At 56.1% G+C, this 48,048-nt stretch carries 33 protein-coding genes (1 of these 33 cut by a window edge); 13 read left to right on the forward strand and 20 right to left on the reverse strand.

What is annotated here, in order from left to right:
• Window positions 1–1,608, reverse strand: the 5' portion of a protein-coding gene (locus FWJ25_RS16530; protein WP_149601371.1) for a diguanylate cyclase. It extends 66 nt beyond the left edge of the window; the window shows 1,608 of its 1,674 coding nt (coding positions 1–1,608); it begins with the start codon at window positions 1,606–1,608; the stop codon falls past the left edge of the window.
• A gap of 113 nt (window positions 1,609–1,721) precedes the next feature.
• Here FWJ25_RS16530 and FWJ25_RS16535 point away from each other — a divergent pair, with 113 nt between their 5' ends.
• From FWJ25_RS16535 to FWJ25_RS16545, 3 genes are read left to right on the forward strand one after another with little or no spacing between them, the layout of a single operon-like run.
• On the forward strand, window positions 1,722–3,518 hold the full coding sequence (locus FWJ25_RS16535; protein ID WP_149601372.1) for a sensor histidine kinase: 1,797 nt from the start codon (window positions 1,722–1,724) through the stop codon (window positions 3,516–3,518).
• Window positions 3,505–5,871, forward strand: a complete 2,367-nt coding sequence (locus tag FWJ25_RS16540; RefSeq protein ID WP_188093650.1) for a PAS domain-containing protein — start codon at window positions 3,505–3,507, stop codon at window positions 5,869–5,871. The genes FWJ25_RS16535 and FWJ25_RS16540 overlap by 14 nt, the downstream gene beginning before the upstream one ends.
• A 15-nt stretch (window positions 5,872–5,886) precedes the next feature.
• Window positions 5,887–7,812 carry an ATP-binding protein gene (locus FWJ25_RS16545; protein ID WP_149601374.1) on the forward strand — a complete coding sequence of 642 codons (1,926 nt, stop codon included), beginning with the start codon at window positions 5,887–5,889 and terminating at the stop codon, window positions 7,810–7,812.
• On the opposite strand, the gene acnA is transcribed toward FWJ25_RS16545, so the two are convergent.
• Window positions 7,799–10,567 (reverse strand): aconitate hydratase AcnA, encoded by a 2,769-nt coding sequence (gene acnA, locus FWJ25_RS16550; protein WP_149601375.1) that lies wholly within the window; start codon window positions 10,565–10,567, stop codon window positions 7,799–7,801. The genes FWJ25_RS16545 and acnA overlap by 14 nt on opposite strands.
• A 294-nt stretch (window positions 10,568–10,861) precedes the next feature.
• On the opposite strand from acnA, the gene FWJ25_RS16555 reads away from it, so the two are divergent.
• The 3 genes from FWJ25_RS16555 (at window position 10,862) to FWJ25_RS16565 (ending at window position 16,358) form a co-directional block, all read left to right on the forward strand.
• Window positions 10,862–13,795, forward strand: a complete 2,934-nt coding sequence (locus tag FWJ25_RS16555) for an MHYT domain-containing protein (protein WP_149601376.1) — start codon at window positions 10,862–10,864, stop codon at window positions 13,793–13,795.
• On the forward strand, window positions 13,795–14,787 hold the full coding sequence (locus FWJ25_RS16560) for an HD-GYP domain-containing protein (protein ID WP_149601377.1): 993 nt from the start codon (window positions 13,795–13,797) through the stop codon (window positions 14,785–14,787). Before FWJ25_RS16555 ends, FWJ25_RS16560 begins: the two co-directional genes overlap by 1 nt.
• A gap of 107 nt (window positions 14,788–14,894) precedes the next feature.
• The gene (locus FWJ25_RS16565) at window positions 14,895–16,358 is read left to right on the forward strand and encodes a hypothetical protein (protein WP_149601378.1); all 1,464 of its coding nucleotides are present in this window, start codon (window positions 14,895–14,897) and stop codon (window positions 16,356–16,358) included.
• 106 nt (window positions 16,359–16,464) lie between these two features.
• Here FWJ25_RS16565 and FWJ25_RS16570 read toward each other — a convergent pair whose 3' ends face one another.
• Complete coding sequence (locus FWJ25_RS16570) at window positions 16,465–17,913, reverse strand: rhomboid family intramembrane serine protease (RefSeq protein WP_149601379.1); 1,449 nt, start codon at window positions 17,911–17,913, stop codon at window positions 16,465–16,467.
• 317 nt (window positions 17,914–18,230) lie between these two features.
• Here FWJ25_RS16570 and FWJ25_RS16575 point away from each other — a divergent pair, with 317 nt between their 5' ends.
• Window positions 18,231–18,677, forward strand: coding sequence for an OmpA family protein (locus FWJ25_RS16575; protein ID WP_149601380.1), 447 nt, complete (start codon window positions 18,231–18,233; stop codon window positions 18,675–18,677).
• Window positions 18,678–18,751: 74 nt separating this feature from the next.
• On the opposite strand, the gene FWJ25_RS16580 is transcribed toward FWJ25_RS16575, so the two are convergent.
• The 5 genes from FWJ25_RS16580 to FWJ25_RS16600 form a co-directional block, all read right to left on the reverse strand.
• Window positions 18,752–19,153, reverse strand: a complete 402-nt coding sequence (locus FWJ25_RS16580; protein ID WP_149601381.1) for an MAPEG family protein — start codon at window positions 19,151–19,153, stop codon at window positions 18,752–18,754.
• Window positions 19,154–19,155: 2 nt separating this feature from the next.
• Window positions 19,156–19,398 (reverse strand): GlsB/YeaQ/YmgE family stress response membrane protein, encoded by a 243-nt coding sequence (locus tag FWJ25_RS16585; RefSeq protein WP_149601382.1) that lies wholly within the window; start codon window positions 19,396–19,398, stop codon window positions 19,156–19,158.
• Window positions 19,399–19,503: 105 nt separating this feature from the next.
• Window positions 19,504–20,202: a lysophospholipid acyltransferase family protein gene (locus tag FWJ25_RS16590; protein WP_149601383.1), complete on the reverse strand. Its 699-nt coding sequence runs from the start codon at window positions 20,200–20,202 to the stop codon at window positions 19,504–19,506.
• Between the two features lie 48 nt (window positions 20,203–20,250).
• Window positions 20,251–20,853 carry a class GN sortase gene (locus FWJ25_RS16595; protein ID WP_149601384.1) on the reverse strand — a complete coding sequence of 201 codons (603 nt, stop codon included), beginning with the start codon at window positions 20,851–20,853 and terminating at the stop codon, window positions 20,251–20,253.
• Window positions 20,850–22,997 (reverse strand): marine proteobacterial sortase target protein, encoded by a 2,148-nt coding sequence (locus FWJ25_RS16600; protein ID WP_149601385.1) that lies wholly within the window; start codon window positions 22,995–22,997, stop codon window positions 20,850–20,852. Before FWJ25_RS16600 ends, FWJ25_RS16595 begins: the two co-directional genes overlap by 4 nt.
• Window positions 22,998–23,198: 201 nt before the next feature.
• On the opposite strand from FWJ25_RS16600, the gene pdsR reads away from it, so the two are divergent.
• The 3 genes from pdsR to FWJ25_RS16615 are packed head-to-tail and all read left to right on the forward strand — an operon-like array spanning window position 23,199 to window position 27,257.
• Window positions 23,199–23,900, forward strand: a complete 702-nt coding sequence (gene pdsR / locus FWJ25_RS16605) for a proteobacterial dedicated sortase system response regulator (RefSeq protein ID WP_149601386.1) — start codon at window positions 23,199–23,201, stop codon at window positions 23,898–23,900.
• 3 nt (window positions 23,901–23,903) lie between these two features.
• Complete coding sequence (locus FWJ25_RS16610; RefSeq protein WP_149601387.1) at window positions 23,904–25,934, forward strand: ATP-binding protein; 2,031 nt, start codon at window positions 23,904–23,906, stop codon at window positions 25,932–25,934.
• Between the two features lie 15 nt (window positions 25,935–25,949).
• Window positions 25,950–27,257, forward strand: a complete 1,308-nt coding sequence (locus FWJ25_RS16615) for a DUF3422 family protein (protein ID WP_149601388.1) — start codon at window positions 25,950–25,952, stop codon at window positions 27,255–27,257.
• 1 nt (window position 27,258) lies between these two features.
• Here the strand turns inward: FWJ25_RS16615 and FWJ25_RS16620 are convergent, their stop codons facing one another.
• Window positions 27,259–28,035, reverse strand: a complete 777-nt coding sequence (locus FWJ25_RS16620; protein ID WP_149601389.1) for an ATP-binding protein — start codon at window positions 28,033–28,035, stop codon at window positions 27,259–27,261.
• A gap of 172 nt (window positions 28,036–28,207) precedes the next feature.
• On the opposite strand from FWJ25_RS16620, the gene FWJ25_RS16625 reads away from it, so the two are divergent.
• A complete protein-coding gene (locus tag FWJ25_RS16625) occupies window positions 28,208–31,129 on the forward strand; it encodes a transporter substrate-binding domain-containing diguanylate cyclase (RefSeq protein WP_149601390.1) in 2,922 nt (973 codons plus the stop codon).
• Window positions 31,130–31,167: 38 nt separating this feature from the next.
• Entirely contained in the window at window positions 31,168–32,139 is a 972-nt protein-coding gene (gene cysK / locus FWJ25_RS16630; protein ID WP_149601391.1) for a cysteine synthase A, read from the forward strand.
• A gap of 25 nt (window positions 32,140–32,164) precedes the next feature.
• On the opposite strand, the gene FWJ25_RS16635 is transcribed toward cysK, so the two are convergent.
• Together FWJ25_RS16635 and FWJ25_RS16640 are read right to left on the reverse strand one after the other, a co-directional pair.
• Window positions 32,165–35,014, reverse strand: coding sequence for a BACON domain-containing protein (locus FWJ25_RS16635; protein WP_188093651.1), 2,850 nt, complete (start codon window positions 35,012–35,014; stop codon window positions 32,165–32,167).
• Between the two features lie 265 nt (window positions 35,015–35,279).
• Window positions 35,280–35,858: an outer membrane beta-barrel protein gene (locus FWJ25_RS16640; protein WP_149601393.1), complete on the reverse strand. Its 579-nt coding sequence runs from the start codon at window positions 35,856–35,858 to the stop codon at window positions 35,280–35,282.
• Between the two features lie 275 nt (window positions 35,859–36,133).
• On the opposite strand from FWJ25_RS16640, the gene FWJ25_RS16645 reads away from it, so the two are divergent.
• Complete coding sequence (locus tag FWJ25_RS16645; RefSeq protein WP_149601394.1) at window positions 36,134–37,543, forward strand: SPFH domain-containing protein; 1,410 nt, start codon at window positions 36,134–36,136, stop codon at window positions 37,541–37,543.
• A 42-nt stretch (window positions 37,544–37,585) separates the two neighbouring features.
• On the opposite strand, the gene FWJ25_RS16650 is transcribed toward FWJ25_RS16645, so the two are convergent.
• The 9 genes from FWJ25_RS16650 to FWJ25_RS16690 form a co-directional block, all read right to left on the reverse strand.
• Window positions 37,586–38,851 carry a glycerophosphodiester phosphodiesterase family protein gene (locus FWJ25_RS16650; protein WP_149601395.1) on the reverse strand — a complete coding sequence of 422 codons (1,266 nt, stop codon included), beginning with the start codon at window positions 38,849–38,851 and terminating at the stop codon, window positions 37,586–37,588.
• A gap of 100 nt (window positions 38,852–38,951) precedes the next feature.
• A complete protein-coding gene (locus FWJ25_RS16655; protein ID WP_149601396.1) occupies window positions 38,952–39,209 on the reverse strand; it encodes an HP1242/YdcH family protein in 258 nt (85 codons plus the stop codon).
• 40 nt (window positions 39,210–39,249) lie between these two features.
• Window positions 39,250–39,576 (reverse strand): hypothetical protein, encoded by a 327-nt coding sequence (locus tag FWJ25_RS16660; RefSeq protein ID WP_188093652.1) that lies wholly within the window; start codon window positions 39,574–39,576, stop codon window positions 39,250–39,252.
• On the reverse strand, window positions 39,573–40,484 hold the full coding sequence (locus tag FWJ25_RS16665; RefSeq protein WP_149601397.1) for an esterase/lipase family protein: 912 nt from the start codon (window positions 40,482–40,484) through the stop codon (window positions 39,573–39,575). Before FWJ25_RS16665 ends, FWJ25_RS16660 begins: the two co-directional genes overlap by 4 nt.
• Before the next feature lie 84 nt (window positions 40,485–40,568).
• Window positions 40,569–41,447, reverse strand: coding sequence for a DNA ligase (locus tag FWJ25_RS16670; protein WP_149601398.1), 879 nt, complete (start codon window positions 41,445–41,447; stop codon window positions 40,569–40,571).
• Window positions 41,448–41,559: 112 nt separating this feature from the next.
• On the reverse strand, window positions 41,560–42,756 hold the full coding sequence (locus FWJ25_RS16675; RefSeq protein WP_149601399.1) for a hypothetical protein: 1,197 nt from the start codon (window positions 42,754–42,756) through the stop codon (window positions 41,560–41,562).
• Window positions 42,757–42,896: 140 nt separating this feature from the next.
• A complete protein-coding gene (locus tag FWJ25_RS16680; protein WP_149601400.1) occupies window positions 42,897–46,340 on the reverse strand; it encodes a toxin VasX in 3,444 nt (1,147 codons plus the stop codon).
• Window positions 46,333–47,262 (reverse strand): DUF4123 domain-containing protein, encoded by a 930-nt coding sequence (locus FWJ25_RS16685; RefSeq protein ID WP_188093653.1) that lies wholly within the window; start codon window positions 47,260–47,262, stop codon window positions 46,333–46,335. The genes FWJ25_RS16680 and FWJ25_RS16685 overlap by 8 nt, the downstream gene beginning before the upstream one ends.
• A partial coding sequence (locus tag FWJ25_RS16690) for a type VI secretion system Vgr family protein (RefSeq protein WP_368732302.1) occupies window positions 47,255–48,048 on the reverse strand: 794 nt, incomplete at its 5' end. The genes FWJ25_RS16690 and FWJ25_RS16685, both read right to left, overlap by 8 nt.

Raw genomic sequence — 48,048 nt, forward strand, 5'->3', positions numbered from 1 at the left:
GGCGGATTTGCGGCGATATAACGCCTGATCGGCCGCTTCGATTGCGTCCTCACCCCGATCAAAAGTCTCAAGGGTGGCCATGCCGATACTCACCGTGACATGAAATTCTTCACCACGACTGCTGAAGCCGATTCGGTTCATCTGTTCACAAACCGTTTGTAAGGTTCTGAGAGCATCCCCGATGGAACAGTCTGGCAGCACCACCAAAAATTCCTCACCACCGTATCGTCCAATCACATCGGTTTTACGCAAGCGGTGACGCAGGAGGTTGGCCAGCCCTTTGATGACAAGGTCACCCGTCCGATGGCCATAGGTATCATTCACTCGCTTGAAATGATCCAGGTCCAGCATCGCCACCACAGATTTCTGCGAAAGACGGCGACACCGGGCATGCTCTTTGATCACCTCCTGCTTGACCAGAGAGTGCTTCAAAAGACCCGTGAGGCTGTCCCGGGATGCCAGCTTGTCGAGCTGTCTGGCCCGATAACAACGGACCCTCGCCGCTCTGAGCAGGAAATCATCTGACACCGGCTTGGTGAGAAAGTCGTCCCCGCCCTTGGACAAAGCATCTACCTGGAAGTCCCGGTCCTCCTCCGAAGAGAGAAAGATAATGTGCAACCCTACCCACTCCGGATCAAACCGCAGCATCCGGGCCAGCGTCGTGCCGCTGTATGAGCCCATCTGCACATCCATCAGGATAATATCCGGCCGGAATTCTGAGAGCGCTCCTGGCAACTCCGAAGGTGACTGAACCTTGCGGACGGCCATCCCGCCCTCTTCCAGGACCAGACTGTAGTGCTCCAGCAACTCTGCATCATCGTCTACGATAATGACGCGACCGGCACCCACATCCAGGCGCTCACTGATCAGCCGTTCGATGTAGTCAGCCAGTACAGGAACATCAAGTGGCTCGCAGACAAAGCCGTCTGCCCCCAAATCCGCGAGGCGATAACGTTCCGGAAACCCATCCACTGAGCCCACACACACAATCGGCGGACACTCATCTTTTGCAGACAGGCCAGCTCCTTCAGACACAAAGAGCGTGTCACGCATCAGCACAACCGAGGCGGTAGCCAGGGTTTTGTCAGGCAGGGAATGTGTATCAGGAAATCCATAAACCGCGAAACCATGGGTTGCGAGCGCCCCCGAAAGTTCAGCCGCTTTGACAGAATCGGGCTCGACAACCAGAACAACCGGCTCTGCGACGCCCTTAACACCCTTTTCAGGTGGTGCAACTGGCCAGGACGGCTCAATGTCACCTTCGCAAAGAAGCGCCGACAGGGACCCCACACGCTGCATGAAGTCATCATTCAACAAGTGCAGAATTTCGGAGCGGGAGCTATGATCGCCTTCTATATATGGCTTCAGGATCTGTTCGAGGTCACGGGCGCTTTTGCCCAGCCTGTCGTAACCGAACGTTCCGGCAGATCCGGCCAAACGGTGGAGAGACTGATAGGCAGCCACCACCTCACCGGAATCAATACCCGCGGCACGAACACCAGACATGGCAGTTTCCAGCAATTCAAGCTCAGATAGCGCCTTTTCCCTGAAGCGCGTTTTCAGCAGAGCCAGCTTCCTTGCCACGTCCGCATTCTTTTGATCCGACATACCGCTCAATTCAGTCCGGAGATGGTTTTCAATTGTGCCATACTGGCACCTGAAATTGCTGTTATATAAACCAAAGTACCATTAATAAACCAAAGCACCCCAAGGAAGCCAGCTTGCCGTCAATTTCACTGAGCACTCGCCTCGCTCTCGTTATTCTTCTGGGAACCATTGCCACCGTCGGATCGGTGCTGATCGTTGCCTATGGCGCGCTCGTTGACGATTTCGAAACTCTCCTGACTGAACAGCAGCTTTCCGAAACCCGGAGGATCTCCTCTGAAGTCGATCAGCGGTTGCAGCTCAAGCTCGACATACTGAAAGAATCCGCCAGCACCCTGAACGACGGCAAGCAGCTGCTGCCCCGGGAGCAGATCGCCGTGCAACTGGATCGCCAGCGCCTGCTCAAGACCCTGTTCCCCGATGGGGTCGTCGTGATGGATGAACACGCAACCGCCATCGCAGAAAGTTACTTTGTGCCAGGCCGGCTGGGCACAAACTACGCCGACAGACAACATTTTCGCCAGGCGTTCGAGACCCGAAAAGAACTCATCAGCCGACCGATCATGGGGCGCACCACCGGTGTTCCACTCCTGTCATTTCTGGCGCCGATCGAGTCAGACGACGGAGACCTTCTGGGTTTTATTGCCGGCACCCTTAAAGTTGGTCAGACAAGCCTGATTCCCCCGGAGTTGGTAACCAACAAAGGTCAGACAGGCAGCAGCTTTAAAGTGGTCGACATTGACAACTTCCTGTACATCGAAGGCGGGCCTTCAGATCAAAACCAGATCGAATCCCTGCCCCCTCCAGGACATGACCCTCTGATTGACGCAGCGCTATCCGGCATTGGTTTCGGCAGGGTGACAACGACCGCTGGTCAGGAACTGATCTTCGCAGCCAGCCACCTGCAGCGGTTGGGCTGGCTGTTTATCCGATCGGTACCTTACGAGCATGCAACCGCGCCGGCCAAAGAGTCGTTTTTTCGTTTTGTTGGTTTCAGCCTGGTGATCGGTCTGATGATCGCTGTACTCAGTTTCCTCGCCAGTCGCTCTACCACCCTGCCTCTTGAGAGAATGACCCGGACCATTGAAGGCATGATTCGCAATCCTTCAAAGGCTGCCCGGTTGGGCACGCAAGGACCAACCGAGGTACAGGAGCTGGCCACGGCCTTTAACCGCCTGATGGACGAGCGTGATGCCATGAGTGAAATGAAGGAGAACTTTGTTTCCAATGTCAGCCATGAGCTTCGTACTCCGCTCACTTCCATAAACGGCGCCCTGAAACTTCTTGAATCCGGTGCTGCAGGAGCACTGCCGGTGAAGGCAGGCGAGATGTGCGCTCTGGCGCTGCGTAATGGCGAACGCCTGCAGCTTCTCATATCCGATCTTCTGGACTTCAACAAACTCACCGCAGGGCAGATGTCAGTGACCCTCAATCTGCAACCGCTGGATGCCATTATTGACTCTGCGATCACCAGCAACCAGACCACGGCAGCAGATCATCATGTGCAGCTGGAAAAAGCCTGTGCCTCCGGAAGTCAGGTGGTGACAGACCCGTTGCGGCTCCGGCAGATACTGGACAACTTCATCAGTAATGCCATCAAGTTTTCCCCGGCTAATGGCGTAGTCCGCATCCAGACAACCGAAACATCCGCCGGTCTGGTGAAAATCGTCGTCAGTGATCAGGGCGATGGCGTACCAGAAGCGTTTGAACCAAAACTGTTCGAGCGCTTTTCCCAGGCCGAGGCAGGCACAACCCGTTCCGTGAAGGGTACCGGCCTGGGCCTTGCCATATGCAAAGAGTTGGCCGCACTCATGCATGGACGTATCGGCTATTTTTATGAGCACGGTGCAAACTTCTGGATCGAACTCCCCAGTAGTACGGCAGCCACAGAGACGACTCATGAAAACACCTGAATCCCCTCAGGACTCAACGTTCGATAAAAGCCTGAAACAGAGTGAACGTCGGGCTCTGGCGGTGATTGAAGGCACCAATGTCGGTACCTGGGAATGGAATGTCCAGACCGGAGAAACGGTATTCAATGAACGCTGGGCCGAGATCTGTGGTTACACCCTGCAAGAGTTGGCCCCCGTCAACATCCAGACTTGGCTTGATCTGGCCCACCCGGAAGACCTCGAGGAGTCAGAGCGTCGATTGAATGCGCACTTTGACGGTTCTTCCCCGGTGTACGACATCCGGTGCCGCATGCGGCACAAGGATGGCCACTGGGTCTGGGTACATGATCGCGGGAGGGTCTTTGAATGGACGCCTGAAGGCCTGCCTTTGATGATGTATGGCACCCATGCCGACATCACCGAAGAAATGCAAAACCTGCAACAGATACAACAACAGAACACTGCCCTGAGCATACTGAACGAGCTGGCCGTGGACCCGGAGACGGACGACAATGCAAGAATCGGTAAAGCCCTGGCTCTGGGCTCTGAGTATCTCGACCTTCCACTAGCAATCGTCAGTGAGATCACCAGCGATGTGTACACCATTCTCTGGTTTGATGCCCCCCAGGATGCCGGCCTGGCGCAGGGCGCCAACTTCCCTCTGGGCGACACCTATTGTTCCATTCTGGTGGAAGCCGGCCATAGCCTGGCTATCGACCACATGGCGACATCGCCCTATAAAGCACGTCCCTGCTATGCCGCATTCGGTCTGGAAAGCTACATCGCGGCCCCAATACACATTCGGGACCATCTGTTCGGGACACTCAACTTTTCTTCCCCAGAGCCTCGCAAAACCCCATTTTCGGGAACTGAAATCACCTTTGTAACCCTTCTCGCTCGCTGGATCGCCGGCGTTATCGAACGCAAACTCAGCACCCAGACACAAAGCAAGCTGATCGAACAGGTCCCCGGGGTGCTCTACCAGTACCGACTGTGGCCCGATGGACACTCAACATTCCCATTTTCCAGCCCACACATAAAAGACATTTACGGCGTTGATCCTGGCGATGTGGTTGATGATGCCTCCGTGGTCTTCGATGCTATCCATCCAGACGACCTTGGAAAGGTCGGCTCCAGTATTTCCGAATCAGCCGAGAGCCTCTCCCTATGGCAACAGCAATACAGGGTTCGCAAGGGCTCTGGATCATGGCGCTGGGTGGAAGGACAGGCATCGCCTGAGGTCCTCGCCGACAAGAGCATCATGTGGCATGGCTATATTGCAGATATTGACGATAAAAAGCAGACCGAACTGGCCCTCAAGGAAAGTGAAGCGCAACTTCGCAGGCTTTACGAACTTTCTCCCATCGGTATTGCACTGAATGATTACTACTCAGGTGAATTCCTCGACATCAACGATGCTCTTTTAAAACCCACAGGGTACAGCCGGGAACAGCTACTTGCCGGAGACTTTACCCAGCTTCTTCCCCAACAATCAGCCAGACTGAAAGATCGTATTGTTCGTGAGCTCAGGGAAACCGGGCGCTTCGGCCCTCACGAACTGGATATGCTTCGTGCAGACGAATCGGTCTTCCCTGCGCTGATTCGCGGTATGCGAATCACCAACGCATCCGGAAGGACACTGATATGGACTCTGGTGGAGGATGTCTCGGAACGCCGCAAAGTGGACCAGATGAAAAGCGAGTTCATATCAACAGTCAGTCACGAGCTAAGGACACCGCTTACTTCGATCGCAGGCTCACTGGGGCTGATTGCCGGTGGGACCCTTGGCGAACTCCCTGCGGAAGTCAGACGCATGGTCTCCATTGCGCACCGGAACAGCGAACAATTGCGACTGCTGGTGGACGATCTGCTCGATATGGAAAAGCTGGTATCCGGCAGAATGATCATGCACCTTTCTTCTGAATCGGTGCTGCCAGTAGTTCGAGACGCGGTGGACCGGCTTCGAACCTATGCGCTGGACAGTCATGTAGCCATTGTTCTTGCTGACAATAGTCACGACGTCACCGCCAGGATGGATCGCTATCGCCTGAATCAAGCCCTGACCAACCTGTTGTCCAATGCCATAAAGTTTTCACCGGACGAGAGTACCGTACACGTGTCAACAGAGCTTATCAGCGGCCAGGTCCGAATTCTGGTTTCCGACAACGGCCCCGGCATTGCAAACAGCTTCCGATCCCGGATATTCCAGAAGTTCGCCCAGGCAGACAGCTCAGACACCCGGGGCAAACGCGGTACCGGCCTGGGGCTTGCAATTACCCGGGAAATCATGGCCCAGATGGGAGGAAACGTCAGCTTCTCATCCGTTGAAGGACATGGAGCTACCTTCTGGCTGGAATTGCCAATAGAGAGCTGAGCCATCGAAAAGTCCATGACGACACAAACCCACGACAGACTCTTCCACTCACTTATCTGGCTGACCCGGATAGCCACCTTCGTACTGATCGTTGCGGCGGCAGTTATCCTGGATACAGCCAGTACCGAGAGATACCGGTCTGACGTTCGCCAGCAATGGCAGGTAAAAGCCGATGACCTTAGCCTGAAGTTGCAGAGCGTCATTCTCCAGAATGTTCAGACAGTCTGGGGGCTGGCTGCCAATGTGTCGGTTGACCCGAACATCGATGCCGCACGCTTTCACGAACTGGCGTCGGTCATCTTCAGACTGGCGCCTGACCTGAGGAATATAGGCCTGGCACCGGATTTTGTTATCCGACATGTCTACCCGGAGGAAGGCAACCGTGCCGCTATAGGACTCGATCTGACGTCCCAGAGCCTGTCCCCCGAACAGGTGACCATGTTGCTGGAATCCGAAAGGGCCATTTTCAGCGGCCCCATCAATCTGGTTCAAGGCGGCCAGGGCCTCGCGGCGCGAATTCCCATTTTCGACAACAACGGCAAGCGGTTCTGGGGCGTGGTATCGGTGATACTCGATCTGCCCAAGCTCTATAAGTCTATCGACTTCTCAACCATGGCCTCGGAAGGCATGTTCGCGTTATCGGAATCTTCAGACCCGCTGGACGCGTCCGCAATGTTTTTCCGCACCGCGGGATCGACCTGGAAGCAGCCTGTTCACGCTTCCATGCAAATGCCCGGCACCACCTGGACTCTTTTTGCCCAGCCCAGTCAGGGCTGGCCAGTCCACCCGGAATCCCCCTGGCTGATTCGCAGCATGCTGCTGTTCATGATCCTGGTGGTGACAGGGGGAACTTTCTGGCTAACCCGTCTCCTCCTCAAAGACCGCGAAATGCAGAGGCGATTCTGGGGTTTGTTTGAATTAGCACCCGTCGGCATTGGCCTCTATGAGGCGAACCAACGCACTCTTCTGCGCGCCAACAAGAGTTTTAAGCGGGTTGTCGGCGATGGTGCTACGTCGCTGAATTACTTCAATGCGGCCCGTGATGAGAACAATACAGAGTTCGAAGGCGGACTGAACATACCTGACCTACTCAGCCGGCGGTTCCGCTTCACAGGCTTTGAAACAGGCCTGCCGGATGCAACAGGTGAACTCAGACCCATTCTGCTTCATGGTTTGAAGCTGGATACCCGTGACAGTGAACCCGTCATCTGGTTGATCGCAGAAGACATATCCGAACGGAAGAAAGTAGAGCGCATGAAGAGCGAGTTCATCTCTACAGTCAGTCATGAACTCCGTACTCCACTGACCTCGATTTCCGGCTCCCTCGGCCTGCTCGCGAACAATGCCGCCGGAGCACTTCCCGAGAAAGCCACGGCCCTTGCAAACATCGCCTACCGCAACAGCAAGCAACTGACTTTTCTGATCAATGACCTGCTTGATATCGAAAAACTGGTGGCGGGCAAGATGACCTTTCGTCCGGAGAGTCACCTCCTTGCTGAGGTGATCAGGGAATGCGTAGAGGATATTGGAAACTTTGCCGAGGAGAGGCAGGTCACTCTGGACATCGGGCATCTGGATGAACTCACCGTTGAGGTGGATCGCCGGAGGTTCTCCCAGGCACTGCACAACCTGTTGTCTAACGCTATCAAATTCTCCCCACAGGAAACGTCCGTCCGGGTGTTTACCGAAAGGCACAATAGCCGTATCCGGGTATGCGTTGAAGATCAGGGCCCTGGCATTGCACCGGATTTTCAGGGCCTGATTTTCCAGAAATTCTCACAGGCTGATGCCTCAGACCGGCGCTCCAAAGGAGGCACCGGTCTGGGACTTGCCATCACCCGGGAATTGATGACCCGGATGAATGGCATTGTGGATTATTCTTCTCCACCCGGGAAAGGAGCGACTTTCTGGCTTGAACTGCCGGTCGTCAAACCGACTTGAGCATCTCCCTGACAACATAATGCAGGATGCCACCATGCCGGAAATACACGGCCTCATTGGCAGTATCGATCCTCGAAATCAAGTCGCAGGTTTCCGTAGAACCATCCTTGTAAGTCACTGTCATGCCCAGCCGCTGCCCAGGACGGATCTCACCAGACAGCCCTGTGATCGTGATGGTTTCCTCGCCGGTCAGTTTCAGGCGTTTGCGATCCATGCCTTCCGGGAATTGCAGCGGCATCACCCCCATTCCAATCAGGTTGGAACGGTGGATCCGTTCGTAGGACTCCGCCACTACCGCCTTTACCCCGAGCAGTCGTGTTCCCTTGGCAGCCCAATCACGACTTGAGCCCGTACCGTACTCTTTGCCCGCAATGACCACCAGTGGCGTCCCCTGCTCCTGATACTTCATCGCAGCATCATAAATAGCCATCTGCTCACCGCTGGGTATGTAGCGGGTGAAACCGCCTTCAACGCCATCCAGCATCTCGTTTCTGATGCGAACATTGGCAAAGGTACCCCGCATCATGACTTCGTGGTTACCCCGGCGGGAGCCATACGAGTTGAAGTTTTCAGGTTTCACACCATTCACCTGCAGGTACTGGCCTGCCGGCGTATCCGGCTTGAACGAACCTGCTGGGGAAATGTGGTCGGTGGTGACTGAGTCTCCCAGCAGAGCGAGGATATTGGCATCCCGGATATCCTCAATGGCGTCCGGTTCTTCACCCAGCCCATCGAAAAACGGCGGATGCTGAATGTAGGTGGATTGATCAGACCACTCATAGACCTTGCTTTCCGGCACCTTGATGGACTGCCAGGTTTCGTCGCCGTCAAAGACCTCACCGTATTCCTTACGGAACATGCCGGTTTTGACTTTTTCCACCGCCTCGGCAATTTCCTGCTGGCTGGGCCAGAGATCCTTGAGGTAGACGGGGTTGCCGTCGCTATCGAACCCGAGAGGATCTTTGCTGAGATCCACACGAACATTGCCAGCCAGAGCATAGGCAACCACCAGCGGGGGCGACGCCAGCCAGTTGGTTTTTACCAGCGGATGCACCCGGCCCTCGAAATTTCGGTTACCGGACAGCACGGACGCCACCGTCAGATCGCCTTCGTTGATGGCCTTTTCCACCGGGTCCGGGAGGGGGCCTGAATTACCAATACAGGTGGTGCAGCCATAACCCACCAGATTGAATCCGAGCTTGTCCAGATCATCCTGCAGTCCGGCCACGTTCAGATAGTCAGTTACCACCTTGGAACCCGGTGCCAGTGAAGTCTTCACCCAGGGTTTGGTTTTCAGGCCTTTGGCCAGAGCCTTCCGGGCGATAAGGCCTGCCGCCATCATCACGCTCGGGTTGGAGGTATTGGTACAGGATGTGATGGCTGCGATGACCACAGCCCCCGGATCAAGCCGAAAGGTCTCGCCATTCATCTCAACCTGCTGGCTGGCACGATGTTCATAGCTGTTTTCGATTCCAACGGCAGTCTGCCCACCCTCGGACTCAAGCTTTGCTTTTGGCGCTTTTGGCGCTTCTGCCGGCCCCTCTGCGGTTTCCATCAGCAGTTCGAACGAGGACTTCATGTTCTTCAGGGCAACCCGGTCCTGGGGCCGCTTCGGGCCTGCAAGGCTGGCTTCCACATCCCCCATATCCAGTTCGAGAGTATCGGTATACACCGGTTCATGGCCGGGTTCTCGCCACAGCCCCTGGGCTTTAGCATAGGCCTCGACCAACGCCAACTGGGCATCATCCCGGCCGGTCAGGCGCATATAGGTAATCGTCTGGTCGTCCACCGGGAAGAAGCCGCAAGTTGCGCCATATTCAGGCGCCATGTTCGCGATGGTAGCCCGGTCGGCAACCGGCATGTCTTTCAGCCCGTCGCCATAGAACTCCACGAATTTGCCCACCACCCCTTTCTTGCGCAGCATTTCGGTGACGGTAAGCACCAGGTCGGTGGCAGTGATGCCCTCCCGGAGCTTTCCGGTAATCCGGAAACCGATCACTTCCGGAATCAGCATCGACACCGGCTGCCCGAGCATGGCGGCCTCGGCCTCAATGCCGCCAACACCCCAACCCAGAATGCCCAGGCCATTGATCATGGTGGTGTGGGAATCGGTACCTACGAGCGTGTCCGGGTATGCCAGGGTTTTGCCATCAACCTCTTTTTGCCAGACGGTCTTGCCCAGATATTCCAGGTTCACCTGGTGGCAGATTCCAGTACCGGGTGGCACAACCCGGAAGTTGTCGAAGGCCTGCTGGCCCCAACGCAGAAATTCGTACCGTTCCTGATTTCGCGCCATCTCGATGGCTACGTTTTCTTTAAACGCCGAAGGATTGCCGTATTTATCCACCATGACCGAGTGGTCAATGACCAGGTCGACCGGCGACAGAGGGTTAATCAGGGCCGGATCCTTGCCCGCTATCTTCACCGCCTCACGCATGGCCGCCAGGTCAACCACCCCGGGTACGCCGGTGAAATCCTGCATCAGCACACGAGCGGGGCGGTACTGGATTTCGGTATCAGAGTGCCTGTCTTCAAGCCACTGCACCATGGCGTCGATATGGCTGCGATCAACTGTTGTGTCATCTTCGTTACGTAGCAGATTCTCAAGCAGAACTTTCAGCGAGAATGGCAGGCGATCCAGTTCACCCAGTGACTGTGCCGCCTTTGCCAGGCTGTAGTAGTGAAACGTCTTCCCCCCTGCATCCAGAGTGGAAAGAGTATTCAGGCTATCTTTGCTCGGGGATGTCGTCGACATGGAGTGCCTCCTTTAGTGGAAACCTCCATTAACTATTGCATCGCAGTCTGAGACTTCAACCAAAGCCCGGTGAATGCCCGCCATTCCCCGGATGAATGGGCACCACAGCCCTTGTCTGAAGCGGCCTCCCGGCCCGATCGAACAAATTATAAGCACTTTCCCTCGTTGACATCTGAACGGAAAATTAACAACCTATCGGATTCCAGGAAGGCAATCACAACAAAGACTTAACGGAAAATTTCAGGCAGCAGTCGGTTTCTGCTGACACAACCCCCGATCTCTCAGGTTATTACCTTGCTGGCGCTAGATAGTTTTTTTGTACTTTCCGAAACACCGCCTGAAAAACTGGTCACCGGTCACTATGACCTGACACTGGTGGCTCTCTCATTGCTCATTGCCGCCGGTGCATCCTACATGGCATTGACCCTGGCCGCTGTCGCCCGCCGCAGTGCCAGCCAGTTCATGGAACGCTTGCACCTGTTCACAGGTGCCACTGCGCTCGGATTCGGCATCTGGTCCATGCACTTTATCGGCATGCTGGCCTTCAAAATGCCTGCCCATGTTCACTACCACCTGGGCATTACCATGCTGTCTGCCATCCCCAGCCTGGTTGCCGCCTGGGTAGCACTCAGGCTCTTGACGAGAAGTGAGCTGACCGGCTGGCGCCTTTTTGGCGGCGGCATTGCCGTTGGCGCAGGCATCGGCACCATGCATTATCTGGGCATGGCAGCCATGGAGATCGGCCCGGCTCTCCGATACGACCCTCTGCTGTTTGTTGTTTCGCTGATCGTCGCTGTCGTATTGGGCACCCTGGCACTGTGGATCAACTTTGGGTTACGTCACAAACCCTGGGCTCGCGGCGTCAAAAGGCGTGTTCTGGCCGGCACCATTATGGGCTTTGCCGTCGCTGGCATGCACTACACCGCCATGGAAGCCGCCCGCTTTATCGGCGACCCGGGCCACCTGCCGGCCTCAGGCACTGACAGCCACACGGCTCTCGCCATTGCCATTGCTCTTATTACCACCACCCTCGGGCTAATCGCCGGAGGCGTGAATGCCATTGCCCGTTATCGAACACTCATGCAGCGCAGTCAGGAGGTTGCCGGAGAACTCCGGGCCATTGTTGATGCTGCCGTGGACGGCATTATCAAGATTTCCGACCGGGGCATTGTTTTGTCCTTCAACGAGTCGGCAGAACGCATCTTCGGATACCGTGCGGACGAGGTCATCGGTCACAACATCAGCATGCTGATGCCCAACCCCCATCGCGATGCTCACGACAGTTACCTGAAAAACTACCTCCGCACCGGTCAGCGCAAGATCCTTGGGGAGGGCCGTGAAGTCATGGCGCTCCATAAGAACGGTCACCAGATTCCTGTTCGCCTGGCTATTGGCGAGTCCAGGCTTGGCGGCATCAGCACGTTTGTCGGCTTCATCACCGACTTCTCTGAACGCCACAAGATGGAAACCGACCTGCGGCGTGCCAAAGAGGAAGCCGAGCAGGCAGCCGAAGCCAAGAGCGCCTTTCTTGCCAATATGAGCCATGAGATCCGCACCCCGATGAACGCCATTATGGGCTTCACGGACCTGGTGCTCGACACCTCTCTTGGCGAATCCCAGTTCAAACACCTGACCATTGTCAGGAACTCTGCCCGCTCACTACTGGGCCTTCTTAACGACATTCTGGACAAAGCCAAACTCGACAGCGGCCACACTGAGCTGGAAATCCGCAACTTCAACCTGCGCCTGCTCTGCGAACAGATTGTTGCTACCCAGTCGCTGGGTGCCGGCCGCAAGGGACTGGCGCTGGAGCTGGAGTACCACGCTGACCACTTTTTCAAAGGCGATCCACTTCGAATCCAGCAGGTTGTACTGAATCTGGTGAGTAATGCCGTCAAGTTCACTGAGCACGGAGGGGTGATCCTGTCCGTAGAGCAGTCAACGTCGAGCGAGGTTGCTATTCAGGTAAAAGACACCGGTATAGGGATTCCAGCTGACCGTATCGACTCGATCTTTGAGCCGTTTACCCAGGCCGATGCCAGCACCACTCGCCGGTTTGGCGGTACCGGGCTGGGCACCACCATTGCCCGCCAGCTTGTCGAACTCATGGGCGGACAGATTAGCGTCACCAGCACGCCTGGCGAAGGCTCGACCTTCCAGGTGTCGCTCCCGCTCACCCCGGGTGAAGCGGTTGACGAAGACTACACCGATCAGGAAACCCGGCTACCGGCACTGAAAATCCTGATCGCTGATGACATCCCCCAGAACCTTGAGCTGCTGAGTAAGCTGCTCAAACAGCGTAAACACGATGTTGTCTGCGCCAAAGATGGAACGGAAGCAGTTGAACACTACCGTGTTCAGGCATTCGATCTGATCCTCATGGATATTCAGATGGCCGACCTCAATGGCCACGACGCGACCCGCGCCATCCGACAACTCGAAAAGTCCCAGAACCGGAAACATACTCCTGTCATAGCCCTGACCGCCGGCGTACTGGAGGCGGACAGACGTGAGGCTCTCCGATCCGGCATGGATGGGTTTGCCGCCAAGCCCATAGACCTGCCAGAGTTGACGTTAGAAATCGCTAAAGTCATGGATCTGGACATCAAACCCGTTCAACCCTCCGTGCGGCCGTCTGCCAAACGGGCGGTGGCGAACGGTATACCTGACGGGGCCGGTACCGTGGTAGACCTCAACACAGTAAACCAGCTCTGGCCTGACAACGCTGATCACCTCACAGCTATGAACAGCTTTCTCGCTACGCCAGAGAATCAGCCCGACAACCTCCGCAAAGCGTGTGAGCAGGAAGGTGCACCAGCAGCTCATCGGCTTCGGGGTGTAGCAGGAAATCTCGGACTGAGTCGATTGCAGGAATGTCTGGCTAACCTCGAACTTGTTGTCGAGACGGACGACCGCGAAGAGTCCGAGCTATGGCATGAATTCAGGCAAAGGTTTGACGAGGCCCGACAATGGCTCGAGGAACAACAACCGGCCATCAACGCAGCAACGCCAGACCTTAGTTCCGATCTGACACTGGATTCTGACACCCTGGAGAACATCATCAAACTGCTCTCCCATGGCGAAATCCCGGATGATGCTTTCATCGCGATCAAGCCCGGTCTGCCAGAGGAGGTTGCACTATCTGCCGCCACAGCCATGGATGATTTCGATCCTCAAAAGGCAGCCACCATTCTCGCCACTTACCGCAGTAGCCTGGAAGACTCCTGATGCTGAGAGATACCAAAACCCTGCTCCTGGTGGATGATGAGTCCACCAACCTGCAAGTGCTCCGGAATATCCTTTCCGACCAGTATCGCCTGCTATTTGCCAAAGACGGCGAACGGGCAATTGCACTGGCCTCAATGGAACAGCCGGATCTGATTCTTCTCGATGTGATGATGCCGGGCATGTCCGGGCATGATGTCTGTCGCACCCTCAAGGCAGACAAAAATACCCGCAAGATTCCGGTTATTTTTGTGACCGCGCTGGCAGACGCAGAAGACGAAGCCCGGGGGTTTGAACTGGGCGCGGTGGACTACGTGACCAAGCCCGTCAGTGCTCCGATTCTTCAGGCGCGGGTCAAGAACCACCTGTCGCTGGTACAGATCGATGAACTGGTGGAAACGCGCCTTGCCGTCGTTCATCGCCTTGGCCGAGCCGCAGAGTACAAAGATAACGAAACAGGACTGCACGTTATCCGAATGAGCTATTTTGCCCGTGTCATAGCTCTGGAAGCCGGTATGTGTGAGGCCTGGGCAGACACCCTGCTCAACGCAGCCCCGATGCACGATATCGGCAAAATCGGCATCCCCGACGCAGTGCTTCAGAAGCCGGGAAAGCTCAACCCGGAAGAGTGGGCGGTGATGCAGCAACACGCGAGAATTGGCGCTGAAATCATTGGAGAGGACGGTTCGGACCTGCTGAACATGGCGCGTGAAGTTGCCCTCTGCCACCATGAGAAATGGGACGGCACCGGCTACCCGGAGGGACTCAAAGGTAAGGACATTCCCCTTTCAGCACGCATCGTCGCACTGGCGGATGTGTTTGATGCTCTGACCAGCGAACGCCCCTACAAAAAGGCCTGGTCCATCGAAAGGGCAACCGACCTGGTTCGGGAGCAGAGTGGAAAACACTTTGACCCAGAACTGGTCGACGTCTTTTTCCGAAGCCTGCCGGGGATTCTGGAAGTTCGCGAGCGTTGGCAGGAACAACCAGCCTGACCGCTCAGGGTGGTCTTTATTGCGGTCACATGTGAACAGGTCTGATGCGGGCAGCCTGCAGTTCTGTCATGATTGACGGCTGATTTCTGACGGATCAGGAAACCGCTGTGAAACACGATTGCCATTATCATCCTGGAGAACCCGCCAAGTGGCACTGTGGCGACTGCCAGGTTCACTACTGCAGCCGCTGTATGCCCGATGCTGATGTCCGCCAGCGCCGGGCACTGTGCCCCCATTGCAGTAAATCCATGCGCTACCTTGGCGCAGCTACTGAGGTTGTTCCCTTCTGGAACCGTGTCGGCGCGTTTTTCCGCTACCCGTTTCACACCGATCCCTTAATTGTCATCGCCATCTGTACCCTTGTTCCGCTAATCGCCCCGGCGAACCTGGCCGGAATTCTGGTCTGGCTGGCACTCGCATTTGCACTGATCAAATACACCTACGAGGTGATCAATCACACCGCTGAGGGGCACCTGAAACCACCACCTGTTTCAGCCGCGTTCACAGGAAGCGGTTTCAGCATCGTGTTTCTGCAACTGCTGGTGTTTATTCTGATGGGCGGACTGGTCGGCGCCGCTGCAATGGTCGGCGGTCCTATCCTGATGATGCTGGCAGTGGCTTTCGTGGTACTGGCATTACCCGCAAGTATCATGGTGCTGGCCATGGAAAGAGCCGTCGGCCCGGCGGTAAACCCGATGAACCTGGCGGTTCTGATCTCCCGCATCGGCGCGCCGTACTTTTTGCTCTACGGATACCTGATCCTGCTGACTCTGGCATCCGGGGCGGCTCAGGACTTCGCCGTTAACCACTTCCCGCTTTGGGTTGCACAGCCCCTGGCAGGTTTCCTGAACAGTACGTTTACCCTGATCCTGTTTCACATGCTGGGATACCTGCTGTTCCAGTATCAGGAAGAACTTGGATTCGCTTCGGATATCCAGGACGAAGGCCCCACTGAGCAGCAGCACGAACGCAGCCGAAGCGCCCGGTTTGACGCGGATATCGACATGAATCTGAAGGATGGAAACTACGATCGCGTTCTGTCGATGCTGAAAGAGGCCCTGAAGAAAGATCCGGAGAATGCCCTCCGTATCGGCCAGCTGTACCAGTTATCCACTGCCCGCAACGACGTCGCCGAGCTTTACCGCTATCACCCGCGAATCTTCGGTTGGCTGGCCATCCGTAACGACGGAGAAAACATGGCCACGCTGCTGGAAACACTGCAACAGGCAGAACCGAACTTCCGGCTGGAGGATCCTGAACTGGCGGTGCAGTGTGCTAGAACGCTGTATCACCGGGCCCAGTTCAAACCGGTATTACGCCTGCTGCAGGATTTCCATAAACGCTTCCCGGAAAGCGACCAGCTGGCACCGGCCTATCTGCTTGTCGCACAGACTCTGGCAAACGGGCTAGGGCAGTGGGAAAAGGCTTCCGCCTTTCTGACGTTCATCCAGAAGCGGTGCGTTAACCATCCGCTCCATGAGCAGATCACTACCTACCTGGAACAGGCCAGCAAAAAGGAGCCTCTGAAGGGCCCCAAAGCTTCTTTTGCAATGCCCGATCAGGAGGGGTGAACAGGGCCTTCAGAAACCGTGCGGAGCCATGGATGGCGGAGCCGAGCGTACAGGGAGGTATTCACAGCGTGTTTCTGAAGGCCCTGTTCGCCCCTCCGTTACTCCATTAATGTGCCTGTAATATCTGCCGGTAATGACGGGCTTTCGGCTCCATCTGCTGCTTCTCGAACTCTGCAATCAGCAAACGACAGGCCTCCGATGTCAGGACCTCATCACCGCTGTTGCGCAAACGCTCGAAGGCTTTCTCTGCCGATTTCATGTCGTGCTGCTTCAGACTGGTGAACAGAACGCGATTGTGGTCTTCCGCCGCCAACGGTTGATGTGATTCACCCTTGCTGAGATATTCCTGCCATACATCAATCATCTGTTCTGGCTGTCGGCGGTTCATAGCGTCGTTCATCAGTTCGCGGGCGCGTTTCGGGTATTCCGGCAGGTCCGGCCTTAGTTTGGCCAGGTTATACAGGTGTTCAAGCAGGATTGTACGCTCCGGGTAGTGCTCATACAGGGCCTCGAACTGACGGCGGGCAAGGTCAAATTCCATTCTTCCCAGGCTCGCCATGGCCTGGCCGTAGCCCGTGGTGAAACGCGCATCCTGCTCGTCTTCCTCCGGCTCATAGAACTCGTCCCGCACCTGAAGCCAGGTTCTGCCAAGCAACCAGACCAGCCCCGCGCCGGCAATCAGGCCGCCGGCATGAGCCATATAGGCGACGCCCGTTGCACCAGCAAACCAGTAGTCATAGATTTCTTTGCCTATCCAGACTGGCAACACGGCAATCGCCGGAGCTCGGAAGTAGTTGAAATAAACACCCACAAAATAGAAGAAGCGGATTTTCTTCAGGCCGTAGATCGCTACATACATGCCCATCAGGCCCGAAATCGAGCCGGAAGCACCCACCAGTGGGATATGACTGCCAACCGAAAAAGCCGAAAACACCAGCCCGGACAGCGCGCCACAAATCAGGTAAGCCAGCAGGTAGCGACCCGGCCCCAGAGCTTTTTCCACAGTGAAGCCGAGCAGGAAAAGGAAGATCAGGTTCCCGATGATGTGACCCCAGCCGCCATGGAGGAACTGATAGGTGATGAGGGTATAGAGGGAAAGGTCCGCCGGCACCAGCCCCAGCTGGTTGGCACTGAGGTGCTGGATGTAGTTTTCCTGAATAGCCACCCGGGACTCCAGCCAGCGCTGGCCATCAGCCGTAGCCCAGATGACATCCCGATTCTCCAGCAGGTATTGATAGAACTCCGGATCCATCAACAGGCTGACAGCCATCCAGAATGATTCATTATCTTGCCGGAGCTGCTGGAACTCCTGTAACTCGTGAACCCTTTCGCTCTCTCCGTCGAACCGTATCCGGCGATCAAGGTAGTCCTCGTAGGCCGGTGCCTCCAGTTCCTGCAGCCCCGAGTCCAGATAGTGCTCGATGGCCTCGTCCATAATCCGGTCGTCTCCGGACTGGTAGAACAGGAATACCAGCAGGCACCCCAGCATTAATCCGAGGGTCACCCAGGGCGGGCGCTTCCAGTTAACGGCGTTTTCGGCGGGGATAATCAGCATGGGCGGTCACAATTCATCATATTCTGTCCCTGAAAACCTGTTTTTTACCACAGTAAGGCCTTCATTTCGCGCTGAAATGGTATCCGGCGACAGGGTGACAGCAGCGCAAGACGCAGAATGTGCGCAACCGCTCAGACAGGCAGCGTGCATTAATCTGGTGTCACTGTCATCCGGAGGTCATAGAAATGACATTCAATCGGCCCCATCAGGTCGAAGCATTTCATATCGACCATTCGCCTATTGTGGTTATTCCCTCCCCGGCCAATAGTGAGAGGGAATAACAAGAACAACCGGATATTTGAATCGAGGATACCGCCATGACCGTACTCGTCCTGGACAACCCGGAACTGATTGCGAAAGCTGCCGTTACTGCGGGCTTCAGCCCGATCCCTGCCACCGGAGAGGCCAAGCGCCCTCACCGGATGAAGTTTCACTATGGTTTTAACAAGCACTCCCTGGACAAGGCTGACCAGGTCATCCTTGAACAACACGCGACCTACCTGCGGCAGAATCCGGGAGTAGGGGTGTGTATCCATGGACATGCCGATAATTTTGGAGCAGAGGCCTACAACCAGTTTCTATCACGCCTTCGCGCCAATGCTGTTGCCCGCCAGCTACTGCAGGCAGGGGTATCTGAATCCCAGGTCCAGATGACCGGCTGGGGATCAAAACGCCCGCTGGCAACCCTAGACGACCACGCTGCCAACCGCCGGGTGGAACTTGAGTACCTGACTCAGGACGTTGCCCAAGCCCTTCAAGGCTAAGGCCATCACCGCGAGTACAGAAAAGGGGGCCAAGGCCCCCTTTTCAATAAATGACACTCATGCCTACCAGCGATTCAACCGTAGACCTGCCAGACATTCCACAGTAGCAAAATCGCCGCTACCAGAATGGCCAGCCAAGTCAGCAGAATCCCGATCATTCGCGCCCAGTGCGGGCCACCGCGACCGTTGATCATTCCAAAAGCGTGCAGCAGGCGCCCCACAACCAGTCCCATGCCAGTCCAGTAGATCAACCCACTCGGCACACCGTTCAATTCCGCCAGCGCCAGCATGATGAGCCCCAGCGGAGCATATTCCACCAGATTGGCATGGGCCCGGACGGCGGCTTCGAATGCCACATCGTCAGTGACACCCATGCCCTTGCGGTACTTTAGCCGGTACTTGACCACCTGGGCCGACAACACCAGCAACAAAATGCCGATAACAGCAGCAAAAACACCAGTAACCGGTACAATCATCGTCAGGCTTTCCTGATCTTGCTAACAATCGCAAGCAGCAACACCGCACCTACGGTCGCCGTTACCAGTTCGCCCACCGCACCCTGAGCCGCCAAGCCCAGCAAGCGGAAAATAAAGCCGCCGAGGATGGAGCCCACGATGCCAATACCGATATTGGCCAATACGCCGAAGCCACGACCTTTCATGATCAGGCCAGCCAGCCAGCCGGCAACACCACCGATAATCAGAAACAGAATCAGGTTCATCTTTTACCTCTCCCTGAGGGTCTTTGATGGAAGTGAACAGATTGGCAAAGACTGCCCTGTTTGAGCAGTCGCTTCAACCGTTTCAGGAAGGCTTTGAGGGCCGGATCAGAGCTCAGCGATAGCGTCCGACATCTGCTTGTGGCACCGGGCCATCAGATCGGAGAGATCGTCAGGGCTCAACCCTTCGGTTTCCACCGGCGGAAGAATACGCATGGGAACAGTTTCCCGCCGACCGAACCAGCCACGAGTCTCGTCCTTGTAGTTGGCGGCACAGACCATGGTGACCGGGGCACCGGAGGCTATGGCCGCGTGGAAGGCGCCCTTTTTAAAACTCTGCAGTCCGTTGCCATGACTCCGGGTTCCCTCAGGAAAAATCCACATGCTCTTGCGATCCCGAACCAGGGCATCACTGATGGTTTGCATGGCTGCTACAGCCTTCTGGGAACGAGCGCGATTGAGGATCACGTTACCACCCAGCCAGAACACCTGACCGAAGAAGGGAACCCACACCAACGATGATTTTCCGACCGCAACGGTGCGTGGCGGAAGAAGATCTCCCATCAGAAACAAGTCGTCGTTGTGCTGGTGATTGGCGATGACTACGGTAGGACGATCCTGGGGCATATTTTCCCAACCTTCCAGCGGTCGCTCCATGCCAAGCAGCCAGCGCCCTACCCTGGCGACTATCCCGCCCAGAATGCGGTTATTGTCCGGGTTGAAAGGCCTCGCCAGGTAAAGCACCAGAGCAAAGAGGCAGATAACCGGCACACTGAGCCAGGCCAGAAGTTTTCGGATGACACCCATGAATTGCAACTCTAGTTATAAAATTTGGCGCACAAGTGTACGCCAAAATCAGGTACCGACAACAGTTTCCGTTTGTTGCATTTGATCACGCATAACGGGTTTGCCCGCCCGGGCTTCAACCACGTACCTCAATGGGCCGCCGGCGTTCATACTGTCGAACGGGTAACAGGTCACCAGAAGCAGCGTATTGTCACCAAGCGTACCCGTATCGATCTGTTCGTGGCGACTATCCACGACCCTGATGTTCAGCACCTGATAGCTGTGCCAGTCGCCATCCCGGCTCTGAAGCTTCAGTTCATTTCCCGGCTCAAGGTACTGTAACTGTCTGAAGTGCGTATCCCTGTGTCCGGCGATCACCAGCGGCCCTTTTCCGGACTCACTGCCGAGCACCTGCCCTGGTCCGAAGGCAAGGCTCTCACCGTGCCCACCAGCCAGCACAATCATCGAATCTCCCAGTTCCGGCAGGTTCAATCTGGCCACCGGCCAGGTGTCTGCCCAGGGCCAGGGCCGGGTTTCCTGCTGTCGGGCCTGGCTTTCCGCCCAGGCCATTTCCAGCAGTTCTTGTGCAACAACCGCCTTCAGAGGAATCCAGAGTCCGAACACCAGTAGCGTCGCTGAGATAGAAACCAGCAGTAGCAGTAACCGGGTCATACCAACTCTCTCCTCTGCAGTAAAACAATGGCTGCAGCGAACATCAAACCGGTCAGGCCCAGTGCAGTCATCAAAGGTCCGTAGGTGGCCGTCTGAGGATAACGCAGCATGCCCGCCTGGCTCCCTTTCGGCTGCAGTGTAGGAACATGCTCGGCTTTCAATGCGGCATCCGCCTCCCTGACGGGCGTCTCATCCACCGCGACAAAACTGGTGTATGGCGACATCAGACCGTATTCCATGGCCAGGTCGGTCACTCGGGCTTTATCGACCTCGCCACCACCAAGGTTCCCTTCGTCCAGCAGGCTGTCGATTTTTGCCCGCGCCCAGTGGCGCCCGATGCCAACGCCCTTGGCCGCCTGCTGCAGATCCAATGTCTGCTGCCAACGGCTGCCGTCAGCTCGAAGCCCGCTAATGTTCAACTCGCCGGTGGGCGCCAGGCCCTCTGCAACCTGCACCAGGGGTTCACCGGCAAACAGGTCACCCGGGCGTTTGGGAAACGTCTCCGCGGCCCCGGACTGATCCGGCCACTGCACATTAAGGTTGGTAAGAACTGGCGATTCCATGGCCACAAACAGGTCATCCAAGGGCCCCCGGACATCTGCCGGATTCTGTATGGAGGTATACGAACCTCTGCCCCAGCGGGCCGCTTCACGCATGAAGTGCATATTCGGCGCAGCACCGATGCCCACCGTGAACAACCGCTGATCACTCAGGTTGGCGTGAATCTGACGGAACAGTGCAGCTTCGTTACCAACAGCCCCATCGGTAATAAACACCAGTTGCCGAACCAGAGCGTCAGGTGTTTCACCCCGCTCTGAACTCTGCGCCATCGCCATCGCAAGGGCCGGCGCCATCTCGGTACCACCATCGGCCTGCAGTTGCGCCACATAACGTCTGGCCCGGGCAAGATTGTTGCCGGTGGCCGGTACGGGATGCATAAACATGGCCTGGGCCTGATTGCTGAAGCGGATAATATTGAAATGATCACCAGGCTTGAGAGTTTCCAGCCCGCGCTGTAAGGCTGCCTGCGCCTGCCGGATGGACTCGCCAGCCATGGAGCCCGAGGTATCAATGACAAAAACCAGTTCCCTGGGTACGGGGCGGACTTCTCCCACCGCAGGGACCACCATCGCCATCAGGTAGTCTTTATCCGACACCCGCTGATGAAAGACGGCAGCCGTCGGCTCTTTACCCGGCAGCGGCTGCCAGCGCACCACAAAGTCCTGGTTCATCAGGATTTCTCCGCCATCAGGTTTAACCCTGACGGCCTGCCCGTCCTGGCGGGTTTCCAGTCGGTGGCTGGGGCTGAACACCCGCGCGAGCGGCAACCCGGCATCAATTGTCATAGCGATGCGCGCCCGATGACTGGCACTGTCCACATCCCCCGCAGTGACGGTAAACGGACTGATTGCATTGGCGTCTGGTACGTCAGTGGTAGGCACCGCCCAGCCACCTTCCCATTGCGACGAGGTTCCGGCGACGGGCGCGCCGGGCATATAACGAGGTGTCAGCGTTGTCGGAAGACGTAACTCGAACTCACCGGCCCGATAGGTTACCGGCTGCTGATATGTCAGCTCGACCGTCACTCCTTCACCGGGCGGGATATTGGCCACCCGTGCCGTGAACAGGTTTGGCCTCTGCTGTTCCACGTTCGCGGCATGCCGGCCCTCTTCCTTTGCCTTTTCGTAGGCTTTGCGGGCTTCCAGACGGGGTTTTACCTTACCGACAATGGTGCGCTCACCCACTTTCATGGTCAGTCCGTATACGCTGGCATCCTCTGGCAGAGGAAATACGAAGATGCCTTCCCGCCACTGATCACCCGTATTGCGGAATTGCCGTGAAAGACGACTATCGGCGATGAGGCCACTGACCCGGATATCAAACTCACTATCGATCACCAGAGCGGGCTCCTGCCAGCGCCCGGCGGCATCAACAAACCGCAACACACCCGCATTCTCGCCATCGGTCCCGTCCGACAGAGCCGCTTCGGCATATAATGGGTGCACGAAGAGCATCAATAGCACCGCCAGCCAGAGGGTTATACCCTCCAGGATGTTTCTCAGGGTCTGGTATTGGTGTCGGTGCAGTTGTGGGTGTCGGGTGATTGAGGGCACACGTCCCGGTAGCCGGATCGAGAGTATCATGTCGGATTCCTTCTGCTGCATGATTGGGTGATGTGAACCCATTTCAGCAATCCGAAGGGTCGCGACCGTGGCGAATCCGGGCATTCCGGGCGCGAAAAATGATCAATTATGGCAATGCCACGGGTGACCACCGTCTATCCTTGTTCTGCCCACCAAGCGTGGTTAAATAGAGGAAAACAGGCCGGGGCAGTTGCAGTCACCATGAAAAAACACGTTGTTCTGATAGAAGATGAACCCGCAATTCGCGATAACTACCGGGCGGCTTTCGAGCGTCGCGGGTACCAGGTATCCGCCTATGGCGATCGGCCATCCGCCTGGCAGGTGCTTCGACAGCAACTCCCTGATCTGGCGATCATTGATGTAGGGCTGGGAAGTGAACCAGAGGGTGGGTTCGATCTGTGCCGGGATCTGCGCAACCTGTCCCAGACTCTTCCAATCATTTTTCTCACTGCCCGGGACAGTGATATCGATTCCGTTCACGGCCTGCGCCTTGGCGCCGATGACTACGTAACCAAGGATATGAGCCTGGACCATCTGCTGGCCCGGGTGACCGCCCTGCTTCGTCGTGCAGATGCCTGGACACGAGCTTTGCAGAAGCCGGATGAGCTGGTACTCCGCGGGCGCCTGGAGCTGAACGTGGACCGGATGACGGCAGCCTGGAACAGCCAGCCCGTGGATCTCACCGTAACCGAGTTCTGGATGCTGCACTCCCTGGCCCAGCACCCCGGCCACGTCCGCAGCCCGGATCAGCTCATGGAGGCTGCCAATACCTTCCTCGCCACCAACACCGTGACCTCCCATATCAAGCGGATTCGCCGCAAGTTCAGCCAGCTTGATGAACAGTTTGATGGCATCCAGACAGCCTACGGCATGGGTTACCGATGGAATGCCCATGAGGTCTGAGCCTTGAGTCTGAAACGCCAGCTGTTCATTACCAGCCTGCTGATGCTGCTGATTCCCTGGGCTGGACTGCAATTTGTTCTGGAGCTCGATACCGCACTGCGGCAGCAAGCCCGGGATCAGCTCCGGGACCAGGCGGAACGATTGGCTGCAACAGCCGGAGATAGCCTGGTTGGTCAGGAACCTGTCGCCAGCAACGTTCCGGCGATTTATGTGATGTCGGTGAGTCAGGCTATCCGTCCCGATGGTTACGGAGGCAACTGGCCCAATTACGAGGATAGCGAAACAACCTCGGACTGGCAGAGCGTCAATAGTCCGCTCCAACAAACACTCAAATGGAAAGCCGTTTCCGATGGGCGTTACCTTTATCTGCTGATCCGGGTCTCCGGCCTGCAACCCACGCTATTCAATCCCGCCAATCCGGAAAGCCCCCACGATTTCCTGGAATTGTTTCAGCAAGCACCCTCCGATCAGCTCGGCGGCCCCACCGCACCAAAATCCTGGCTGATCACCCCCTCAGGGCAAGGCCGGGTCTATCCAGTCCACAGCGAAAAACCGTCTGTCCGCGACTACCGGATAACCGCCTTTTGGCAGAACCCAGGCAACAACTGGCAGCTGGAACTGCAGTTGCCTCTCCCGGAATCGGGCAGTCATCTCGGGTTCACGGTCAACTGGCCTCAGGACGGTGAACAAATCAGCCTCGGCACGTCGCTGACCCCGCTTCCCGCTCTGGCAGGCAGGGACCAGTCTCTGGAGCAGAAACTTACCCACCAACTCAATCAAGGCCAACGGTCCTGGATTCTGGAACCCGGAGGCTGGGTAACCGCTACCCTGCGGGCGCCTTCCAGCGAGCGCCAACCACAGTTCGATGAGCTCAGCACTGGTCAGGTTCTTGAACAAATCAGCCTGAATGCACTCCGGGCCCTGGTTCAGTACTACCAGCCCGAACCGGAAACCGTTTACTTCGAGCAGATGCGTTTTCCGAAGGACTCCTGGCCCCCGGAGGGCCTCGTCCGCCACCAGGACGGCAGCCTGTGGATGCTCACCAGTGAACCGGTCTTCGGCGGGCGGACCCTGTTACTGGAGCAGTCACTGGACCAGTTGCTCACCCTCTCGGGATCAACCCTCGGTTCAGTCATTGCCCGCAGCACACTCATTATCGTTGCCATTACTCTCGTTCTGCTTGGCTATGCCAGTTGGTTGTCCTGGCGGATTACCCGACTGCAAAAGGCCGTGAACGCCAGTGTCGACCCGGATGGCCGCATTATTGGCTCGCTCGCACCCGGGCATGCCAAAGACGAGCTTGGCCAACTGCAACGCCATTTCAGCCAGATGATCGACCGGCTTCAGGGCTATAACCGATATCTGGAAAGCTTTTCCCGCCGGCTTTCCCATGAACTCAAGACCCCCGTCGCTGTGGTGCGATCATCCCTGGACAACCTGGACCACAGTGAATCAGAAACTGAACGAAGCCAGTACCTTGAGCGCGCTGCGTCTGCCACGGACCGACTAAGCCAGATTCTCAACGGCATGAGCGAAGCCGCACGACTTGAGCAGAGCTTTGACCACGCCGACAACGAGACCTTTGATCTTGCCCATGTTGCCAGCCAGGCGACCGGAGCTTATCAGTCCCTCGATAGCGAACACGTGATCCGCTACCAGGGCCTCTCAGATGGCGCTCTGATGTATGGTTCTCCCGAACTACTGGTTCAGATGCTGGACAAACTGGTGGATAACGCCCGGGACTTCACACCCCCGGGCGGTCTGATCCAGGTAAAACTGGAGCGGGTGGGAGCAGATCTCGGTCTTTCAGTCTTCAATCAGGGCTCTGCACTGCCAGACAATACCGGTACGGATATTTTTGATCCTTTCGTATCCCTTCGTGAGGGCCAGGGTGAGGGCCATCTGGGTCAGGGTTTGCTGATTGTGAGGCTGATTACTGACTACCATGGCGCCCGGGTTTCAGCAGCCAATGAGGTCGAAGGTGCCATTGACGGCGTTCGCTTCCGCGTTATCATCCCCTCAGCCAATACCTGACCACAGGACATCGACGTGAGTGCAAGACTGGAACACCTGGATATCCATCCCCTGAGAGATGATCTCTACAACGAACTGCATTCACGACCATTCCAAGTATTGCCCACACCCGCCCGGATCACCCAGATGTCGGTGCTGACCACACCACAACAACGCCAGCAGCAGTTTGAGCACCTTCAGGAACTCCATCGTCGCCTTGGTTACCCGGTACCGGAAAAGGACGTAGGTTGCTTTGAACAGACCTTCGGCAACCTTCGGGTGCGCCGGGAAATGCACATGGAATTTGCGTCCTACACCTTCACGAACCTAGATGTGGGCACAGACGATCCCTTTGCCCAAACCGGAATTTCTCCGCTGCCCGAAGGTTGGCTTGAAGAGCTGGTGGGCACTGTTGTTGCAGCTTTCCATCTGGAGATCCGGCCAGGTCACAAAGACACCAACGCCGACCTGGCCTACGTGAGGAAACACTTTGAGGGGCTTCGGTTGGTTGGCAGCAGCCCTCAGGAAGGCGCTGCCAGGGTCTGGGGCACGTTCAAATTGCACAGCGATGGTTTCGGCCGTTTCATGGTACTCAACCACAGCATGTCCAACAGCCAGCTTGGCCGCCTCACGCAACGGCTGATGGAGATTGAGACCTACCGGCTGATGTCGCTGCTGGCACTGCCCCTGGCCAGGGAAATCACACCGCGCCTGAATGATATGGACCAAAAGCTGGCGGTTATCACCCAGGGGCTGGCCGACAATCAGGATGTGGATGAAGAGGAAATGCTGGCGGAACTGACCAACATCGCGGCCCGCATCGAGGCGTTTCGTGCCCATTCCACCTTCCGGTTTTCAGCCACCCGCGCCTACCATCAGCTGGTTCTCAGCCGGTTGGAACAACTTCGGGAGGACGAGCTGTCCGGGCATCTCACCATCACCGAGTTCATGACCCGTCGTCTGACCCCTGCGGTCAAAACCTGTGAGGCGGTCAGTGAGCGCCTCGAAGACCTGTCCCGCCGGGTCGACCGCGCGTCGGACATGATGCGTACCCGGGTTGAACTAGCCATCCAGAGCCAGAATCAGCAATTGCTCACCTCAATGGACCGACGCTCCAAAATCCAGCTTATGATGCAGCACACGGTGGAAGGCTTCTCCGTGGTCGCTATCTCCTACTACCTCATTGGTTTGTTGAAGCTGGGGCTGGACGCCCTGTACGACTCAGGTGTCGCTTTCAACAAATCTCTGGTTCTGGGTATTGCGATACCTTCGACCCTGATTCTTGTCTTCTTCGGGATACGCACCATTCACCACCGTTTCATCAAACTGGCCAAAAAGCAGTAGGTCAGCCCCGGTCACCGGCAAACTGCCGGTAAAATTGCTGGGCGGTCCGTCCGTTTCTGACACCTTTTGAGGTTGCAAACCGGATGGCTTCCCGGTGTAGTTCTTCGCGATCTTCCACATCCGGGAACAGCGCATCCACCGCCTGCAGGTAGACATTCTGAGAGAAAGCGTAGAACGACAGTTGCAGGCCAAAGCGATCGGCCAGGGAGACCTGCTCCTCAATCGCCTCCGCCGGATGCAACTCTCCTCCGCGCATTTCGCTCTTGAGATTGTCCGCCATGAATTCCGGCATCAGGTGCCGACGGTTGGAGGTAGCATAGACCCTGACATTCTCCGGGGGTAACTCCAGAGAACCTTCCAGAACACTCTTCAGGGCCTTGTAGCCAGATTCACCAACTTCGAACGACAGGTCGTCGCAGAAAATCACGAAGCGGTATTCCAGCTCGCAGATATCGTCCACGATCTCGGGCAGGTTCACCAGGTCGTCCTTGTCCACTTCGATAATCCGCAATCCCTGGCTGCTGTAGCGATTCAGCAGAGCTTTGATCAGGGAAGACTTCCCGGTGCCACGGGCTCCCCAAAGCAGGGCGTTGTTGGACGGTTCGCCTGCGAGGAAGCGCTCGGTATTTCGGGCCAGTGCCTGCTTCTGGCGATCAATACCCGTGTGGGCATCCCACTGTATAGGATCGAGGCGACGAATGGCCCGCAATCCCGAGCGATGCCGCCGCCAGACCGCAGCCCGGGTCGTCGTCCAGTCCAAAGTGTCTGTTGCGCTCATAACCACCCTTTCCAGTATTTTTCCCAACGTCACAAGACTTTACCTTAATTCATCGTAAATTCCTGCTAGGCCATGGCTGCGGCAACAGCTCAGTTTGCGCAACGGCCGCTGGGTTATCAGGTATGAAAAAGCTACACTGCAACCAAAAGAGACACTGACTACCGGCTATTCGATGCTTGATCGTTCAACCCTTGATTGCAGATCCTACCTGCCGGTTTGGCTCACTCTGGCCTACATATTTCTATCATGCCTCGCATCTCCGGCCATCGCCGATACCCGCGAGAACGATGACGACATCATTTCCATCGGCATCACGGTGGAAAACAAACCTTATTCGTTTATCGAAGGCCGCACGGTCAGCGGCTTTTCAATTGATCTCCTGAGGGAGATTTCCGCCAACAACGGCCTGAAATTCACCTACCGAATTGGCCCATGGCCAGAAGTCTATTCTGCGTTGCAACAGGGACACCTCGATGCCATCGACGGGATTTCCTATCGAGAGGACAAGGCCAACGACCTCTTGTTTACTGATCCCTATTATGTCCGCCAAACCGTTGTCATGCAGGATAGCGACAACCCCGTTGGTGCCATCGATTCTCTGGAGGACCTGAAGAACCTGCGTGTCGGCATTGTTGAAGACATCTACTATCGGAGCCTTCTGGTTGATAACGGCATTTCAACTACGAGCTATGGCTCACTCGCTGATTTGGTCAGGGCGCTCGCCTTTGGTTGGGTCGATGTCATCATCGGGCCAAGTCTTACACTCGAATTTACAGCGAACGAAGCCGGATTCAGATTCCTGAAAGTCATCGGGCCTGCCCCACTTGGACCTCTCACCGACGAAGACCTGCGAATAGCTGTCCCCAAGACCAACCCGGGCCTCTTCGAGCGAATTAATGACGGCCTGAACGCTATCCCCCAACAGCGCAAAGCTGAACTTCTCCGACGCTGGCAGGAGTTCGGTGGAGTCAGCCTTTCCGAAGCCCCGGATTTCAGGCTTAACCCTGAAGCTCGCCGTTTCCTGAGAGAACTGGGCCCGATCCGGGTTGGACTCATGAAGGACTATGCCCCCTTCAGTTTCAAAGACGGCGGCAAGCTGCAGGGGCTGACCGTAGACGTTCTGAACCGGGTATCCGACCTGACGGGCATTCAGGTCATTCCAGTCGCGGGGCAGTGGTCTGAGCTGTATTCAATGCTAAAAGGTGGCGAGATTGATGTCCTCGCCAACATGTCGGAAAATCAGGAACGGCTTGCCTTCACTCGCTTTACCGAACCCTATTACAACATTCCCAACGTTGTCTTCAGCCGCGATGACTCCCTTGAATTCAAAGGCCTGGCTAGCCTGCGAGGGCGCACGGTTGCACTCGGCGCAGACATTTACTACGAAGAACAGGTGGTTCAGGCTCTCGGCAACGATGCCCGGGTCTACTCAACCCAGGAAGCCATGTTTCAGGCGCTGGAGCACGGGGATGTGGATGTTGTTCTCGCCTCTCTGCCCAATGGCAACTTCTGGGTTCGGGAGCAGGCTATTCCAGATGTGAGAATCGTCGGTGAGCTGAATTTTGATGGCCACTCAGGGGAGGACCTCCGTTTCGGTGTTGCACTTTCTCGTGCCCCGCTGGCGGGCATCTTTAACCGCGCGCTCGAAGCCATCAGCCCTACAGAAAGACGTATTATCGAGGATCGCTGGCTTGGTGCCTCAGCCAGCCTGGAACCTCATCAGCAAAATGAACTCGCCTTTTCTCCGATTGAAAAAGGCTGGCTCGAAAAACACGGTAGCCAGATAACCTACTGCATCGACAACGACTGGAAGCCGCTGGAAGGTCTCGATGATTCCGGCCGCCATACCGGCCTGTCGGCGGAGGTTTTGCGTCTTTTCAGTGAACGCAGCGACATTCGCTTCATCCGAGTCCCCACAGAGTCCTGGCCAGAGGCTCTGGAGGCTGCCAGAACCCGAAAATGCGACTTGCTTTCCCTGGCGATGAAAACGCCGGAAAGGTCGCAATTCATGAGTTTCACCGAACCCTACGTGGAAGTACCGAATATCGTCCTGGGCCGCATTGAAAGCCCCTTTATCGAGAGCGTGAGCGAGCTCCGTGGAAAACCTGTTGGCGTTGTTGCGGGCTACGCCTTCCTGGAGCTTTTGAGGAATCGCTATCCTGGCCTCGAGCTCAGGGAAGTCAGTGATGAGAATGAAGGCTTACGTCTGCTTCAGGGTGGTGAACTGTCCGGATATGTCACCACACTGGCTACCGCCAGTTACCACATCCAGAACCTGGGCCTGGCAGACCTCAAAGTCATTGGCCGAATCCCCGCCGACTGGTCACTGTCTGTCGCTGTGCGCAATGATGACCCAATACTGCTTGGCATTCTTGAGAAACTGGTGGCGAGCCTGGGTCCCGCGGAACGCAACAGACTGGAAGGCTATTGGCGCGATATCCGGATAGAGCAGTCCGTGGACTATTCAATTCTTTGGCAGATCCTTGCTGGCGTGGGCTTTCTCGCGGCCTTGCTCATCTATTGGAACCGGAAATTGGGGCGCCTCAATCGGGAGCTGGAGCAAGCCAACGCGACACTGGCCCGATTAAGTGTGACTGATGACCTGACGCAACTGGGCAATCGCAGTTACTTTGATCTGGAGTTCCGCAAGGGATTCCAATGGTGCCAACGGCACAGCACTGGATACGCCGTCGCTATGGTGGATGCGGATTTATTCAAGCAAATCAACGACACCTATGGCCATGAGGCGGGAGACGCCTGCCTGATCAGACTGGCTGATACCATGCGGGCCCACTTCCGACGGGAAACAGACAGGCTGTCCCGGTTCGGAGGGGAAGAGTTCGTCATATGCACCAGTTATCAGGATCGCGAGGATACGATCAAACGTCTGAACGATTTCCGGAAAACCATTGAGGATACGCCCGTGTTCTTCAACGGCCATGAAATCCATGTCACCGTCAGTATCGGGCTGGCAACGGGGATTCCCGAGCCAGATGACACCGCAGCAGAATTCCTCCGGCTGGCAGACCAAGCACTGTATGCCGCCAAGGAGAATGGAAGGAACCGTTTGGAGGTACGCGCAGTCAGAGAGTGAGAGATGTTATGATGCCGAAAAACGACAAGGAGCAAGCCATGGCACGTATCTATCAGGACAACTCTCTTTCTATTGGAAACACCCCGCTGGTTCAACTGAACAGCGTCAGTGACGGAGCAACCATCTGGGCCAAGATTGAGGGCCGTAACCCGGCTTACTCGGTGAAGTGCCGGATCGGCGCTGCGATGATCTGGGATGCGGAGAAACGTGGTACGCTGAAGCCCGGCATGACCATTGTCGAGCCTACCAGCGGCAATACCGGTATTGCCCTCGCATTTGTCGCTGCAGCCCGTGGTTACAAACTGGTACTCACCATGCCCTCCTCCATGAGCCTGGAGCGTCGCAAGGTACTGAAAGCGCTGGGTGCGGATCTTGTGCTGACAGAACCTGCCAAGGGCATGGCTGGCGCGATTGCCAAGGCTGAAGAAATTTTCTCATCCGATCCGGACAACCATTTCCTGCCGCAGCAGTTCCAGAACCCGGCTAACCCGCGCATTCACGAAGACACTACCGGTCCGGAAATCTGGAAGGACACCGACGGTGAAGTGGACATCTTCGTCGCCGGCGTAGGAACCGGCGGAACCCTGACCGGAGTATCCAGGTACATCAAGGGCACCTGTGGCAAGAAGATCACCACCGTAGCTGTTGAGCCCACCGATTCACCGATCATTACCCAGGTACTGAAAGGCGAAGACCCCAAACCAGCGCCCCACAAGATCCAGGGCATCGGCGCCGGTTTCATTCCTAAAAACCTGGATATGGACATGGTTGATCAGGTTGAAACCATCACCAATGAGGAAGCCATGGATATGGCACACCGGATGATGCAGGAAGAAGGCATCCTGTGTGGCATCTCCTGCGGTGCCGCAGTTGCCGCTGCCGTGAAAGTCAGCAAACAGCCAGAGCACCAGGGCAAGAACATTGTTGTGATCCTGCCGGATTCGGCAGAACGTTACCTTTCTTCTGCACTGTTCACCGACCGGTTCGGTGATTTGGAGAATGTGCAGTAAATACCCCCAGCAGACGTCAGCCCCCTCAGGGACTGACGTCAAAGCTGCTGTGGATTACATGCTCTCCGTCTGCATCCTGAACAAGTGCAGTTATCGTATGCTGACCACTCAAACCATTCAGGTTGTAGGCATAGGCATCACGCGGTGGTTTGGTGTCGGTACCAGCAAAATCCCACGGTGCCCGGTTTTCTAATTTGATGGCAGATCCTGCGCGATCCGGATCATCCAGATAAAACGTTACCCGCTTCATTCCTTCACTATCCGCAACGAACACATATACGTCACCACTCAGTGTTGCCCCGCTCAGCGGTATCGGATTGCTGCGATCGGCCATCATGGACACTTCCAGTGAGTATGAGACAGCCTGGTCGTAAACAAGACGCACAGGAATCTCGATTTCCCCGCCATCCGCCGTTCTTACAACCACCGAGCCCTGATAGTCACCAGGTGGCAGTTCCGACGCGTCTGCTGAAAGTACGAGGGTCTCGGGAACACTCCCGGATGGAGGACTGACATCCAGCCAGGCAGCGGTGCTCGTTGCCGTGAAGCCAGGATTACTGCCATCGGTCATCTGAACCAGAACATTCTGCTGCCCATACAGCTCAGGGGACGATACTGAGAAGAGTATGCTGCCCGGGGAGGCATCAAGCCGGGGCACATCGTTCGCCACCATGAAACCGGCTGAAACCAGAACGTCCAGCCCACCAGAGAGAGTTATCCGCGCTCCCAGCTCGTGAGCCCCATCAGCCAGACTTGCGGTGGCATAGGGGTAAGCGAGATCGTCTGGCGCAGTGCCCGCCAGATCAAACGGGGCTCGGCCTTCGGTCTTGGTAACGGTGCCCGTGCCACTGGCATCGTCCATATAAAACCGCACCTGACTGACCTCTTCATCCGGGCTGGTAAAAATGTACTGATCACCCTGCAGAGTAGCGCCATTAAGACTAACCGCACCTGCGCGTTCTGGGTTGTCCGAGACCATGAGTTCATAGCTGGAGCCACCAACCCGCAGTATGACGGGTACCCAGGTAGCGGTATCCTGACCAACCGACACCTGCAGGATGGCACTGTACTCGCCAACCGGAAGAGCCGATGTGTCAGCCTGCAGTTCGATACTGGCAGGCGTCGTTCCGGACAACTGAGAAACCGATAACCAGCCAGGAACCTGAGTGACTTCAAAATTGAGAGACGCACCACTCTCACCTGAAATAGCCAGACTTTCTGAAACGAACTCTCCAGGTTCAGCTAACAAGGTAACCTGGCGCGGAGCGGTCACTACTTCTGGCTCACAACCGGCGACAGAATAACGCACACGATCTACCACAAGCGGCGCAGATCCATCTCCCACAACGCCGATAACGTCAAGATTGAGAATCCCCGTGGCCGTGACCGACAAATGACCGTAGTGATGCAATGTATTGTTGCGAAATGCCGTCCAATCCGGAGGAACCGGTGTGCGCCAGGGCGAAAAGTCGCCTGAAATATTGCTCAACTTGCCGCCCGGTCCGATTTTGACCCAGCTGACACCGTCATCCATTCCATAACAATGGAGTCGCTCGGAAGTGGCGTTATTCAGGGACGGAACATCCACCATAGGGTAGGTACGCTCGTACGATTGATCATGTGCTGTCAGCACCAACTGGACACCCGCTGCCTCAAAGAGCGGTCCCAACTGATCTCTCAGTGCAAGCGCAGAGGAATGATTGGTGCCCTCTGAGAAGGGCGCCGCATGGAAATAGGGAACAAGCCAACGCTGGCCTCGCCCAGTTGCCGCTGCTAGGTCAGTCTGCAACCAGCTCAGCGCATCATCTGAAAGCCTCTGGTACTCGTTCACACCAAAAACAGACACGAAGTGAGCTTCGCCAGCATCAAAGCTGTACATCCGACGCCCGTTCCAGCCGTCCGGCGTCGGGAAGAAGTCCACCCAGGTCTCAAACCCCTCACCCAACAGCACTTCGTGATTGCCATAAGTCGGCATCATCGGGCTCTGGCCAGCAATATCTGCCATCTGTTCGAACCACGCAGCGATTGTGCGCTCGAGAGTGACGTAGCGCTTGTCCGTATCGAAATAGGCATAGTCCCCACCGAGCAGAATCATCCGGGGATTCAGCAACGCAATCTCTTCAATGACCTGCGCAGTCCCGGTCGCCAAACCATCCAGACGACCAACCAGTCCCGTATCCGCAAGAAACACCGCATCAAAGTCCGCGGGTCCCGCCGCCGGCGCTGTATAAGCCTGATAAACCTTGCTCCAGACACCGTCTGCCAGGGCCACACGAAATTCATAAGCGGTATCCGGCAAGAGTCCATCCAGAGCCGCCTTCAGATAGTCACCATCAGCTGTGGAATGGCTCAACACACCTTGAATCCGGCTCCAGACACTTTCACCCGACCGACGGTATTCAACACTTGCAGGAGGGGCAGCCAAAGGAGAAAACCACATCAGGACCAGGGACTCTCCCGGGTCGACCTCCCATCCGATGTGCAATTGCCGTGCATCTCCACCAGCTTCCGGAGGGGCCTGATTCGCAATACGCATCATCGATGTAAGGTTTTCGACAACCGTTCCTCCCTGATACACATCCGCCCGGACCTCATAATTACCATCGGCCAGATCGCGAGTGTCGAGGGGATTCCCCAGATCATCAGGGGTCGTGCCGGAAAAGTCCCAGGGAATGGTGTTTTCAGTCTGGACATGAGAGCCGTCCAGGTAAAAACGCACCTGCTCTGCATACTCGGCGGAGCCCACGAAAATGTATACCAGCCCGGAAACCGGATCTGTATCCAGAGACTGAGGAGCACTGCGGTCTGGGGATTCCGAAATCAGAAGTTCCGCTGCCAACAGAGGCGTGCAATAGGCCAGAAGCAGGAGCAACATGGCCAGGAACGGCCGATGTGAATAGTTGAAATGAGCGTGCTTAGACGTGGAAGCTAGTGACTGCCGAACCATTAGGGACACCTCCCTGCCAGTAGGAACGGGGTCTGACTATCCCGTAGAAACCAGCATAAAAGGTGCCATTAGCTTAACCCGCTGAAACCTGAGCCAAATTAAAATCTCGCCTCCTGGAAATGCAAAATTCTGTCAAATTTTTCGACACCAGATACAGAGGGGCGCGGAATATTCCGCGCCCCTGCCATAACACTCAGAACTGAAACTTCAGGCCAACACGACCGGTATCGAACTCCGGGCCGTCGTTGGTTACCTGGCCATTGAAATCGCTTTCATCGATATCCACGTTATAGCGGTTGTACTCCGCAAACGCCGTTAATTGCGGTGTCACCCGGAAATCAACACCCGCGCCGACGAAGGGGCTGACTTCGTCGTAGGTTTCACCTTCCCCAAAAGCATCCACGTCGAAGGCTGAGGCAAAGGCACCCGCCTTACCATAGACGCCAAAGCTCTCCGTCAACGGAAGGCGGCCTACAGCACTCAGGCTGGCACCTTTGAGCTTCCCTTCAACTTCGTCCTCGCCAAAGTTTCCGAAGTCAATGTACTCCGCTTCCAATGCAAAGAATTCGTTGAACTGATAGCCAAGCCCAAGGCCGAGCAGGTCATTTTCATCCTCAAACTCACCACCATGGGCCTTGTAACCGCCGTAACTACCGCTGATATAGGGGCCTGAACGGTCACGTTCCAGACTGTCTTCCGCCCACGCGGCTGGAACAGATACCGCTGAAACCGTGATGACTGAGGCAAAGGCCAAACGGATTCCGGAGTTCATAGAGTTTCCTCCTGTTGAGTACAGATGTCCTGTTCAATCAATCGACAATCGCGCAACTGATCGCGACTGACTGAGGTCACCGTACTCGTGATTTCGCGGGAGGTGGGTTAAAACCGGAATACGTTTTATTCATTTAGCGTTCATCGATCCGGCTGCTGTTGTGGCAAATGCAGATATTTCCCACGCGGAGAAAGAGGAACAACCTACACACGCCGCTGGCGCCAGGTTCCGGATATGGGTAAATTCCCGGCGCCACCAACAACCAGGAGTATCGAATGGATTCCCCAGTTCCATCACGGATGGATGCCCTTTTACCCGCATTTCTGAATGGTCTTAAAAAGTATCTCATCGGCATTGTCAGCTCTCTGCTTGCCGTCGTCTTGGCTATGTCCTCGTTCTTCACAACGGAGCTTGGGTATACCTATGTCGTGCAGGACACTCTGTTCGGCAGCATCCGGGTTTTCTCTGAACCGGGCATTCACTTCAAGGTGCCGTTTTTCTCCAACGTCTACACCTACAACCAGGCAATGACCCTTAATTTCGGCAACCAGGAAAGCGGTGAAAAAATTAAATCCACCCGGCAACTGACCGAGGTCGAGGTGCAGTTTGCCGATACCTACACTGCACGGATACCCGCTACATTCCGCTTCCGCCTGTCGGCCGATCCGGAAAAGATCGTTGCCATGCACCGGGAATTCCGGAGCTACGACAATCTCATTGATTCCCTACTCATCAAGAACGCCAAGAACGTTACTGTTGTCACAGCAACCCAATACACCGGCGAAGAGTTCTTCCAGGGTGGACTCAACAAATTCAAAGTCCAGCTGGAAGATCAGCTTCAGAATGGCCTTTATGAAACCGAACGCCAGCAGGTTGAGGTTGAACAGACAGATCTCGCTGCCGTTTCCTCAGACAACGAGGATGGCGACAAACTCGAACGCAAAGTTCAACTGGTCTGGAAGAACATCATTCTTCAAGACGGCTCAGGACAGGCCAAGCGCATTGCCAATCCCCTGGACTCCTACGGTATTCAGGTACGCCAGGTGACCATTGGTCGCCCGCTACCAGAAAAGCGACTGGATGACCTTCTGGTCAAAAAGAAAGACCTGGTCGCCAAGCGCATCACTGCCATCCAGGCTCAGGAAACAGCCCGCGCTGAAGCGAAAACCGCACAGTTAGAGAAGGAAATCGAGAAAGCCCGGGCAATTCAGGATGCCCAGCGCAGCAAGGAACTGGCGATTATCTCCAAACAGAAAGAAGTGGAAATGGAACGCCAGCAAGCTGAACTTGAGCGAGTTCGCAAAGAAAAGGAAAAAGCTGTTGCAGTGCTGGAGAAACAGAAGCAGCTTGAGATTTCTGTCGCCGAGCGAGACATCCAGAAGGCTAACGCAGAAGCGGCAACCTATGCAGCAAAGGCAATCCGGGAGCAAGGGCTGGCTGAAGCGGAAGTAGCAAAAGCCCACCTGCTGGCCAAACAGGCAGCCCGGGATATCTATATGGCTGAAATTCAGCGGGATATTGCAGAAGTTATGTACCCTGCTCTGAAAAACGTCACCATCGACATGCCCGACTACTATGTTCAGGGCCAGGATACCGGCGCACCGGTAAGCAGCCTGGACGTATTTACCAGTCTGGGTGCCATGGAACAGATACGACACACAAACCGGGCCGCGGCAACTCCCTGAATCTAAGATTTGACGGCGCCACAGAGGCGCCGTCCTTCAATCTTATCGACCGTTCACCATTCCCATGCAGTTTGCATAGTAGGTGACGGTGGCCGGCCAATCAGAAAAGATCGCCATAACGCCGACATCCTGCGCCAGGACATCAACCACCTTGAGCATATCGCCATCGTTGTTGATCGCATCGCTCACGGACTGATAGTACCAACCACCACCATTTGCCAGCGGACCACTTCGTTCCAGGGACCAGGCAATCATATCAAGACCAGCCGTACGGGCATTTTCCGCATACTCGGAAGGAACAATCTCACCGTAGCTATTCAGTGTCAGCATCTTCCAGATGGCTGGAGCGAGAATGTTCACGCCCTGCGCTTTCAAGCTTTCCATATAGGCCAGAGACGTGTTCTCCGGAGTATGGGAATCCTGATCGAGAAACACGGCCTGGCGTCCGAAACGGGGCGTCTCGTTTACCCAGAACAGAACGTCATCCAGGTTGAACGACTGGGGCCAGACATCGCGAGGGCTTACACCCGCATCGATGTAATCCTGGATCATCTGGTGCGCGTAATCCTGCTGCGTGTAATCCCCCTCAAACGGCATCTCCACCACCGGGGACTTGAGTTCCGGTGTGAACTTGGCGCCCAGCGAGCGAATCAGCTCTATGCTTTCCCGGTGGCTGAGCAGCGTACCGCTGGAAGCGTAAAGATCTGTACGCCAGTCAGCCGTGCCGCCCACGTACTCTTCCGGGGTAGTGGCCATCGGGTTGTAGGCATCCATCTTGCCCTTCAGGGATTTGAACTCGGCCAGTGTGATATCACTGGTCCGACACTCCGCCTGGGCCGGGGTACCCGATGCGGGATCGGCAGGTACAAACGGTTGTGTACATTTGGCATTGAGCTCAGGAATCGTGACGATATTGGTTGTGGTATGCAGATCATTCTGGGCGTGACGACACACCAGTTCACGATCCTTGGTAAAGGCTACGTCACATTCAACGATACCGGCGCCCATGCCAGCCGCTGCAATATAGGATTCCTTCGTGTGTTCGGGGAACTGCAGCGGCGCTCCGCGGTGGCCGATAGAGAACTCGGTAGACTTGAACTTCGACACCTTGCAGGATTCAAGCGCCTCTTTGAGTTCGCCATCGTCCATGTTGTTGACCAACCAGGCCGGACGCGGACCAACCTGAACCAACACGTTTTTATGATGGCCGTGATGCAGGCCGCGATCTGTGGAATTCGGTGATTTTGCCTGTGCTGAGGTGAACGCCAGCGAGCACAATGCCGCCATAGTGATAATGCGTAACTTCATAACCTGCTCCTTGTGAAATGAACGATACTGCCCGTTCAGTTTCCACAAGGAGCATTACCCGAAAGTGACTACAATTTGACCAATTTATTCGATTTCTATGTCAGGTGTCGGCAGATGCTTCATATTCCCGGATCATCGAATAAAGCTGGTCTTTCAGGAACAACCTCTTTTTCTTCTGATCTTCCAGGTACTCATCAGACGTGCTTTCTGATCCGCTTTCAATCCGGTGCACCGCGTGGTCCAAATCATGGTACTCATCAAAAAGTTTCGCGAAATGGTTGCTGTTGGCCTTCAGAAGGTGGATGGCTTCCCGGGATTCCGGCAGCTCGTGGAGCAGATCATGCTTTTGTAATGACATCGTCGGCGTTCTCCTGACTGGTTCTGTTGCTCTTTGGAACTCAGTCTATGGCGCGCGACGGTTGCTGGTCTTGATCCTGATCAAGCGGCCGGAAGGCATCCGGGGACAATGCGGAAACCGCGTACCCAACACCTTGCGCACTCACTCTGACAGCGCCATAACACAGCCTTGATAGTCCGTGATGGGAGGTACGAACAACCCTCGCCCAGGGCCGGGTCACCGGAATACGTTCAAGAATCCCGAACGACTCATCAGCGATGGCCAGGTGTACCCGCTCCAGTTTCAAGGCACCATGCACTGCCCCCTCGGCCGCCATGTCCAGAACCCCGAGCCACCAGTTTCGTTGCTGATTGGATTGATCATTCATACCAGCCATGCCTCCAACTGTTTTGCCACCTCCGGGTGATGAGCCAGCCGGATATGATCGACGCCGGAAAACGTGGCAATGCCTGCCAGCTCCCAGCCGGACCTTTCCCGCCCCTGGGCGCTGCTCTCGTGAACCAGAGCATCACCAAACAAGGCGTTCACAGGATTCTTTCGGGAACGCGCCAGCAAGCCACACACCACGAAATGCCGAACGCCCGGCATCAACGGAGTTTCCTCCACACCCCGGGCAAGCACCTCGCCCCGGGTAAGGTTGCGAATACCTTCGCTGCGAAGATCAATCACCTCGCCCACAACGCGAAGGTAATCCCTGGGCATCTCATTGAGCAGGCCAGCAGCCGCATGGGCGCCACGGGCGAGCCATGAGCCATCATGAGGCGATCCAATATAGACACAATCCCCAAGCAACTCAGCCCAGCGGTGTCCCGCCACCCTGCCGTAATGGCAGGTGCTTCGGATCAACAAGCCGCCCATGCTGTGGCCAAGCAGAATCAGACGCTTTACCGGAACCGGCCAGGCGTCGACCAGCGTTTCCAGAAGCGCCGCCAGATCCTCACCGTTGCGGTAAATTGGCCGCCCGGTGTTGTATCGAAGCATCACATCCGTAACACCACCGGGTATTCTGTCAGACAAGCCCGTTGCATAGGTCTGTTCGCCTGATGCGGACAGGCGCCAGACCGACTCCAGCTCCATCAAACCGTGGATAGACAGACACACCGTCTCAGAAGCCTCCTCAATTCCGGGCTTACGGGGATCAACCTCACGTCCCTGATGAAGTATGGTCATCGGCACCGCCAACGCATTATTTCGGGACTCAAGCCAATCCCCAAGAAAGCCACTGGCGATGGCACTGGCATGGCGTTGCCATTGAGAGATGGATGGTGATGACATCAGAAGCCTATTAGACGGTTACTTTTCGACCAGTCTACACCCGTTCACGCCGGGTCGGTTGTCCCTGCGGGCAAAAGCGTGGTGTCATTTGGGTTCGTCTTCTCGCACCCGCAAATAACTCGCAAACCGGGGCAACCCCGTTGAAGTATGGCCATGGTATTTAAACGTGATGGTCTGTCCAGCCGGTGGCGGATCGGCACGTTCAGCGTCGGAGAAGCCGGTCCCGATCCGGAATTGCCTGCCACTGGGCAATGCAACCAACAATGAGCCCATCATACCCTCGTACTTACCGTCTCCGGGGATGTGGCGGACAACAACAGCCTCAGCATCCTGGTAGGGTTTTACCTTAAGCAGGTCGTCCGAACGGCCACCCAGATAGAGGCTGGCTTTGCGTTTCAGCATCACCCCTTCTCCACCAGCCGCGACAACCGTCTCCAGCTGGTTCATCAGGGATTCGTGGTTTCTGACCGGACGCTGGACTACCAGCGAGAGATAGCGAGAACCGGATGCCTCAACCAGCGCTCTCAGGTGGGTATAACGCTCTTCAAAAACCTGGTCGCGCTGTGGCAGATCGAACACTTTATAGAGAACATTTCGCCATTCCGCCTCGACCGGCTGACTCTTTCGCACCACACCCGACAACGCAGAAAACGTTTCCCGCCCACCCCAGAGTTCACCATCAAGCGGTTGGCTCGGAAAGCCTTCGGTGAACCAGTCCGGTGCCCGGTATACATGACCTCCCCGGGACCACAGGCGTTTACCGTCCCAATACGCCCGGACTCCATCCAGTTTTTCGCTTACCCAGTAGTCCTCAAGCCTGATGCCTTCATGATAAATGTTTGCCAATGGTATAGACGGAGGGCGGGCGTGTAGTAAAGGCGAAAAAAGCGCGATAACGGCGAGGCCAAAAAGGAAGTTCGCCAGAGCCTTGGGCCTGGTAATGATCGTGCTGAAGTGCAGCATAGTCCTTGGCCTTTATGTCCATTTGTGTCGCCACAGACGGGTCTGGTTATCCTGCTGGCGGGCTGAGATAGGCCGTGTCTGCGTAGTGGGCCTCGGTTGTCATCCCATTCATTCAATAAGACGCCCTGGCCTGGTAACGACCCCGTCCCCGCTTCTGTTGCTTCTTTTCGTCATATTTGGCTTGCCACTGGGATACCGGCCCCATACCGGTGAAACGAAGGCCGCGTTCGTAGGCGCGGGTGAGTTGCTGGTTGAGGATTTGCAGTTCCTTAGGGGGCTTGGCCCACTGTTCCTTGGGCAACGGCGCGGACCAGGCTTTCAGTTCCTCGGGCAGGCTCTTCAGGGCCAGGGTCTTGATTCGGCGTTCGGTGATGATGTGGGCCAGGTATCGCTGGAAGAACCAGTCACCCACTTTCTTGCCCAGCCAGGGCAACAAGGACATGTCTTTCCGGGCTTGGCGGCATTTAGCTTTGTAGTGGGCCAGGGTTTCATCCTCCTTCGGATCCGGGCAGGCTTCTGGGCCGTTTTCCATAAACTGACGAATACACTCCCACTGGGCCAGGCCGGCCGTCTCGTGGCCGGCGTTGATGCTAGCAGCGGCCAGGGCCGATTCCGGGTCGTTGGGTTTCGGAATCGCCAGGGTGAGCACCGTATGTGTGGCCATCAGGCCGGGGCCGATGTCCTGGCGGGTTTCGATGTAGGCGACCAGTTTTTCCCAGGGGTAGATTTCGTAGACGAGTTTGGGGTCATGTTTTTTCTTTAGGCGGAGGGCGAAATAGAGGTAGGCCCCTACCATTAAGACTTCGATTCCCAAAGCTATTAGCAAATAATCTCGTACACTTTGAACATATTCTGGAGGGTTATTTTTTAGGCCCACAGGAGCATATAGAGTGGCGGCTATTGTGAAAGCAGTAAGCATGTAAGCAAATCCGGCTGCATTCTCATTCCAAAATGGCAGCTTGAATTCCTTCCCCTCTATCCAGCGTGGCATAGCCACTTCCCGGCGATGTCGGTTCAGCCTCACTGGTGGGGTTTCTTTCACTGCTTTGTTACCCAGGAAATGCATGTACAGTCCCCACGGCAGAGAGATCAAGAGATTTCCGACAAGCATGAACAGTGGTGCTTCCCAGTCCCAGTGACCGAACTGATTCGGCCCTACTATGAACATAAAACCGAACCCTAAGAAACCAATGGATAACAAACTCAAGCTCAAGAACATTAGGGAAAACTCGGCGCCGAACAACAAGTTGCCATGCTGTAAATCCAGCCACCCTTCGGTTTTTCGTCGAATCCAGGAATTCACGTCCACCGCCCGCTCTCCTGTCGTTACCGGTTTCGGACTCAGGGCCAGTAACCGACCATCCTTGGTGGTTCGGCGCACTCCGACTTCCCAATCGGGCTCAGGCGAAGTTTGAGTTGGTGATGGGCTCTCGTTAGCTTTGGTCATAGTCACGACTTAGTGGGGTCACTTATCAGGGTATGGTATTTGATAATCAACGCGGTCAATCGAGTGTCCGGCGCATCCAGAGGCGTTATCGGCTGCCACTCTCTCGTTCCGTTGGCTCCGACCATCGGCAAATTACCCTGCTCGTGCAAGGCCAGCTTGTAATGGTACGCCTTGCCTGTCTCTGGCAACCAGTTGGGGGAGTTTGCTGCCTTGTAGCGGAAGGCCAAATAGAACCCATCGGCCGTATCCAAGTCAGCCCCGGTCAGGGACAACTCCAGGGCAACGCCTGCCACGCCCATGCTCTTGGTAGTAATGGCCCGATTCCAGTAGTCGTGGTCTGGGTCCCAGGCCGTACCTTCCTGACGCAGGATTGCCCATTCCATGTTATCCACTTCCAGCGAACTCAATCCGGGTAGTTCTATGCGAAAGGCGCAATAACTTGTGTGCCCATCCAACGCGGCTTGTTCTGCCATCACGGACAGAGTGGGTTGGTAAATGACCTTGGCCAGTTCGTGGCGCTGCTGATCCGTATCCCAACCCTTGGCGTCATTGCCCCAGGCACTCTGCTCACACCAGCGCTGCACGTCTGTGCGTTTATAATAGCTTTGTACCCAATTGCCTATGCAGACCAAAGCGGTGCCTATCCACAGGTAAACGTTCAGCCCCCTGAACACACCACCGGCCAACGACAGCATTCCCCGATTGACCGATTTCCAAGTGATGTCCGCAGAGGTTTTGCGGAGGACGTGGTAGATACCGGCAGTTCCGGTTCTAGCCATTCGCCAGCTACCTGTTCCAAGCAAACCATCACCGCTTAACGTTAGCCCAGCTCCAGCCCGTTCCCCACCACTTTTGTTACTGTCAATCATGGAGAAAAACTGCTTTATGCCATCTGCGCCAGCCGAGAAAAATCCCGCCCAAGCCGCAACGGTTCCCCCCCACACATTCACTCGTGCCAACCTCGTCAGAACCTCATCCGCCTGGGAAATGGCGTGGTAGTAATAATTCAGGCGGGCACTGCCGACGATGGTCAAAACACTGGCAGCCGCGCCGATTGTGCCTGCAGCTCCGGAAAACGCATCTTCCCAGCTTCCATCTGGATCATCATTTATCAGTTTTTTAAGGGCGTCCCATGTTCCAACAGCCCCAACCAATCCCATAAACGACACAAGCCCAAGACCACCAATTCGTTTCGGCAGATCCAGAGTATCCTGTCCGTGGATCATGCCCCGGCCGTAATCCATCATTCGGGTAAGCCCGCCCCGGTCTCTCAGGCGTTTCAGTTCATCGACTTCGGATTGCACCGCACGGCCGTAGGCGGTCCGGGTTAACCCACCGATGAGGAGGGCTCCGCTGTGGTTTTCCCCCTCAAGCGGAGAGGTATCCATCAGTTGAAAACCTCGCTCACGAAGCTGATTGGTCAGCTCTTGCTTTCGAGCCCGGATGGCCCGGATCTGTTCGTCGTACTCTCGTTTATATCGGCGACGGTCTCGGGTGCTGGCCTCGCTATACCGCTGCTGAAGGCGATTTTCCCGCTCCAAAACCTCCTCACGCAACTTGGCCAGCCGTTCGATTTCCTTCACGAGAGATTCATGCCTGGTAAGACTGTCGACATCGGCAATCTTCAGGTCAACCTGGTACAGCCTCTGGTTCTCGAAAATGTGGGCCCGCAGGCCAGGATCCATGCGCTCAAACACTTGCCTTAGGCGGCCATGCAAATCGGCGGCATCCGCCGCTTGAACCAACTCGAATACCGCCAATCGCCCGGCGATGTTGAGCTGAGCCAGGTGGTGGCTGAGTTGTGCGGCTGCGCCCTCCGAGAGGGACGGGAATTGCAAATGGGGACTCTGCTCAACCAGCTCAACCCATTCCTTGTATGCGGCAGGAGCTTGCTTGGCACCCATTATGGCTTTCAGGCCGTCGATTACGTCTTTCAATGTGCCGGGGATGATCTCGGGTTTCAGGTCCAGCGAGATCAAATGCTGATGCCCGATCTCCTCAAAGTAGAATTGCTTCAGGAATGAAAAATCACCCGATGCTTGTGCCCACTCCGTGAGCACCGCAATCAGACCGTTGTCCATCTTTAGCAGCGCCATGTAGTCGGCATCGCTTTCCCGGTCATACAGGTGACCATGAAGGTAGAAGGTGGCCAACAAAGATTGAATATCCGTGACGATCCGTTGTTTCTCTTCGGAGAATGTCGAGAGATGCTGCTGAGCCTGTTCCAGATAGGCATTCATGTCGTCGAGTTTCACCAGATCCGCAATGCCTTGCTCGCCACCGAAATCGGAGCCATCAACAAGGTTGGACTGATAGTCCGACATGGATTCGACGATACTGAGCAATTCGCGCTGAGACAGTCCCATTTCCATCGCCAGCGCGTCGGCGGCGTCACGCACTCTGGTGACCCGCTCGTGGTCCGACGGCATATAGTTGTAGGTGGCGGGGCCGGCGACTTTCCGGGCGCTTTGCTGGTATTCCGGGAAGTCTTCGATCAGTTCCTTCAACTGGACATGTTGGTCGCGGCTCCCCACAGCAACCTTTTCAAACAATGCCCTGGCATCTTCATCTTCAACCTGTTTCGAAAACGCGCGGGCCAACTCAGCCACTCGGTCGTCATCCAATCGAATCAGATCGCTGATGAAGCGCGCCGGATAGTATTTCGCGTCCTCTGCCTCCAACCATGCGTTATGGTTGGTATCCACAATGGCCCAGGCATCCAGCAGGTCGTCGATGTGGCCCATAAAATCATCAACCACGATATACGCATGGTCCAGATCATAAGCTGGTAATCGATGGGCGAACGGCTCAGAGCCGGTATCCAGTGTATTCTGGGCCCAATACCAGGAGGGTAACGGGGTTTTCCCATCCATGGGCACGTTTTGTGTGTCGGGGTGGGTCAGCAGCGATTCCAGACTTGCCTTGCTCAACAACTGGGGCTTTCCGTTGATGGGGCAGTAGCCAGATAAGCTCACTCGCTCCATCACCTGGCGACGGTAATCGTCCCAGCTAATAAGCATGCTGCACTTTTTCGCGGTCAGCTGTGTGGCCGAGAAAAAGACATCCACATGCCCCCTGCGCGGAACCACGATAGCCGGTGTATCGGGGGTTCCGGTACGCTGATCCTGGGCGGCCTCGTTACCTTGCCATAACCGCTTGGTGACCGCCCCGCCGTCTTTGACTTCGTATTCATGCAGAATGTCGGGGGCATCGGAATGGAACAAGTACAGGTAACCATCCCGTATCTGGCGGATGCCAATCGGCTGAAATTCAAGGTTGAAGCGGGGCTCCAATGAGGGGTGTTCCGCCGCCTCATTGGCATAAGCGTATCGTACCGGGATCAACTGAATATCCGCACGGGTCAATGGGCAGGCGCCTTGAGTCGTAGTGTTTGCCAGGCTTGCGCGGTCGGCGGCGGCTATGGGATTCGTGAGTTGTTTACCCATGGATCGGCGCTCCTTGCACTTGGGTTCCAGCAGAGGACATAGCGATCATCGCCGCTTCTCTGGCCTGGGCTTCTGCGGCCATTCCTGGCCATCGATGGAAAAGGTCATAAATGCCAGGAGCTGCTGCTTCCCACCGCGACAGCTCTCCCAGATAACCGTATACGGTACCCCAGTGGAGCAAGGCTTGTAGCGATTCATAGCCATTGGCCAACGCCTGCTCCATGATGGTCCGAAGATCCTTTACTACAGTCGGCCTTACGTTCGACGCAAACCTGCTCGGGAAATAGGTCTCAAGGTGCTGCATCAGTTTGACCAGCGTTGCGCGTCGATCCGTGTCCCTTAAACCGCTGAGGGTGACTTCACCCAGCCGAAATGAAACACGATTCTCCGCGTTCCGGCCAACGCCAACCTCCGGCAACCAGTCCGGGCGTATCTGAAGGTGCCAGCCATCCCATAGGGCGTCCGGGAGCTTCACCGCAGAGAACGGAGACCAATATTCGGGCACCCCGCCATCACCGGAAGAAGCCAACAGGACCCGTGCAACGATGGGGTCGGCGAACCGCAACATGACGTTGTCGCCCAAAGGGTGGTGTATGGTGATAAAGCCACGTAGATGATCCGCTAGCGCGCCCAACGATTCATCGCTGGCGATCGCGTAGCCCCACTCTTTTGTTTTTCCCTCCAGAGACAGTCGCTCCAACAACGGATGGCCCCGTTCAGTACGCACCAGCAACGGTGCAACATCGCGAATCGATGCCCATTCGGTGCCATCAAACAGATTGCGATAGTCCGGAGTGTCAACAAGCTCGTACAGCCAGCGTTCCGCCTCGGCACGTTTGCTGCCATCGATCAGGACATAATTGAAATGCATGTCCTGAAACTGAGCGCTGGTTGTTGAAGGCACTTTGAACACATCAAGCATTGGCCCCATCTCCCGATGTGGTCTCTTCTGCCTGACAAATGGAGGTCAGGGCTTTACCTTCCTGCAGCGCAAGCATCTGGGCATCCGGTTGCGCATTGGTTCTCTGGCCGACCGTGGCCAGCGCAGCAGGCTCGGTATACGCACCACCGCTATCCACCAACCCTGGCCTCTCCGGCACCTGCACCTTCTGCCCACTGCCTTTCCCTTTAGCCCCACCGGCATTCATCTTGATACTCGCTCCCCCCATGGCCACGCCACTGGGATCGATCTTCACGAAGCTGCCGCCAGCTTTCAGGGTGATTTCTGCCCCGGCTTCAATCACGACTTTCTGACCAGCCTTGATGTGGAGCTCCGTACCGGAATCACTGAGCCAGGCGGTACCGGCTTTCAGGTGCAGAGTGCCGGTTACATTGAAGCTCTGGTCTTTGCCGGTTTGCTCTCGCTTCTCGCCATCCACTGTGTGGTGGCTGTTGCCTTTGGTATGGGCGAAGCGGTCATTCTCCACCGTCAGGTGGCTGTCGTTTTTGATGACTTCGGTGCGGTTGTGCTCGGTCAGCAGGTCCAGATCCTTCTGGGCGTGCACGTAGATCTGTTCTTTGTCCGCTTCGTCCTCAAACCGCAGTTCGTTGCTGCCCTCACCCTTGTGGGTCTGGGTTTTCAGGGTGGTCCGGGTTTTGTGTTCCGGCAGCGCGTACGGCGGTGTGTTGGTGGCGTGGTAGGTCCGGCCGGTGATGATCGGCTGGTCCGGGTCGCCATCCAGGAAGGAGACAATCACTTCGTGGCCGA

The organism is Marinobacter salinexigens, assembly GCF_008370345.1.
GTDB classification, from domain to species: domain Bacteria; phylum Pseudomonadota; class Gammaproteobacteria; order Pseudomonadales; family Oleiphilaceae; genus Marinobacter; species Marinobacter salinexigens.

Coding starts and splice junctions, on each gene's coding strand:
- FWJ25_RS16540 (WP_188093650.1), top strand. CDS start 3,505: ATGAAAACACCTGAATCCCCTCAGGACTCAACGTTCGATAAAAGCCTG.
- FWJ25_RS16545 (WP_149601374.1), top strand. CDS start 5,887: ATGACGACACAAACCCACGACAGACTCTTCCACTCACTTATCTGGCTG.
- acnA (WP_149601375.1), bottom strand. CDS start 10,567: ATGTCGACGACATCCCCGAGCAAAGATAGCCTGAATACTCTTTCCACT.
- FWJ25_RS16560 (WP_149601377.1), top strand. CDS start 13,795: ATGCTGAGAGATACCAAAACCCTGCTCCTGGTGGATGATGAGTCCACC.
- FWJ25_RS16570 (WP_149601379.1), bottom strand. CDS start 17,913: ATGCTGATTATCCCCGCCGAAAACGCCGTTAACTGGAAGCGCCCGCCC.
- FWJ25_RS16575 (WP_149601380.1), top strand. CDS start 18,231: ATGACCGTACTCGTCCTGGACAACCCGGAACTGATTGCGAAAGCTGCC.
- FWJ25_RS16580 (WP_149601381.1), bottom strand. CDS start 19,153: ATGATTGTACCGGTTACTGGTGTTTTTGCTGCTGTTATCGGCATTTTG.
- FWJ25_RS16585 (WP_149601382.1), bottom strand. CDS start 19,398: ATGAACCTGATTCTGTTTCTGATTATCGGTGGTGTTGCCGGCTGGCTG.
- FWJ25_RS16590 (WP_149601383.1), bottom strand. CDS start 20,202: ATGGGTGTCATCCGAAAACTTCTGGCCTGGCTCAGTGTGCCGGTTATC.
- FWJ25_RS16595 (WP_149601384.1), bottom strand. CDS start 20,853: ATGACCCGGTTACTGCTACTGCTGGTTTCTATCTCAGCGACGCTACTG.
- FWJ25_RS16600 (WP_149601385.1), bottom strand. CDS start 22,997: ATGATACTCTCGATCCGGCTACCGGGACGTGTGCCCTCAATCACCCGA.
- pdsR (WP_149601386.1), top strand. CDS start 23,199: ATGAAAAAACACGTTGTTCTGATAGAAGATGAACCCGCAATTCGCGAT.
- FWJ25_RS16620 (WP_149601389.1), bottom strand. CDS start 28,035: ATGAGCGCAACAGACACTTTGGACTGGACGACGACCCGGGCTGCGGTC.
- FWJ25_RS16625 (WP_149601390.1), top strand. CDS start 28,208: ATGCTTGATCGTTCAACCCTTGATTGCAGATCCTACCTGCCGGTTTGG.
- cysK (WP_149601391.1), top strand. CDS start 31,168: ATGGCACGTATCTATCAGGACAACTCTCTTTCTATTGGAAACACCCCG.
- FWJ25_RS16635 (WP_188093651.1), bottom strand. CDS start 35,014: ATGTTGCTCCTGCTTCTGGCCTATTGCACGCCTCTGTTGGCAGCGGAA.
- FWJ25_RS16640 (WP_149601393.1), bottom strand. CDS start 35,858: ATGAACTCCGGAATCCGTTTGGCCTTTGCCTCAGTCATCACGGTTTCA.
- FWJ25_RS16645 (WP_149601394.1), top strand. CDS start 36,134: ATGGATTCCCCAGTTCCATCACGGATGGATGCCCTTTTACCCGCATTT.
- FWJ25_RS16650 (WP_149601395.1), bottom strand. CDS start 38,851: ATGAAGTTACGCATTATCACTATGGCGGCATTGTGCTCGCTGGCGTTC.
- FWJ25_RS16655 (WP_149601396.1), bottom strand. CDS start 39,209: ATGTCATTACAAAAGCATGATCTGCTCCACGAGCTGCCGGAATCCCGG.
- FWJ25_RS16660 (WP_188093652.1), bottom strand. CDS start 39,576: ATGAATGATCAATCCAATCAGCAACGAAACTGGTGGCTCGGGGTTCTG.
- FWJ25_RS16665 (WP_149601397.1), bottom strand. CDS start 40,484: ATGTCATCACCATCCATCTCTCAATGGCAACGCCATGCCAGTGCCATC.
- FWJ25_RS16670 (WP_149601398.1), bottom strand. CDS start 41,447: ATGCTGCACTTCAGCACGATCATTACCAGGCCCAAGGCTCTGGCGAAC.
- FWJ25_RS16680 (WP_149601400.1), bottom strand. CDS start 46,340: ATGGGTAAACAACTCACGAATCCCATAGCCGCCGCCGACCGCGCAAGC.
- FWJ25_RS16685 (WP_188093653.1), bottom strand. CDS start 47,262: ATGCTTGATGTGTTCAAAGTGCCTTCAACAACCAGCGCTCAGTTTCAG.